We start from the raw sequence: 56,994 nt of genomic DNA on the forward strand, positions 1-56,994 counted from the left end.
CAGCGGCCTGTCGCCGTCCAGCACAACGTGCGTGAGCTGCGCCTTGCGGCCGGTCTCTCTCAGGAGATTGCAGCCGAGCGTTTCGATCTTAGCCAGCGTGTCTGGCAGACGAAAGAAGCATCGAAAAATCCTGCGCTGCTCAGTCAGGGAGAATATGAACTGCTGATGTTGCTCGCCGGAGAGCATCCGCACTATCAACTGGTACCAAAGCTGAAAAAGTAAGGCGTTCATCCTCTGTTTTCTCTTAAGTAAAGTCATGTCGGGCCGATATAGAGAGCTAAGCGAGGCGCATTACCGCCTGTCTGATCTGCTCTGGCCAGATAATCCTGGGCGGTCCGCCGCACTCTCTCTGGCAGGCATAACGTGTTAACTGATGCCTCGCTGTCTGCGGTGTCAGCTTTATCGGACTCAGCGCGGCAACCTGTTGCTGCCGGGTTTACTGACGGGCCTTTCTTCCGGCAACGGATCGGCAGCGAACTCTGCGCGTTCTGTCTGATTGAACGTGTCCTCTTTATGCTGTGTCAGGCCAGCCACAGCAGATAACACCAGAGGAGAGTTACGCTGAAACGTCCAGTTTATCATGATGCCGAGGCGGCTCGCCTCGACGCACTTAAGCAGTATCATCTGATGGATTCACCGCCGACCGATGCGCTGGATCGCCTCACTACGCTTGCCGCGCGGCTGTTTCGGGTGCCGGTCGCTTTTGTCTCGCTTATTGATGAAAAGCGGCAGTTCTTCGCCTCCCGGTACGGTTTAAATATTTCAGGTACGGCACGCAACGTCGCCTTCTGCCACCATACGCTGGCGCAGGGCGATATCCTCTGCGTGCCCGATACGCTGAAAGATCCGCGCTTCCGCGACAGTCCGCTGGTTCACGGCTACCCCTTTATCCGCTTTTACGCGGGGATCCCGCTTTCGACCCCGGATGGGCATCATATTGGCACGGTCTGCCTGACCGACAGCCATCCGCGTGAGCCGTTAACTGCAGAGGATCGAAAGCATCTGAACGATATTGCTGCACTGGTGATGGATCGCATGGAGATGCATCGTCTGGAGTTATTGCGCTACACCAGCCAGCAGCGACTCGAGGCGATCTCATCCACTTCGCCTGACGCCATTGTCTGCACCGACCTTCGGCGTGGCATAACCTTCTGGAACCCGGCCGCCACCGCGCTGTTCGGCTACAGCGCAGAGGAGATGCGCGGCCAGTATATCAGTGAGCTGATCCCTGCTCGCTGTCAGACTGACTACCGTAATGAACTGGTCCGGATTACCTCTGACGAAGCAGCTATCTCGCACCCACGCTCTTTGCAGATATGGGGTGTCACGCGTGAAGGTCGTGAATTTCCGGCAGAGGTCTCTTTTTCGGGCTGGCGTGAAGAGGGCGAACGGCTGGTGGGCATGATCATCCGCGATGTCACGGCCCGCTATGAGAGTGAGGCGCGGCTCTGTGAGCTGGCCTCACTGGATATGCTGACACGTCTCGCCAGCCGCAGCGCGTTTATGGATCAGGTCGGCCAGCTGACCAGGGCGGGCGTCCCCTATACGTTACTGATGACCGATCTCGATGGTTTTAAAGAGGTTAACGATACGCTGGGGCATGCTGCAGGCGATGCGTTGCTGTGCCACGTTGCCGAACAGATTCGTGCGGTGTGCGCCAGTGCCGTGACGGCTGCGCGCCTGGGTGGTGATGAATTTGTGATCCTGTTAGCAGGCGGCAGCGCAGAGGCGGCGATCACGGCGGAGAAACTGATTGCGGCCGTTCAGACGCCGTTCCGCTATCACGACTCACCGGTGGTGGTCGGTGCCAGCACCGGCATCGCCTCCTATCCGGAGCACGGCAGGGATCCCTCTTCGGTGATGTCCGCCGCTGATCTGGCGCTCTATCGCGCCAAAGCGTCGGGTAAAGGCTGCAGCATGCTGTTTATGCCCGCGTTTCGTGAAGCGGAGCAGCAGCGGCGCCGTTTTGAGCGCGAACTGGAAACGGCGGTGCGGCAGCAGCAGTTCACTCTTTACTATCAGCCCCGCTACGACGTTGAAAGCGGAAAGCTTATTGGCTGCGAGACACTGGTGCGCTGGCAGCATCCGACGCGCGGGCTGCTGTTGCCGGCTGAATTTATCGGCATGCTGGTTAAAAGTCCGCTTTCAGTCACGCTGGGTGAATGGATCATCCGCAGTGCTCTGGCGCAGGTCCGGCAGTGGCAGGTTCGCTCTCCTCAGCTTCGCGTCAGCATTAACCTGTTTCCGCGCCAGCTGGCAGGGAACAGCCTGGAGACGGTGATACGTGAAAGTGCCGGAGGCGATGCCGGTTTTGTTGAGCTGGAAGTGGATGAGCCACTGCTGGCCGTGCTGATGCAGGATATGCCGGTTCAGGTTGACGCCGTACGCCGAACGGGAGCTTCGTTCGTTATCGATCATTACGGGCGTACGCTGGGGGCGATTAACCTGCTGCGCTACAGTGTTGTGACGGGTTTTAAAATCGATAAGTCGATGACGCACGAGCTGGGTTCCAGCATGCGGGTGCGTATGATGTTCCGGGCCATTACCGCGCTCGGCAAAAGCCTGGGTATCCGGGTGGCCGCCGAAGGAGTGGAAGATAAAGAGCAGATCGCTTTTGTTACAGCCGCCGGATGCGACATTATGCAGGGCAATGGCCTGTGCCAGCCACTGACGCCGGCGGACTTTGAGGCGATGCTGTGCGGAGAGGAGTACTGTGCGCCCGCTATCGCTATCGCCAGCGGTTATGACGTTACGCCACGCTAATCGGTCTGATTGTGGCGAGCGTAGCGGAGGATGCCCAACGCTGATGGTCTGCGCCTCAGGGTGAGTGTGCGGGCTGGTATTCCTGTTTCAGCAAGCCGAAGATCCAGTCATCCTGCCACTGGCCGTTGAGGAAGAAGTTCTGCCGCAACGTCCCCTCCTGCACAAAGCCTGCTGAAATCAGGGTCCGGCGTGAGGCCGCATTGCCTGCCGTCACCGTCGCGATCAGTTTGCGGTAATTCTGCTGTTCAAAGCAGAAGGTGATAATGGCATGCAGAGACTCGCTGCCGTAGCCTTTGCCCTGCGCATCTGCGGCCAGAATAAAGCCAAACTCCGCAATACCCTCTCCGCGATCGATAAACCCGCAAAAGCCAGCCGGAGCACCGGATGTTTTTTCTCCGATAACCAGACAGAGCCAGTGCCTGCAGCCCTTGTACCAGGCGGGCAGGCGGACATCAAATGAGTGGGTTCTGATCTCTTCAGCGCTGCGCGGATCGCTGATGTACTGCATCACCGATCTATCCTGACTGACTGCCAGATAGAAGGGCCAGTCTTCCTGCCGAAGTGGCCGATAAGTCAGGCGCGGCGAGGTGACTTTCAGCGGTATTTCAGCCGGTACTTTAGCAGACTCTTCAGTTGTCATCGTGCAACTCCCTGCGGATCGGATCTCTGTGGCGATGGCGCAAAAATAACACAGAGTGGCTGACTGGCGGGACGCGCTTTTGCCGCTCTGCGAGGTATCCCGCAATCCCGACGCTATCTCAACAGCTCCTGCTCTCGTGCATTGTCCAGCTCCCGCTTGCCACATTTGCTCTTATCGCTGCGCTGTCAGGCCTTCTGCCCACTTCATTGCTACGCTTTTAGCCAGATGGCTGAAAATTGATCCTGATGAGAGTAATCCCCATGGAATTGAAAACGTTTGAAACTGGAGCCTGGGCTGCGCTGCAGGAATCTGCAACCGATCCACAGGGTGGATTTCGTTATCTGATGCTCTGTACGGTCGATGCTCTGCTACAACCTCAGGCGCGCACCGTGGTTCTGCGCAAGTGTGCCGACGACCGCAGGATGCTGACATTTCATACGGATGTTCGCAGCCCGAAGTGGCAGGAGATGGCGGCGAATCCGCAGGTCACCGTGCTGGGATATTGCCATCAGCGTCGCCTGCAGTTACGGCTGGCAGGGCGGGTTGCGTGTTATGCGGCGGGAAGTGATGTTGCCCGGGCAGCCTGGCGTGCGTTACCGCAGCACACGCGGCAGACTTACACCGGCGGACCTCCTGGGGAAGCACGGGCAACGGCTGATGAGACGCCTGACGCGGCAGCAACGGAAACCGGGGAATCCCGCTTTGGCGTGGTGATTTTGCAGGCTAGTGTGCTGGACGCCTATCAGCTTCAGCGAAACGAAAATCAGCGCGCCCTGTTTCGCTATTCGGCTAACGGCGAGTTGCAGGAAAGCGAATGGCTTAACCCCTGACCCGATATGCCTGATTCACTTCGGGTCGGGTTAACGCCTGATTGATCCTCTTTTCGCGCACGCGATAAAAGAGATTTCACTGTCTGCCGCTTCGTTAGCTGTTTTTTATCTGCCGCACCGCTTAATCGATTTTAGCACCACGTTATCTTCATATAATGGCGTTTTTCTGCTTTTTCCTATCTTTTGTCATTGTTTGTGCCAGGCTTTAACTAACCGAAAAGCAGTGACTTATGCTCAAGGTAAAGAAAAGTACAAATGATCGCTCTGTATCACAGGCAGGTTAAACATGAACAATCAACCTCCTGAAAAACCAGGGTCAGAGGGTAGCGACCAGGTGCTAAGCCTGGCGGAGGAAACCGTTGAGGTCTCAAAACAGCGGGTCATCGACGGTCATGTCAGGGTTACCCGACAGGTCACTGAGCATCAGCAGAAGATTGCGCTGATGCTCCGGCACCAGACGGCGGAAATAGAACGCATTCCTAAATCGGAACGGCTGGCTGAGATGCCGGAGATCCGTGAAGAAAATGGCGTTCTGATCATTCCTGTCGTTGAAGAGGAAATCGAGATCGTTCGTCATCTGGTGCTGAAAGAGGAGTGGCATATCCGCAAAGTTGTCAGTGAGGAAGCGACAGAACAGGTCGTCTCCCTGCGCAAACAGCACGCTCACCTGACCCGAACACCCTATTCAGAGCCGTCCGAATCCATCACCGAGGAACACAACATGGCGCGTGAAACAATCGTAACAATGTTCAGCAATATCTCACTGGCAGAGGGTGCAAAGCGTAACCTGATCAAGGCCGGGTTCCTGGATGATGACATTGATATCATCTCCGGTGATCGTTTGCGTACCGAAGGTCAGGAGGCCCGTCACCCTGGCTTCTGGCAACGCCTGTTCGGCAATACGCTGGAGGAGGATCAGGCCGAAGTGTATGAAGACGCGATGCGAACCGGCGGAGTAGTGCTGTCGCTGCGGGCCGATGAAGATGAGTTACCTCGCGCCCTGGGCATCCTTGATGCACATGAAGAACTTACCGAGCGCAGTGCGGCGCTGCCCGATGATTACGCGCCCGGTTACGCGACCAGTGATGGTCTGACTGCACCTGCCAGTGGAACGCTTCAGGATAATGCCGCCGTCGATCCGCTCTCTACCGATCCTGCCCATCGTGGCGCTGCCCGTACTGCCCTGACCGGTGACGAAAGTGACGAGGATGTACTGCGTCTGGCCGAGGAGCGACTGGAAGTGGGTAAACGTCTGGTCAGTGAAGGTTCAACCCGCGTTCGTCGCTACACTGTCACCGATCAGGTCTCAGAAAATGTCTCGCTGCATGAGCAGCACGCCGCAATCTTCCGTCGTCCGGTGAATGAATCAGGTTCACCCACTCATGTTGACTGGTCTGAAAAAACTGTCGAAGTGGAAGAGACGCATGAGCAGCCCGTGATTAATAAGACCGCGGAGATCATTGAAGAGGTGGTGTTACGCAAAGAGACAAGCGATCGGGTTGAAACTATCAACGATTCGGTACGCCGTCAGGAAGTGGATATTGACCATGCCAGTACAGATCCTCTCGGCGCAGACCGGCTGACCGGGAATCGTACTGTGGCCGATCCGTTGCTTGAAAGCACACGTCAGGCCCGCGCTGACCACGACACTCGTCCGGTAACGCCAGGCAGCGAGCCAGCGCATAAAGAGGGTTTTGCTGAGAAAGCCGGTGATAAAATCGCAGAAGCGAAAGAGAAAGTCGAAGACAAGTTTAAAAAGCCGTAATGCCGGATCGGTGATTGTCGCCTTCTATACCTGAAAACCCGTCGCAGACGGGTTTTTTTCATAAATCACACTGAAATTCTGTAGGCAATTTAATGGCATCACTTAGACCTGACACCCGTTGATGGAGAATGGCCACATTGAAAGTTGTATAGAGCTCTCGTCTTAAGTGTGTGTACGTTATTCGTGACCTGCCCCTAGTATTAGATACAACGATCAGTTAGTAATGTCGGTTTGTTCACCTTCTGATTTTCCATTTCTCCAGCCTGCTGCAAATTCAGACGGCGTCTGGTAATTCAGCGATGAATGAGGTCTGGACTCGTTATAGTCCTGCCGCCAGTCATTAATGATTTTCCGGGCATGAACAATATCGCTGAACCAGTGTTCATTCAGGCATTCATCGCGAAAGCGTCCGTTAAAACTCTCAATAAATCCGTTCTGTGTCGGTTTACCGGGCTGAATAAGCCGCAGCTCCACGCAATGCTCAAAGGCCCATTGGTCAAGTGCTCTACAGGTAAACTCCGGCCCCTGGTCAGTTCTTATCGTAGCCGGATATCCGCGAAACAGCGCAATACTGTCCAGAATATGCGTGACCTGCACGCCTGAAATCCCAAAGGCAACAGTGACAGTCAGGCATTCCTTTGTGAAGTCATCGACGCAGTTAAGGCACTTGATCCTGCGACCGGTGGCCAGTTCATCCATGACGAAATCCATTGACCAGGTCAGATTGGGCGCATCCGGGCGAAGCAGCGGAAGCCGCTCAGTCGCCAGACCCTTACGACGTCGTCTGCGCTTCACACTCAGGCCGTTAAGGTGATAAATGCGGTATACCCGCTTGTGGTTGACGTGAAGGCCCTCACGACGCAATAACTGCCAGATCCGCCGGTAACCAAAGCGACGGCGTTCAGGTGCCAGCTCTGTGATGCGTAGAGATAGCTGCGCGTCAGCAGCCGGACGCTGAGCTGAATAACGGCAGGTTGAAAGAGACAGACCTGCCAGCCTGCAGGCACGACGTTGCGACAGACCCGTTGCATCACACATGACTTCCACGACTTCCCGCTTCTGGTCTGTCGTCAGAACTTTCGACCCAAAGCCACCTGAAGCGCCTCCTTATCCAGCATGGCTTCGGCGAGCAGCTTCTTGAGGCGGACGTTCTCCTCTTCAAGTAACTTAAGCCGCTTTACCTCAGGGACTTCCATGCCGCCAAACTTCTTGCGCCAGGTGTAGAAAGTAGCGTCTGAAATAGCATACTTACGGCAGAGTTCCCGTGCAGAAACCCCGGCTTCGGCCTCGCGGAGGATACTGATGATCTGTTCGTAGGAAAACGCTTCTTCATGGGGATGCCCTCATGTGGCTTATGAAGACATTACTAACATCGGGGTGTACTAATCAACGGGGAGCAGGTCATATCAGTCATAGCACCATCGCCTGGCACGGGCTGACTCGATTACCATCCCGATAGTAAGAGGGATGGCCTCGCGCGGGTTTTTTGGATAGTAGAGGCTGAAAGTCACCAGATCAGAATCCATTCCAAACGCATCGAAGACGTTCTGAAGGCATTCCGCAGCGTCCTCCGGGTCAAGCTTCATGTCCTGATTAAGCGACATCTCTGGCGTGAGTGTTTTTTTCCGGAACGTAAGCAGCGATCGGCCGTTCCACGGCTCAATGAGTGCCATTACGCGTGCCTGTGTGTCATCTACCATAACTTATCCTCCCCGCGAGCGATGGCATTGTACAGTCTGACCGAATTGAAACTGATATCGGCAACGTCTCTTGCCAGAATCACCCAGCCCACGACGGGTATCGCCCGACCAACAAAGGTGCTGAGCTTATGCGTAAAAAGGATACGCGCGGTCCGGGGCGGGTATCCCCCTACGATGGTGGGGAGCTGTATGCCGAAAGGAAACTTGGCGTTAGGGAATACTCTGCGTGCTGCCCGTGAGGCATAGGAGGTACCTTTGAGAGCATCGCGCGGTTTGGTGCGGGTAGTCAGGACATTACGTCCAGACAGGATGGCCACGATCGCTCCGAAGTCATCAATGCCCAGCTGTTCAGCGACTTCTTCACAGAAAATCATGAAAAAGAGCTCACCAGCGGTGAGGTTCGGTCTACCTGCGTAGAAATAGGTGTTATTGAGTTCTTCAGTCGTATCCACTGCCAGCTCCCACAAGTTCACTTCATTCATCATCCTGATGCTTTTTAAACAATACCTCGCGCGTTCATGCTTGACAACCTGACGGTCTGGGACAGGATAATAAAAAACGGTAATTTCACCTCATCTCCCTACAGGCACTCGCGGCATCATTTCAGAAATGGGCATGGTTTCGCTATCCTTATGTCTTAAATGATTTTTTATGCCGTCAGCGCGCTGAATAACGGGAGCGGGGCGTCATCAGGCACTCTGGGGTGCATACCTGGCCATAGAGAGATAAAGGTTATAGAAAGGTTCCTGGGGTATTAAACATTTCCCATTGTCTATATCCATACCTTACATAGACCTGCATTTATCGATACCACAGGAATCTACATTAGAGTCACATAAGCGATTTGCTAGTGACGGCTTTGCCTTATTTAAGTTTGCTCCAGGGTTTTCTTAAGAGATAAGAAGGCTTCCTGTACACGCTGGTTACCAGTCTGTGCTGCCACGAAGCGATGAACCCCCTCGCGTTGTGCAGATTGCGATCCCTGACTACCCTTGCTGTTGTTTTTATTCCCAAAGCGGGCCGGATAGCCTGAACGCCGGATTAGCATCTGCAATTTTTAGTCATTAACGGCAGGCGATCGTGAATCTGCCGTGCATTATAAATCAGGGAAATCATGACAGAACAACGCAACGCCGATCATTACCTCGCTGATGAGCACATTGATCCTTATATCTCGGTACAGGGTGCAAGAACACATAATCTCAAAGATGTTTCGTTGCGATTTCCCCGCAACGCCATGGTGGTGTTCACCGGGGTTTCAGGCTCCGGTAAATCGTCCCTCGCCTTTGATACCCTCTATGCGGAAGCCCAGCGCCGGTTTATCGAGTCGGTGTCGCCACATGCGCGTCGTCTGATCGATCAGGCTGCTGCACCGGATGTGGATAATATTGACGGACTTCCACCCGCGGTGGCGCTTCAGCAGAGCCGGGCTGGCGCGCAGGAGCGTTCAACGGTGGGCAGCCTCACCCGGATTTCTGTCACGCTGCGTCTGCTGTTTTCCCGTGCGGGCGTAAGGCCTGAAGGCGTTCCCTTTATGACCGCTGATTTTTTCTCGCCTAACAATCCTGAAGGTGCCTGTCCGCATTGCCAGGGACTGGGAAGAGTGCACACCGTTAAAACCGAGTCGATGGTGCCGGATAGCTCACTGAGCATCCGCCAGGGAGCTATCGCTTCCTGGCCCAGAGGCTGGCATAACAAAAATCTGCGCAGCATCCTTGAGACGCTCGGCTACGATGTCGATGCGCCCTGGAATACACTTTCAGCCCGTGATCAGCAGTGGATACTGCTGACTGACGAACAGCCATCGGTGCCAATTTTTGTCGGTCTGAATGCTGAGCAGCGCGAAAACGCGCTGGCGGCGGGCGAAGAGCCGGCTTATACCGGCACGTACACCAGTGCAGCAAAAATCGTGCTGCAGAGTTATTCGGGTGGCAGCGAGACGACGAAGAAACGGCTGGCGCGCTTTGTGACGGTCACTCCCTGTTCTGAATGCCACGGTAAAAGGCTAAACCGGGATGCGCTGTCCGTGACCTTTGCCGGGCATGACATTGCCAGCCTGAGTGAGCTGTCGGTCTCAGAGCTCGCTGAACTGCTGAAGCCTTATGCGCGTGGCGCATCACCGGACCTGCCGGCAGAGGCGGCACTGCGTGAGGCGGTCATCCGGATGGCGTCGGATATCTGTATGCGGCTTGAGCAGCTGGAAACGCTGGGTCTGGGTCATCTGGCGCCGGGACGCCGTACCACCGTACTCTCATCCGGCGAGCTGCAGCGCGTGCGTCTGGCCACCCAGCTGATATCGCGGCTGTTTGGCGTGCTTTATGTACTGGATGAGCCGTCAGCCGGGCTGCATCCCGATGATGTCAAATCGCTGCTCGCATCCCTGAAGAACCTGGTGCGTGCCGGTAATTCTCTGGTGGTCGTCGAACATAATATTGACCTCATCGCCGAGGCAGACTGGCTCATTGAGGTCGGCCCCGGTCCGGGAACGCATGGCGGTGAGATCGTTTATAACGGCGAACCAGCAGGGCTTGAAGAAGTCAGTGCGTCACCCACCTCGGCCTATCTTTTCTCACGAAGCTATACCGGGCTGCGCCAGCGCCGGCCTGCAGAGAGCTGGCTCTGCTTTGAACAGGTCTATTGCAACAATATTGCCGGAGTGGATATCGCCATCCCTCTGGGGAGAATGACGGCCGTCACCGGCGTGTCCGGCTCCGGAAAATCGACGTTGCTGAATCGCGTGCTTCCGGAAATGCTCGGACGTTTTGACAAAACGCCTGACATCGAGGAGGGTGAGGAAGAGGATCTGGTGCCGGACGTTAAGGGTCAGGTTGTCAGCGGAAGTGACGCCATCGGCCGGTTGGTCAGAATCGATCAGCGTCCTATCGGCCGGACGCCACGCTCGAATCTGGCCACTTACACCGGATTTTTCGACATTGTCCGCAGGCTGTTTGCAGACACCGACGCGGCGAAAGCCAAAGGCTTCAGCGCCAGCCGGTTTTCCTTCAATCTGCCAGCCGGACGCTGTCCTGCCTGTGAAGGGCAGGGACAGATTTCGATTGAGCTGCTCTTCATGCCGAGCGCTACCGCAACCTGTTCCGTCTGCGCGGGAAGCCGTTATAACCCCGAAACGCTGGAGGTGAAATGGAACAACCTGACGATAGCGGATGTGCTTGATCTGACCGTGGACGACGCCACTAAGGTGTTTCATGGACATGACGGGATCCAGCGTTCGCTTAAGGCACTGACGTCGCTGGGGCTGGGATATCTGACCCTGGGTCAGCCCGCCACTGAACTCTCTGGCGGCGAGTGCCAGCGTATCAAGCTTGCCTGGGAGCTGCAGCGGGTCCAGCGTACGCCCACGCTTTATCTGCTTGATGAACCTTCAACAGGATTGCACCCGTCTGACATGGATAAGCTGCTGGTAGTGCTGGATGAACTGGTGAAGCGTGGTCACACCGTGATCATGGCGGAACACAACATGCGCATAGTGGCAGAGGCGGACTGGGTGATTGATCTGGGTCCCGGCTCGGGTCTTAAAGGAGGAAGGGTTGTCTCCTCCGGCTCACCGGAAGAGGTCAGCGCATCTGAAGAGAGTCTGACTGCGCCCTGGCTTTCCGCACAGCTGAAAAAGAGGGCTGGTGATCCGGAGTAAGCGGGCGGTATAGATATCTTCCGCTGAAGGTGATGTAGTCTGAGGGCTCAGGGGCTGGCTTCAAAGCCCGTCAAATCTCAACCTTGAGGATTATCACTGATGGCAATGTTTAATCCGCCACACCCTGGTGGCCTGATAGCGGAATATCTCGAAAATAACGACATCAGCCTGCGCAGTCTGGCTAAACAGCTGGGCGTTTCCGCAGCTTCGCTTAGCAAAGTGGCTAGCGGTAAAGCCTCCGTCAGCCCGGAAATGGCTGTACGGCTGGAGGCGGGCCTGGGTATTGCGGCACGGCTCTGGTTATCCATGCAGGCCGCATGTGATCTGCATAAGGCGCGAGAAACTACAGATGTTTCCGGCGTTCCTCTGCATCCAGGGATCGTAGCATCATTATTGCGGGACGAGACGGTATAGTTCTCGCCCCGAAGCGGCTTTCCTCATCGCCAAAACAAACCTTTTATCTCATCAGCGCAGCGGCGCATTAACCTGTAATGCATCCAGCTCACGGGCATCATGACTGCAAAAAAAGGTGATTTCGCCGCCGCGCTGGCAGGAGAGCTCACGCAGTCGCTGCTGATTGTGTCGTCTGGCCACGTTATCCATGCCCATCATCCACTGGTAAAAGCGCAGTCCCGGCGTGCAGTGTCGCGTCTGCTGCCGCATTTCGCCGCGGTAAAACCAGGCATCGCCGCCGTGTAGCAGCCAGCCATCGGGTTGCTGAATCGCGATACCCGCGTGACCCGGCGTATGGCCCGCCAGCGGCACCAGCAAGATCTCCGGCGGTAAGTCACGCAGGCGATTAACCGCCTCAAAACCAAACCACTTTTCTCCCTGCGGCTGATAGGTCTCCCAGTTGCTGATCCCACCCCATTGTCCGGGCCGGTAACGTTCCCGTGACAGCCAGCTATGACGCTGATGCGCGGTATCAACCTCCTGCTGCAACAGATGGATTCGCGCCTGCGGAAAATCGGTTAGTCCGCCAGCATGATCGAAGTCGAGATGGGTCAGAATAATATGCCGCACATCCTCAGCCCGGAAACCCAGTGACGTAACCTGTGACAGTGCGGTCAGTTCATCGCGGCGCTGAATATTGTTTAATGCGCGGAAAAAGCCGGACAGGCGGCTGCCGGGCGTATGGATATCCTGGCGACCAAAGCCGGTATCCACCAGCACCAGCCCGTCGCGATCCGTCTCAATCAACAGACAGTGACAGACCAGATGTGCTTTCAGGCCTTTACTGAATCCATCATAGAACGCGCCGCCCAGCGGACACATACAGCCACAGTTAAGGTGGTGAATTTTCATCGGGCCTCCATAGGGACAATGGGGATATTTCTGAGAGGCTACGCCCTGTCCGGCGCGCAGCACATCAGCCTGGCTATAGAGTGTAGAGAGGGATGACGCAGTAGGCGGAGCGGTGAAGCGGATAACCGGGCAAAATTGCCGGTTATCCGCCAGAAAGCAGAGGATTATCAGGTGTGGAACAGCGGGAAAGCACCGGTCAGCAGACCGCCTGCCATCAGCACCAGACTGACCAGAATCCCCCACTTAATTGCAAAGCGCTGGTGGTCGCCGATGTCGACTTTCGCCAGACCCACCAGCAGGTAGACTGACGGCACCAGCGGACTCAGCAGGTGGAATGGCTGGCCGACAATAGAAGCGCGGGCAATCTCTTCTGCGGTAATGCCGTAGCTGGCCGCTGTCTGGGCGATAACCGGCAGAATGCCGAAGTAAAAGGCATCATTCGACATAAAGAAGGTAAACGGCAGACTGACCAGCGCGGTGAACACCGCCAGGTAAGGTCCGAAGCTGGGCGGGATCACAGCCAGCAGGCTCTTCGCCATGGCGTCAACCATGCCGGTGCCGGAGAGGATGCCGGTGAAAATACCGGCGGCAAAAATTAATGCGGTCACCGCCAGCACGTTACCGGCATGAGAGCTGATGCGGGCTTTCTGCTCCTCCAGCGTGGGATAGTTGAGCATCACCGCAATCGCAAACGCCAGCATAAACAGGATCTGAATCGGCATTAAACCAATCACCAGCAGCACCAGCAGCACGGTGGTCAGGATGAAGTTAGGCCAGAACATTTTCGGACGGCGATTGGCTGCGCACTCTTCGGCATCGCCCAGCCCCAGCTCAATGTTGTCGAGATGATGATCTTTCATGGTCATCACGCCAAGGCGCTTACGCTCACGCAGGCCAAACAGCACCGCCATCGCCACCAGGCTGGCACAGGCCAGCAGCATGGCTGGCAGCATCGGAATAAAGATATCAAGGGCGTCAATGCGCAGTGCCGCCGCGGCACGGGCTGTCGGACCTCCCCAGGGTGAGAGGTTCATGATGCCGCTGGCGAGGTTCACCAGACAGGTCATCATCAACACGTTCATGCCCAGCCGGTGATAGAGCGGCAGGAATGCGGCAATGGCAATCATGTAAGTGGTTGAGCTGTCACCATCCAGAGAAACCAGTAGTGTTAGTACCGCCGTTCCGACCAGCACTTTCAGGGGGTCACCGCGCACCATCCGAAGAATAAAGCGCACCAGTGGGTCAAACAATCCGGCATCGATCATCAGACCGAAATAGAGAATGGAGAAGGTCAGCATCACGCCGGTAGGGGCCAGCTTTTTGACGCCGTCCAACATCATGGCACCCAGGCCTGCGTAAAAACCGCCAATCAGCGCAAATATGGTTGGTATCAGGATCAGCGCAATCAAGGCTGACATGCGTTTGGTCATGATCAGATACATGAAGCAAACAACCATGGAAAAACCCAGTATCGTCAGCAAATTAACAGCCCTCGCAATGGCGGAAAAGTAATGAAAAAGTTACATATCGACAGGAAAATTCAGGTAATTACTTAGCGTGCTAATGATTAACCTGTTGTTTTAATTAACCCTGCATTCAAAGATGATAATAAATAGTTGTCAGTATTTAGCATTTCTTTAACAAAGAAGGGTGATCATGATCATCTTTAAACGGTTCTTAAACGAGATTGTGTGACTGAGATCAAAGGGTGTCGAAGTGTAACCGGGGTTTCGGGCCAGCTGGGGGCTGAATCAGGCGGGTAGTAGAGTGGTGGAGAAACAGGGTAACCGGCTGAGCCTTGATGCTCAGCCGGTTAACGTTATTAGCTGCCTAACAGCTGAATAATCATCTCAGGGGTTTTATTCGCCATTTTGCTGACGGCAGTCTGACCCTGCTGAATAATCTGGCTGCGTGCCAGCTGGCTTGCTTCTTCAGCATAGTCCGCATCCTGTATGCGGCTGCGAGCCGCTGAGGTATCCACACCCTGCTGCGATAACACATTACGGTTGGACTCGTAACGGTTGATCTTTGCGCCATAGATCGACTGATAACCGCTGATCTTCTCGAGCGCGCTATCCAGTGCCTTCATGGTGGTTGAGATATCGCCCTCTGTAAGCAGCGTTGTGTTGTTCAGCCCCAGCGTTTTGGTATCCGATGGCGTTGCCGGAATAGTATCCGACTGGATCGGCTGACCGTAATCGGCGCTGGTGACCACCTCCATAGGTTCGCTCTTCTTCGGCGGCGTTGCAGGCAGGCTTTTGGGTTCCGGCAGATTTCCCCAGGTCAGATTACCGGTGAAGGAACCATTGCCCACCACCACCACAATCAAATCCTCGCTGACGGTATCCAGCGTGATGCGCTCAAGCCGGTTACTGGTGATGGTGCCGTTGTTGAAATCGCCGCTGGCGATATCCTCATAGCGATCGCCGTCACCGCTGTAAGTGATGTTCATGCCGTTGTAGGTGCTGCTGTTACTGCCCGCCAGCGTCCAGCTCGGGCCGCCCTCCAGTAACTGCGAGCTGTCATAAGCCGCACCGCTGGCAAATCCGTTACTGCTGGTCAGCAGGCGACTATCAGCGGTAGCCGCATTAGTGATGCTTTTGCTGGCCCAGGTGTAATCAGGCGCACTGCCGTCCAGTGGTGTACCGACCAGGTGCTTACCGTCGCGGGTAAAGAGCTGGAGATCGTCATCCATACCCAGCGAATCAATCGTGATGCTTATCGCCGTCGAGCCTGCCGGGATATAGGCCAGCGGGATCACGCCAGAGGTAAAGGAGTAATTCTTGCCCGGCACCGGAAACTTCGTGTTGATAGGGTCAACGTTACCCAGCTTCGCAGGCGGTAGATCGGGATTATTTGTCGCCAGCGGATAGCGGCCAAAAATCTCAGTGTGGTCTGCCACTTCATTGATGCCTGCCATAATCTGCTGATACTGGCCGTTGATGCTCTGTCGATCGGCGTCCGACAGCGTGCCGTTGGCTGCCTGGACCGACAGGGTGCGCGCCTGGATCAGCAGATCGACGATGCTGCCAAGGCCGCCACTGGCGGTCTGGGAATAGCTGATGGCGTCATTGAGGCCACGCGCTACCACCGCATCGGCATTAATATTGGCCGTCATGCGGTTGGCAATAGCCTGACCTGCCGCGTCATCTTTGGCACTGTTAATTCTCATCCCTGATGATAACCGTTCAACCGTTCGTCCCAGAACAGAGTCAGTGCTGTACCGCGTTTTGTTCGTAATCGCGGCGGTTTCGTTATGGTTGATCGTTAACATGGTCGCTTCGAACAGGGAGAGGAGTCTCTGTTTTATCGGCAGGGTGATAAGCAGCTTTAATCTCTGTGGCGACAAAAAGGCAGGAAATACGGGGGCAGACGGTCAAGAGGCTGATGGTTAACCGCTTTTCAGATAAAAAAAATTAACGGTTCAACCCGGTCAGGAAAAACGCCTGCCACGCGATGACGCAGCAGGCGAACGAAGATCAGTTAAACACCATGCCGCCATCAATCAACAGCGACTGACCGGTCATGTAATCGGAATCGGGACTGGCCAGGTAGGCGACGCAGGCAGCCACATCTTCCGGTTCAGAAAGACGTCCCAGCGTAATGCGTTTCGCAAATTCCTCGGTGCCGTAGCCGGCGGGCTTGCCGGCTGCTTCAGAGATCTGGCGGTCGATCTCTTCCCACATCGGTGTTCTGACAATGCCAGGGCAGAAGGCGTTAACCGTGATGCCGGCAGGTGCCAGATCGCGCGCAGCGGTCTGCGTCAGGCCGCGCACGGCAAACTTACTGGAGCTGTAAACTGCCAGCTCCGGATTACCGACATGACCCGCCTGAGAACAGGCGTTGATGATTTTGCCGCCGTGACCTTCTGCAGCAAACGCTTTAATCGCGGCCTGCATGCCCCAGATCACTCCTTTGACATTGACGTTGTAGACCTTGTCTACCACCGCTTCGGTGATCTCAGCAATCGGCGTGGAGGGCGCAATACCGGCATTATTGACGATGACGTCAAAGCCGCCCAGCGTGCGGCGCGCCTCTTCTACCGCTTCTATCACCTGATCACGTTGCGAGACATCGACTTTCAGCGCAATCGCTTTGCCACCCTGCTGGTTGATCTTCTCCGCGACCTGGCGTGCGGTCTCCTGATTAAAATCGGCTACTGCAACCGCCAGTCCATCTTTCGCCAGACGCAGGGCGATCGCTTCACCAATGCCCTGGCCTGCGCCGGTCACAAATGCCACTCTGTTTTTCATCATGATTTCCTTTTTGAGAAATTAAAGAAGCTGGCTCAGATGCAGCTGACCCATCAGCAGCGGGTTGTCGGTGTAATCGACCGGCACCGCGACCACGGCGGGCCCCTGAACATCCATCGCTTTACGCAGCGTCGGCTCCAGCTCTGCCGCACTGGTCACCGCAAAGCCCGCTGCCCCAAACGCTTCGGCATAGGCTTTGAAATCGACCGGCCCAAAATTGACGCCCGAGACGCGGTGATATTTTTTCTCTTCCTGCATCGCCACCATGTTGTAGGCGTTATCGACCCAGACGATGTGCAGAATGTTGGCTTTTAAGCGGACGGCAGTTTCCAGCTCCATGCTGGATTGCAGGAAACCACCATCGCCGGAAACTGAAACCACTTTGCGCTGCGGCTCGACCAGCCAGGCACCAATCGCCCACGGCAGGGCCACACCCATCGTCTGCTGACCGTTGGAGATCATGATCTGACGGGCGCGGAAGCTGTAGAGGTAGCGGGCGATCCAGATGTGGAAGCTGCCCATATCGACGGTAAGGCTGACGTCACTGTTAATAATGTCCTGCATGGCGCGGACAATGCGCAGCGGATGCAGAGCAAACTGATTGAGGCTGGCACCCTGCATCGCCAGCAATTTGCGCTGCTGCTGACGATCCTCAAGGATGGTGGCGGCTTCCGGGGTCAGCTGGAGTGGGGCAGTGATGCGCGCGGCGAGTTTACGCACTGTGGCGGCTATATCACCCACCAGTTCTGCGTCAGGCAGATAGCGGTTGTCGGTCTCAGCGGGTATTACGTCGATATGAATCAGTGTGGCGTTACCGCTGTTCCACATCGCCGGTTCATATTCCACCGGGCTGTAGCCGATGGTGACGATCAGGTCAGCCTGTTGCAGCAGCCTGTCGCCCGCCTGGTTGTTAAACAGCCCGACGCGCCCGGCGAAGCGTGAGAAGTGATCCTGTCTGACCGCTCCTGCTGCCTGATAGGTGCTGGTGACCGGAATGTGACTGCGTGTCAGCAGCTCATGAATCGCTTCGCTGTTCTCTGTCTGGCTCGCCATTAATCCCAGCAGGATGACCGGATTTTTAGCCCCGGCGATAGCTTCGCTGACGGCGTCGATCATTGAGTCAGGTGCGGCGCCCAGTACCGGGCGGCCTTTGCTGCTCAACGCTTTGCCGGTAACCGGTTGATCGACAATATCCTGTGGCAGGCTGATAAAGGCACCGCCGCCCCGGCCATGTTCGGCGTGGCGAAACGCATTCGACAGGCATTCAGAAAGCGCAGCGGGGTCGGTGACCTCAACTGCATATTTAGTGATTGGGCGAAACATTGAAACCGTGTCCATGCTCTGATGAACCTGCTTGGCGCTGTCGGAGCGCTTCACCTGACCGCCGATAGCCACCACCGGATCGCCTTCGCTGGTGGCGGTGGCCATGCCGGTGATCAGGTTGGAGCAGCCCGGCCCGGAGGTGACCAGCGCCACGCCCGCATTGCCGGTAAGGCGGCCCACTGCGGCGGCCATAAATGCGGCGTTAGCTTCGTGGCGAACCGGGATGGTCTGGATGGAGGAATCCAGCAGTGAGTCGAAGACTTTATCAATTTTTGCGCCAGGAATGCCAAAGACGTGGCGGACGCCCTGTGCCTCAAGTTGCGCCACCACCAGGTCAGCGCCACAGGTCCAGAGTGTGGTATCGGTTGGAGTTTTCATCGTCATTCCTCTGATTAGCTTTCTACCGCACGAATCGCGGCGTCAAGATTGGCGGGGTTCAGGTCGGCATTGAGAAAATCGCTGTCCTGCGGCAAATCTACGACCAGCTTGCTGATGGCACCAAAGGTCAGGGTGCCCTGTTCCAGCGCATAATCGAGAATGTGGCCGCCGCCTTCGCGGTCGTCGGTAATAAAATGTTCGTGATAGCCTGCAACGTTAATGCCCTGCATATATTGCGGCGTACGGAATCCGATCAGTTCGCCCGCGCGCTGGCTGAAGGCAAAGGTCGGCTGATCGCCCAGCACTTCCGGCATTGAGCGATAGGGACGACACTGGCATGGCACGGTGCGGGTCTCGACGCGACTGAAACGACCGCTGATGCGCAGCGCGCAGAACTGGTTATCGGAGGTGATTTCGTTGTCGATCACCTGATGGATCGCCTCACGCGACATCGGCCGGTCAAATTCATACATATGCTGCGGTTTAAAAAAGGTCATCACGGCGAACGGAGTTTTCTGCGCCGGATCGGCCGGGTGCGCGCTGCCGTCGGCGTGCAGCTGATAGACCTTGCTATCAAACGCGATCATTTCGCCATCCAGCCGGTTAAAGGTACCCAGGCCGAAATCCCCTTTACGCAGCAGGTCGGCAATACGGACATTGCCGTCGTAAACGCCGCTCAGCAGCGCACTCATTAAAGAGGTCTGATAGATAACGCTTTCTGGTGCATCCTGTGAAAGCGTCAGGACAGTATGTTTTAGTTGATCCTCACAGGAACAATCAGTTACACAATTGCTCATTTGATGCCTCATCGATTAACCGTTAAGCCGTGTTAACCTAATGGTGAACCGATTCAGTCGGTGGGTCCAATAGCGAAACCTGTTAACTTTGAGACGTTTTTGATATGGAACTTCGCCATCTGCGTTATTTTGTTGCCGTAGCCGAGACGCTTCACTTCACTCGTGCCGCCGAGATACTGGGCATATCGCAGCCGCCGCTGAGTCAGCAGATACTGCGGCTGGAGCAGGAAATTGGCACACCGTTGCTGAAGCGCCTGACGCGCGGAGTGGAACTCACCGAAGCGGGCGAAGCGTTTCTGGCGGATGCCCGGCAGATTGTGCAACTGGCCGATCAGGCGCTGGAGAACGCACGCGGTATTGCGCGCGGGATCAGTGGTCAGCTGTCGCTGGGCTTTGCCAGCTCGGTGGCGTTTAATCCACGCATCTTCACCCTGATCCGCCAGTTTAAAGAACGTTATCCGGCGATGGAGCTTCTGACCCGCGAAGAGAATATGTCTCTGCTGATGCAGGATTTACAGGAGGGATTACTGGATGCCGCTTTTATCCGGCTGCCGTGTGAAAGCAGCAAGTCATTTAATCTGCGCGTCATCTCCACCGAGAAAATGCTGATTGCGCTGCCGCGCTGCCATCCCCTCAGCGGCACACCCACCGTGGCACTATCCGCGCTGGCGGAAGAAACCTTGGTGATCTTCCCGCGCGACGTCTCGCCCAGCCTGTATGAGTTGATTGTCACTGCCTGTCTGCGGGCGGGCTTTTCGCGCCACACTTTTCAGCAGGCTCCACAGATCACTACGTCGCTGGGCATGGTGGCGGCGGGCTGCGGGATTGCGCTGGTGCCGGAGTCGATGCGCTGCGTCGATAACCCCGGGGTCAGCTTCTGCGATATCGAAAACAACACGCTATTTACGGATGTTGCCTTTGCCTGGCGTCGGCTTCACCCGTCAAAAGCAGTACTGCACCTGCTGGCGCTGCTGGCAGAACAGCCTGCCGCACCAGGCGAAGCGGGTTGATAAGCGCCAGCTATTGAACTGAAAACAATAACCAACTGGCGGCCAGGGACCGGGATGCCAATAATCGGTGCATGACTACATACCGCGTAAGAGTCGGGTTTCACAACCCGTCAGCCCTGACATTCAGGCAACTGGATGAAATTCTGGAGCCGCAGCGATTCTGGAGAACAGATTCTGCGGGCGGCCAGTTCCGCTATTTCATGGAGTATGAGTACCAGTCTGACGTGCGCGATCTCTGCTCGGTCTGCTCGCTAGCCTACAGTCAGGCCTGCAAAGTCAGAAAGTGCCCGCTGATTCTGGTCGAGGTGATGAACTGATCCTTTCCGGCGATCCCGCCGTTCTCAGCACGGGATCGCCGGGTGTTGTTTTAACGTGAACCGCGCTGCATCAACAGACTTAACGCGGCGGGCAGCACCGTGAGCGTCACCAGCGTACCGCTGACCAGGCCGCCAATAATCGCCAGAGCCATTGGCCCCCAGAAAACCTGATGGGCGATGGGGATCATGCCGAGTATTGCTGCACAGGCGGTCAGCAGAATGGGACGTGCACGGTGATGGGCAGCCTGCCGGATTGCCTCACCCGCGGACAGGCCGGCCCGGCTATTCGCATCGACTTCACTGATCATGATCACCGCGTTGCGGATGATGATCCCCGCCAGGGCAATAATCCCCAGCAGTGCCACGAACCCCAGCGGTGTGCCAGCCGGCAGCATCGCGGATACGATGCCGGGCAGGCCAAACGGTGCCATGCTCAGCGCCAGCAGCATGCCGGAGAAGCGTTGCAGCTGAATCATCAGCAAGACCAGCATGACGCAGATTGTTACCGGCAGCAGAGCAAACACTGAACCGTTGCCTTTGTCCGATTCGGCCGCCACGCCACCTTCTTCAATACCGTATCCGGCCGGCAGCGAGGCGCGCAGGGCGGCGACGGCTGGTGCGAGCTGCTGCGAGACCTGTTCAGCCCGCTGACCGGGCGCAATATCGGTCTGTACGGTGATGTAAGCCAGCCGCTGACGTCGCCATATCACCGGGTCATCCACTCCCCAGTTCAGGGTTGCCACCTGTCGCAATGGGATTTTCTGTCCGCTGGCATTGGTGATCATCAATCCTGCCAGTGTGTCAGTGTCCTGCCGCTCCGGGTCATTGCTGCGCAGCACGACGTCGATCAGGCGGTTACGATCGCGCAGGGTGGTCACCATGCTGCCGGACATCAGAGTATTCAGCGCGGTGGCTATCGTCTCGGAAGAGAGTCCGGCTGCGCGGGCTGCGGTCTGGTTCACCGCCAGCGTCATGACCCGTTCTGGCTCTCCGGCGGTAAGATTGACCTCGCGTGTCAGCGATGAGCGGGCGATCAGCGCCGCCAGCCGATCGGCCGCCTGACGCACCCTGGCATTATCCGGGCCGGTGATGCGATATTTCAGCGGCCAGCCGACCGGTGGCCCCAGCTCCAGCGGCGATACCCGGGTAGTGATATCACTGAAATCCACCGCCAGCTTCTGCTCCAGCCTGCTGCGCAGCCGATCGCGTGCTGCCAGATCTTTCGCCACCACCACCAGCTGCGCGATGTTTTCATTATCCAGCAGCACATCCATCGGCAGATAAAAGCGTATCGCGCCCGAGCCAACGTAGCTGGTGTAGTTCGCCACATCCCGATCGTTGCGCAGCATCTGTTCCAGCTGTGCGGTACGGCGGGTGGTTTCAGCCTGGGCTGCACTGGCGGGAAGCGTCAGGCTGACCAGCAGCTCGGGCCGATCCGACGCAGGGAAAAATTCACCCTGCATAAAAGTGGTGGCGTAAAGGCTGACCAGCAGCACCGCCATCGCTGTGCCAATCGTCACCAGCCGGTGACGCAGAATCACCTCCAGTAGCCGGTGATAGCTGCGCGTCAGCACGCCCGGCGGCTTATCGGCCTTGATGTGCCTGGCCGACAGCAGCCAGCAGCCGGTGAGCGGAGAGTAGATGACCGCGACGACCCACGAGCAGAGCAGCGCCAGGGTAATCACCACAAACAATGAGTAGCAATACTCTCCGGCACTGGAGGCGGCGAACCCGACCGGAATGAACCCGGCGATCATTACCAGCGTACCGGTCAGCATCGGAAATGCGGTGGTTTTAAACGCATAGGTGGCGGCCTGCCACTTGCTGTCGCCCGCTTCCAGTCGCGCCACCATTGCCTCGACAGTGATCATGGCATCATCCACCAGCAGCCCCAGCGCGATGATTAGCGCGCCAAGCGAGATGCGCTGGAGTCCGATGCCTGCCATTAACATGCCGGTAAAGGTCATTGCCAGTACCAGCGGGATCGCCGCCGCAACGACCAGACCGGCACGCAGTCCCAGCGAGACAAAGGAGACGGCTAACACGATGACGATCGCTTCGCCCAGTATCCGGACAAAGCCGCTGACCGCGTTTTTCACCACGGAAGACTGATCGGCCACGCGGGTCATGGTAATACCGTGCGGTAACTGACTGGCCAGCATCTGCATGCGCTGACTGAGCTGCTGACCGAAATCGAGCATGTTGCCGCTGCCGGCCATGGAGATCGCCAGCCCGATAGCCGGAACGCCGTTAACCCGAAACGTCGGGACTGGTGGTTCGGCAGGTTGCAGGCTGATGGTGGCCAGATCGGTCAGCGGAATAAAACGCTCACCGATATGCAGGGTAATCGCCCGCAGATTTTCAACCGAAGTCAGGGTGCCGCTGACCCGCAGCGCAATATTCTCGCGGTCGGTACGCAGGCTGCCCGCCGGGACGACATCGTTCTGAGCTTTAATGGCGTCGCTGACCTGCTGTAAATCGAGCCCCATGCCGTTCAGCTTGCGCGGCGAAAAGGCGATAACCACCTGCTGCTCCTGTACACCTAACAGGCTGGTTTTACCGATGTCGGGCAGACTGGCCAGATTGCGACGCAGGTTATCGACCCGGTCGCGTAGCTCTCTGGCGGTAAAACCCTCCGCCGTGAAGCCATAAATGGTGCCGAAGGTGTCATCAAATTCGTCGTTAACGGCCGGACCCTGCACGCCCTGCGGCAGTGAAGGGGCAACATCCTGCATCTTTTTACGCAGCTGGTACCAGATGCCGGCCACCTGAGAGGGCGGCGTGTCATCGCGCAGGTTGACATAGATGACGGTTTGTCCGGCGCGGGTTTCGCTCTCAACCGCATCCAGCGACGGGATCTCCTGCACTTTCTGTTCCAGTACGTCAGTGAGCAGTTGCACCGTGGTGTTCACATCAGCGCCTGGCCATTGGGCTGATATTACGGCGGTTTTGATAGTAAACGCCGGGTCTTCATTGCGTGACAGATGTTCATAGCTCAGCACACCCGCCGCCATGACCAGCAGCATGAAAAAGATCACCAGTTGCTGATGCGCCAGCGCCCAGCCGGAGAGGTTAAAGCCAGACGTTTTTTTCATGGAGCCTCCTGCGAAAGCGCCACTTTTTCGCCAGGTTGCAGGGTGCTGACTCCGGCGGTGACGACGCGCTCTCCCGGCTTGATCCCGGCAGTGACGAAGATTTGCTGCGCGTTAAAGCGGGCCAGCACTACCGGACGAAGCTGCAGGCGTGACGCCGCATCAACGACCAGCAGCGCGGGTTTGTCTGCGGAGCGGGTCAGGGCGCTGGCGGGCAGGGCGATGACCGGCGGCTGCGCATCGGGAAGGGTGACAATGACTGTGGCACCGGGTGCCATCACCTCAGGCGGCTGATTCAGTGAGATGCGCAGCCGCCATGTGCGGGTCTGTGGATCGGCCTGCGGGCTGATGTCACGCACTGTGCCACTGGCCTGCACGCCGGGATCGGCGAGCAGCGTCACTTTCAGCGGTGTCCGATCATCAGGATGCAGCAGCGCAGGCGTTGTCAGGTCAAACACCGCATCGCGTGCATCCCCTGCTGCCAGCGTCATCACATTTTGTCCGGCGCTGACCACCTGACCTGGCTGAACCGTGATGGCGGTGATCCGGCCTGCTGCAGGCGCAGTCAGCTGAGTCCAGCTGAGGTTATCCTGGGCATTTTTCAGAGCCGCTTCGCTGCTGTGACGGCGGGACTGTGCGCTCTGCCAGTCCGCCTGGGCGCTGTCCAGCTGGCTGCGGGCGATGGCCCCTCCGGGCATCAGCAGCCGCATCCGATGCAGGTTAAGCGCGGCGACCCGTTCGGCGGCGCGTGCGCTGTCGAGATCGGCCCGTGCGCTGCTTAGCTGATTGCGTGACTGATCATTTTCCAGCGCTGCCAGCGATTGCCCGGCGCTGACGCGATCGCCCAGCTCAACCGCACGGCTCACCACCCGGCCATCCAGTCTGAAGGCTAGCGCGACCTCTTCATGAGCGCGGATTTCGCCAGTCAGCACCAGCGATGCATCACTGCTGAGCGGTGGAGCAATCACCGATTTAACCGGGCGGAGCGGGGCGGCAGGCGGAGCAGAACTATTGTCCCGGCAACCGGTCATGATGAATACCCCGAGCAGCACGAAGATGATCGGCGCAAAGATGTGAATACCGAAGAGATGACGCCACACCTGGCGGGCAGCATCCGATAAGAAGTCTGTCATAACCGGGTTCCTTTAATGAGTTGTGCTCATTGAACCCGGCATGTGTCCAGAAACGTTCCATGAACCATCAAGAAATGGTCAAGCCAGAACAATTTATCTCGTCGGCAGCGTTATCCCGATCAGCAGACCGCCGTCGGCGGGCAGTGTGGCGTGAAGCGACCCGCCGTGCGCCTCGACAATCGCTTTGGCAATCGACAGTCCCAGACCGCTGCCGCCGGAGTGGCGGGCGCGTGAGGAGTCAGCGCGGGTAAAGCGGTCAAACAATTGCGGCAGGAAGTCCGGCTCCACACCCTGACCATAATCGCGGAAGGTCATTATGATCGCCTGATCGTTCTGGCTGGCCGTGATCAGCAACGCGCCACCGTCGGCAGCGTAGCGCATTGCATTCTCACAGATGATGGTCACTACCTGGCCCAGCCGGAAGGTATCGGCATACAGCCGCAGATCGTTGGGTGATGTCACGCTGATGGCAATCCCCGCCTGTTCTGCCTGCGGCAGAAGCCAGCCGGAGCGCTCGCGCAGTAACTCGCTGAGATTAAACCACTCGCGGTTCAGGGTAAGCTGCCCGGCATCCGCCAGCGACAAGAGATGCAGTTCGTCTGTCAGGCGACTGAGCTGCGTCAGTTGCTTCATGATCATTGCCAGCTGTTGCGGTTCGGCAGGAAAGACGCCATCCAGAATCCCCTGCAGGCGGCCCATCGCCGCCGTAAGTGGCGAGCGAAGCTCATGCGCCATCGCCACATGCGAGGTGCGCAGCTCACGCTCGTAACGCGCCAGCTGCTGCGTCATCTGATTAAAATCTTCAGTAAAACGTACCAGCTCCTGTGGGGCTTCTTTTACGATTACCGCCGATCGGCCAAATTCGCCTTTTGAAACCGCTCGCGCCGCGGTAGCCAGCTGGCTGAACTGCGCCGACAGCGGACGGGCGAAACGCAGCGCCATCAGCACCATAAACGGAATCGTTACCACGACCAGCACGATCACGGTAAGCCAGTCCGACGAGGCCAGCGACGGATCGGAGAAGTTGATGCCCCACCACTGGTCCATAATCTGATGAAAGCGCACAGGATCGCTGGCAGGGTGGTGGCGCAACCGGGTGAACTCATCCAGCAGCGCGGGCGGCATCCGGTAATAGACCCAGTACGCTTGCACTGCGAAGCGCAGCCACATACAGATGGCAATGAGCACCACGCTGCCAATCGCCAGAAACAGCACCCGGATGCAGATCCAGCGCCACAATGAAGTATGCGTATCGTTCTTCATGGCTGTCTGAACCGGTAACCGACGCTGCGCACTGCCGGTAAGACATCAGAGATGCCCGCGGCTTCCAGTTTGCGACGCAGGTTATAGACGTGGGTATCGACCACCCGCTCAAGCGCATCGCTTTCCGGCAGACAGTGCTCCAGCAGAAACAGGCGGGTAAACGGACGCGTCGGAGCGCGCATCAGGGTGACCAACAGGGAAAATTCGGTCGGTGTCAGATCGAGGCGGCGCGGTGAAGCACTGTCGCTATCGACCACTGCGGTGAGCGCCACCGGGTCCACCACTAAACCCGCCCAGCGCAGGGTTTCTGCAGCGGGTACCTGACTCTGCTGGCTACGGCGCAGTACTGCCTGAACGCGCGCCACCACTTCGCCCGGATGATAGGGTTTGACCACGTAGTCATCCGCGCCATAGCGCAGTGCGCCGATGCGGTCCGGCGCATCACCCATCGCGGTTACCATGATCACCGGGGTATCGTCACGACGTCGCAGCGCTGCCAGCACTTCAGTGCCGTTCATGCCGGGCAGCATGATATCCAGCAGGATCAGATCGGGCTGCCAGCGTCTGGCGGCATCCAGCCCGCCTGGCCCATCACCGGCAATCATGACCTCATAATTTTCACGTTTCAGGTAGGCCTCAAGTACGCCCGCCGCATCAGCATCATCTTCAATAATCAGTACACGTTTTGACTGCATTTTCGGATCACCTTGACTGTTTCTTCATAAATCCCTGGTCGTTAATTGACACTCGCCTCGCATACTCCGGCCATTGACGCGGCTCTGAACCCCTCAGCTCCGCACCTGATGTGATAATGAGGAAACGTGATGATAACCGGAAAAATAACGCTGCACATGGTCTGTTTTTCGCTGGGATTCAGTGCCGCGACTGCCATGGCTGATGAGACTACGCCGCCGCCAAGCGTCACGCTGGGCATTGCAGGTATCAATGCACCACGCTATAGCGGCGCCGATAAGCAGCACTGGCAGCTGATGCCGGTGATCCAGGCACGCGACGGGGCCTTCTTTTTAGACTCACAGAAAGGCATTGGCTATGACCTGCAGGCAGATAATGGACTGTATCTGGAACATACGCTGGGCTACGGGCTGGGCCGTTCTGACCAGAATTCATCCTGGCGAGATGGGGATGACCGGCTCAGAGGCATGGGGAACATCGACGCAACGATGAACACCGCGCTGGCGCTGGGATGGTCGGTAACGCCGTGGCTGGTGCTGGAGGGCAAAGCGACGCTGCCATTAAGTGATAGTCAGGGTGTGCAGTACCGGACTTCCGTAACCCTGATCCCCTGGCAGACCAGTGACGATACCGTGGCACTGCAGGTGGCGGGACTGTTTGGCGACGGGCGTTATATGAATACCTGGTATGGCGTTAACAGCAAGCAAAGTGCGCGCAGCGGATTTGAACGGTACGACGCCGCGGGTGGATTTTATGGCACCGATACCAGCCTGACCTGGAGCCATCAGTTCACGCCTGCCTGGGCTGCCAGTGTGATCGGTGACTACAGCTGGCTGGATAAGCATGCTTCAGATAGCCCCATCGTTGCACGGCACAACGGCGCATCGGCCACCCTGGCATTGAGCTACACCTTCTGAATGGCACCATGAAGAAAAGTGAGATGCGCAGCCACCGCCTTTTGCTTGCGGCACTGATTCTGTTGTATGTCGTGGTCTATACCCTGACAGGCGTGGCGCTTAGCCTGTTGGATGCGCCGGGACGGGGATAGGGAGCGAGCGGTATAAACAGCGTGATCGGGCTGGTTATGCCGTGACTTAAATAGAAAATTAACTTTTCGTAAAGCGGTTCAGACATTAATGGTCAGCGTTAGAAGTTTCGGGTACATCCGGATGTTTTAATTATCGCTATATAAATTGATTAAGGTGGTTAATTTAGATTGCGTCATAATGCATCTTGCTAATAAATTTTTTAAAAGAGCATTGGTGTAGTTAATCTATATGGATTGGGCAAGATTTAAATATTATAAATTAAAATGTGAACTATTAAGATAGCCTCTTCGCTGTGATAGCAGCGCATGGAATTTACAGGGGCTGAACTGATGAAAAATAAAAAAAGTGCTACACCTCATGATGCTACTTTTCGACAGTTTCTTACGCATCCGGATGTTGCCAGAGATTTTATGCAGATCCACCTTCCGGAGAAATTGCTTAAAATCTGCGATCTCACCACACTGAAGCTTGAGTCCGGATCATTTGTTGAAGACGATTTGCGTCAATACTTCAGTGACGTTTTGTATAGTCTCAGAACCTCAACCGGTGACGGATATATTCATGTTCTGATTGAACACCAATCCACCCCTGACAGGCATATGGCATTCCGCCTGATACGTTATGCGGTAGCCGCTATGCAGCGCCACCTTGAAGCTGGCCATAAAAAGCTGCCTTTAGTCATACCTGTACTGTTCTATACCGGTAAGCGCACTCCCTATCCGTGGTCGACCCGCTGGTTCGACGAATTTGATGATCCGGTAGTGGCGGAAAGCCTTTATAGAGGCGCCTTCCCGCTGGTGGACATTACGGTCATCCCGGAGATGAGATCATGACTCATCGCAGTATGGCCGCCCTGACGCTTTTGCAGAAACATATTCATCAACGCGACATTGCAAGCCTGACTGACCATCTGGTCACGCTACTCATGGCCGATTATCTTTCTTCACCCCAGGTGATGACGCTGATACACTATTTACTGCAGGCTGGTGAGTCAGCTGACTACGAAGCTTTCGTTCGCGAACTGGCACAGCGGGTGCCACAACACGGAGACGCACTGATGACCATCGCACAGCAGCTTGAACAAAAAGGGATCGAAAAAGGTCGCGCAGAAGGTATCGAGCTTGGTGAACGGCGTGGTATTGAGAAAGGTCGTACTGAAGGACAGCGTGAAGCTACCCTGAAAATTGCGCGCACTATGCTACAAAACGGCCTTGATCGTAAAACTGTCATAGAAATGACCGGCCTGACGTCAGACGATCTGGCGCAAATACGACACTAATATAAACAAGAGTAAACCCGGTCATGACCGGGTTATCGTTTTGAATACCGCACCAGATAAATCATCATAATTATCAGAAAGGTGTAACCTGCATACGTCCTGAACTACAAGCCATTATTTGTCTGGCTGACGCTGCAGGAAATTCCAGGTTGCGCCCAACATGCCGGAGTCGTTGCCGTAGGTCGCGGTATCAATGCGGATATCAAGATCATATTTTGCCAGTTGCTCTGCCAGTTCCTCGAGGAACGGTTCCCGCTCGGTAATTCCACCACCGATAAATATCATCTGCGGATCGAACACGCTGAAGAGGTTATATAAGCAGGCTGCAAGATCCTGGTAGAATTTATTCACCACCTGCTGCGCGGCTTCTTCTTTGCGATCGTATGCGTCAAAGACATCTTTACCCGTGACGTCGTCGGAAGATTTTTCGATGAGCTGGCTGTAATTCTCCCGAAGCGCCGTCATGGTACAACTCTGGCTCATGGTATGGCGTTCAATATTGCTGCTGGTGGGGCGCGAAGTCAGCAGACAGCCAAACTCGCCCGCGCGGTTACGACCGCCCCGGATCAGCGCGCCGTTGCAGAAGGCCGCTCCGCCTAATCCTGTGCCGATAGTTAACATCAGAAAATCACTGAGTTTTTTTGCTTTGCCCAGCCACTGTTCAGCCAGTAAGGCGCAGTGGGCGTCATTTTCGACCGTGGCAGGCAGTGAGGTTTTTTCCGTCAGCCACTGGCTCAGATGAAACTGGTCGAAGTCCCGAATGGTGCCACCCATGGCGATATATCCAGCTTCTGCATCAATATAACCGGGCGTGCTGACGGCGATGCCAGCACAGCCGGGATTTTTCTCCAGCCAGGCCAGGATCTCATCAAGTATTTTGTCGCGTGAATTATGGGAAATATCAGCACTCTCACTGGTCAGAATATTTCCCTGCTCATCAATCACGCCCATTTTTAAAGAGGTACCACCAATATCGAAAGCTGCAATCTTCATTAACGTTCTCTGAGGTTGTTTTCATCCGATTAATTGTAGTGCTGAAAGAAAAAGGGCAGGAGGGCTGGCGGAGGCAATTTTGTCAGGAAAGGTACAGATTTATAAAGCGAGTGTTGTACAGAGGGTGTTTTGATAAACCCCGGCACACAGGGAACAGCTGTGCATGATTTTTCAGGACGTCCGATGTATTACCCGCGCTAAGAGGGTGTCTGGCAGCGCGGGCTTAATCGTCACACTGCAGTCATTGCCACTTACGCAACAGGAGACTGGCGTTGACGCCGCCAAAACCAAAACCGTTCGACATGGCATAAGTCAGCGCCGTGGGACGTGCATTGAGCGCCACCAGGTTCAGATTGCCTGCGGCTTCATCGGGATGATGGAGGTTCAGCGTCGGCGGAATAAGCTGCTGCTGCAGCGCCATCAGGGTGAATATCGCCTCAACGCCGCCTGCCGCACCCAGCAGATGGCCGGTGGCGGATTTCGTTGAGGCGATCGCGACCTGCGAATCATCGCCAAACACTGCGCGAATAGCCGCCAGCTCACCGTGATCGCCAACCTGAGTTGAGGTTGCGTGTGCGTTGATATGCTGCACGTCTTCCGGGCTAATGCCCGCCTGACGCAGGGCGGTTCTCATCGCCCGTGCAGCCCCGCTGCCATCCTCCGGACCCGCGGTTAAATGGTATGCATCGGCGCTGGTGCCATAGCCGACAATCTCCGCCAGCGGTGTCGCGCCGCGTGCTTCGGCATGGGCCAGTGACTCAATCACCAGCAGGCCTGCACCTTCGGCCATCACAAAGCCGTTTCTGTCACGATCAAACGGACGTGAGGCATGGTGCGGCTGATCTTCATAGCCCACACATAGCGCACGTGCAGCCGCGAAACAGCCCAGCGTGACGCGATCAAGCGCCGCTTCTGTGCCGCCACAAATAGCAATGTCCGCTTCACCGCTTTTGATCAACCTGGCTGCATCACCAATTGCCTGAACTCCCGCCGCACAGGCGGTAACGGGCGCACCCAGCGGGCCGGTGAAGCCGTGTTTGATCGAGACATGACCCGCGGCCATGTTGGCCAGAAACGAAGGTGCTGTAAAGGGTGAGAGCCTGCGCGGGCCGCGTGCATCGGTGGTGCGCACCGCGTCGGCAATGGCACCAAAGCCGCCGACGCCTGAAGCAATAATCGTCGCGGTACGTTCACGCGTCGCCTCATCTTCAGGATGCCAGGCTGCCTGATTCAGCGCTTCTTCTGCTGCCAGCAGCGCGAATTCTATAAAGCGCGACATCTTTTTACGCTCTTTCGGCGCAATGAACGCTTCGGGGTCGTAACCTGCCAGCGGATCTTCATCGATGCCCGGCACGCTGCCACCTACTGAAATACCGGTGCCAGCAGTAAGCGTATCGGGAAGGCTACGTATACCTGATTCTCCTGCCGTTAATCGCCGCCAGACGGTTTCAACGCCACAACCCAGTGGCGAAACGATGCCCGCGCCGGTAATGACAATGCGTTGTGATGAGGCTAAGTGACTCATTGGATTACTCCCGTAGAGAGTCCGGACAGTGATTGAAATGCTGCCGCAGACAATGGATACACGCCTTGAGCGCGGAAGGTGAGACCCTGCGTAGAATGGTGCGATGGACGAACGCAGGGATGGAATAGAGCAGAGAGAGATAAGCTTAGCAGCATCAGAATCCTGAGCGATAACCAGACAGAGTGCTATCGTTGCTCTTGTGACTAAATAAGTCAATAGTCACATAGTGCGCAATGTTCAGGGCGCAAGGCTACGTAACACCAGCGCTGCCAGTTGTGCAGAGGCTTCTTCAGCGTCATCAAGGCTGTACTGCAGCAGTACCGGACTGGCGTAGGGTTTGATCACCCGATAGATTGCCTCCGCCGCTTCGTCAGCCGGGGTTTTACGCTCAAACTCACCTGCTTCACGCCCCCTGCGCAGGATCTGCTGAATCAGGCTGAGCAGTCGTTCTTCATGCGCCATCGCCGATGGCCAGCGGTCACGCGACGCGACGGCGGCAATATCATAGAGTTTACGTTCGTGAAAAAAGAGTTCAGTGCCGGTGACGGAAAGCGTACGGAACAGTCGCCGCAGTTGTTCCGATGCTCCAGGCGCATCGGCGATGGCGACTTCGACGTGCTGCATAATCATCGCCAGCCGGGTGGAGCAGATCACTTCGCCAATCGCCTGTTTTGATTCAAAAAATTTGTAGATATACGCTTTGGAAAAGCCGATAGCACGGGCGAGATCGGAGACGGTGGTTTTTTCGTAACCATAATGCGCGAAGTGCTGCATGGCAGCATCGACAATCTGGTCACGCACATTGTGCCCGGCCGGGCCGCGTGTGCCATTTTCCGTTACGGATTGAGTCATTGTCAGAACCTGGCAGATCAAAGGTGGGTGAAAAAATTCAGTGACCACTGTTAGGGGTGGTCACATTTTAGGCCCTGTTGCGATCAAAAGCCATGTTTTGAACGGGCTGAATGTATGCTGGTGTTGCTGAGTGCCACCAGCCGGTTATTGGCGCAGCGTATCTATAGAAATATTCCAGTGATTGAGCTTGTTATAGAGCGCCGTGCGAGAAATGCCCAGCAGCTTAGCGGACTGCCGCAGATTACCCCCCTGCGCGCGAAGGGTCTGCAGGATGCAGGCTCGTTCATTATCCTGCAACAGGCTGCTGGCCGCTGGTCTGTTTTCGGCTGCGCGCGTCACCATCGCTGGCGGCAAATCGGCAAGGTCGATGATGCTGCTCTGGCAAAGATTAACGATCCGCTCGACCAGATTTTCCAGCTCGCGCACGTTGCCGGGCCAGTGCCATGCCTGCAGGGCGTTCATTGCTTCAATGCTCACCTGCGGAGGCGTTTTATTCAGCCGCTGACACAGGGCGTGAATGAAGGTATTCACCAGATCAGAAATGTCGCTCTGGCGTTCACGCAGGGCAGGGATGGTCAGGGAGATAACATTGAGGCGATAGAACAGGTCACGGCGGAAAGCACCCTGTTCCACTGCACTGAGCAGATCGCAATGGGTTGCCGCCACGATGCGGACATCCACTTTCAGCGGATGCGCCGCTCCGATGCGCAGCACCTCACTCTCCTGCAGCACGCGCAGCAGGCTGGTCTGTGCCTCCAGTGGCATCTCACCAATTTCATCCAGAAACAGCGTGCCACCGTCGGCCAGCTCAAATTTACCTGCCGAACCGCCGCGCCGTGAGCCGGTGAACGCGCCATCGACGTAGCCGAATAGCTCACTCTGCACCAGGTCACGCGGCAGTGCGCCGCAGTTAACCGCGACAAAGGACTCATGCGCCCGGCTGCTGGCATTGTGGATCGCCTGAGCAAACAGCTCTTTACCGGTTCCGCTTTCACCGGTCAGCAGGACGGTACTGTCACTGCGACTGCTGGCGCGTGCATCCTGAAGAGCCTTCTGCAGCGTGGGTGCCTGACCACGAATCATCTCAAAGGTATAGCTGGCGCTGACGCCAAGCACACGACGGGTAATGGCACGGATGCGCTGATTTTCCCGCAGCGACAGGATGCGACCGCCGTCCGGTGCCGGCATCAGCGAGACCAGGCATGAAACACTGGGTCTGCCATCGGGGCGGAACACCATCTCGCGGTCATTACAGCAGGGTAGTGTGAGCAATGAACCGGACTGGGGCTGCAGCACCTGATCGATCAGGGCGTTGTCGGTATCAATACCGGCAAAGATCTGACGAGCGTAGCGGTTCAGGGTTTTGATGCGTCCGTCACGGTCGCAGACCACAACGCCCTCATTCAGGGTCTCCAGTATCGACTGCTGCTCGGCCAGCAGACGGCGTAAGGTGAGTTGCTGGCCAATTGCCTCTGCGGCAGCCTGCACGGTGCCCAGCGTATGGGCACTGAAATTGTCAGGCGTGGCGGTCAGCGTCAGTACGCCGGTCATACGACCGCTGGCATCACGGATAGGAGCTGCGGCGCACTGCCGGTTACGTTCACGCAGCGCGATTTTCCAGTTTTCTCCGCTGAGTACATAGACCAGCCGCTGCTCTCGCAGGCAGCGCGCGGTGCAGTTGGTGCCGAGCACCTCCTCACGCAGGATGCTGCCGACCGGAGTCAGGTCGCTGCCGCAAAAACTCAGTACGATGCCTTGCGCATCTGTGAGATTGATATGACCATCGGGATTGTAAGCCAGCAGGTTCTCCATCACGCTATGCGCCACAGTAATCAGCTCACTGTTATGACGCAGAACGGCGGCCAGCTCCGTTGGATCGGAGGCACTGTACTCAAAAGATACCGGATCGATGCCATGTTCGCGCGAGCGGTTCCATGACTGCAAAATACTGCGGCGGATCCAGCGCGGCTGTTCACCCTGGCTAAATGCCTGCCAGCCCCGGGCAAACCGAGCTTCCCACTGTGCCGCATCACCGCCTTCCGGCAGGCTGAATATGGCATCGCTCTCTTCTTTATTAGGCAGCAAATCATGCAGAGATTGCATTTCACTCTCTCGTGGTCGATGGAATGTCCATTTTAATGACATGTTAAGTTGACATGTAAATTTTATTTTCAATTCTGATGTGCCATCTGCGAGCGCGTTCACATAAAAGCCCGCTTTAAAACTGGCATCCACTTTGCAACGCTGACACTAACTCTCACCTGTCAAAAACAATGGGAAAGTTAAGGTGTTATGCGTAAACATAATCTGAAGTTGTTGCTGTTCATCTGTTCCATCGCCTCATTGAGCGGGGTGATCCTCGGTTATGACGCCTCAGTGATTTCCGGCGTTATTGAGCCATTGACGGAACACCTTGCACTAACGCCGTGGCAAAGTGGATGGGCTGTTTCAAATGTCATCCTCGGCTGTATCGTCGGCGCTGGCTGTGTCGGCGCGATCTCAGATCGGATCGGGCGTAAACCTACACTGGTGATCACCGCGCTGTTATTTGCCGTGTCTGCGGTGGGTTCTGCGCTGGCAGATTCCCTAACCGGTTTTGTGATTTACCGACTGGTGGGTGGCCTGGCGGTCGGGATGGCGTCGGCAATTACGCCGCTCTATATCGCAGAGGTCTCACCTAAGGACTGGCGAGGGCGCATGCTTGGGCTGCAGCAGATGCTGATGGTTGGCGGTCAGGTCACGGTCTATGTGGTGAACTACCTGATTGCACGCGGTATGCCCCATGCCTGGATAGTCAGTGAAGGCTGGCGCTGGATGCTGGCGTCGGGTGTGGTGCCTTGCCTGCTGTTTCTGGCACTGGTGCCCTTTATGCCGGAATCACCACGCTGGCTGGCGTTAAACGGCAAGCGTGAACGCGCGCTGGCAGTGCTGACCCGGCTTTCGACGCCTGAACATGCGCGGCGTCTGCTGGCAGAAATCAGTGCGCCGGACGCGGATTCTGTTACCCGTCAGCAGGGAACCCGTCTGCTCCGCGACGCCAGAATGCGTTACATCCTGCTGATCGGCTGCGCGATTGCGATTCTGCAGCAGGTTTCGGGCATCAACATCCTGCTGTATTACGCACCGTCGCTGCTGCAGAACATCTCACCGGATACACAGACCTCCCTCTATCACAGCATTTTCCTCGGACTGGCGCTACTGGTCGGAGTAGCGTTTTGTCTGAACGCAGTGGATCGCTGGGGACGGACGCGTCTGCTGCGCTGGGGAGCGCTGGGTTGCGCTGTCAGCCTGGTGATTACTGCCTGGGCCTTTATAGCGCAGATCGGTGGCCTGCTGCCGGTCGTGGGTTTGGTGGCGTTCGTACTGATTTTTGGTATGTCATGGAGTCTGGGTGCCTGGCTACTGATCTCTGAAATATTTCCCAACCGGATTCGTGCCGTCGCGATGGGCTACGCCTTTTCTTCGATGTATCTCGCCAATTTCATCGTTACTCAGACTTTCCCGATGATGAACCGTAGCCGTTTGCTGATGGATCACTTCCATGGTGCTTTTCCACTGATGCTCTGCGCCGCTGGCTGCCTGGTGGCCTTCTGGTTTGTAAAACGTTTTCTGCCTGAAACCCGAGGCATCTCACTGGAGCACATCGAGCCGCTGATGCTTTCAAAATCCCGTCGTTTTGCCGCCAAAGCGCAGGCGACATCCGGACACCCTATTCAGCCTGACTGGGCTGACAACAAAAAACAGGAGCAGTTATGAACCTTAAAACAGTACGAGTGGGATTGATCGGTGCTGGCCGCATGGGCAGTTTTCATGCAGAGAATCTGACGCTGCGGGTGCCTGGGGCACGGCTGACAGCGGTCGCCGACCTGCAACCCGGCGCAGCGCAGAAACTGGCAGACCGGCTGGGGGTGGAGAAAGCCTATACCGATATCCAGGCGTTACTCAATGACAGCGAAATCGATGCCGTTGCTATTGCTACGCCGGCTCGCACTCACGCCGAACTGGTGATCGCTGCAGCCCGGGCTGGCAAGCACGTGTTCTGCGAAAAACCGATGGCGGTAACGCTGGATGAGGCAGATCGGGCTATTGCCGCCGCACAGGATGCGGGCGTTGTGTTGCAGGTCGGCTTCAATCGTCGATTCAGTGCAGGCTTCGCCGCAGCTATTGAAGCTGTCAGAGCAGGCACCAATGGCACCACCCAGCTAAGCCGTTCGGTGACACGCGACCCTGGCCTGCGCGATCCGGCCCCGATCCCGCAGTGGACCATCTTCCTTGAAACCTTAATCCATGACTTCGACACCCTGCTGCACTTCAATCCGGGTTCCCGGCCGGTTGAGGTCTATGCGCTGGCTGATGCGCTGGTGCGTCCCGATTTTAAAGATAAGGGATTACTTGATACCGCGGTGGTGACCATCCGCTTTGATAACGGTGCCATTGCCACTGCGGAAGCCAACTTCCAGGCAGTTTACGGTTATGACGTTCGCGGTGAGGTGTTTGGCAGTAAAGGTATGCTGCAGGCGGGCAACATCAATCAGGACAACTGTGTGCGCTATCACGCCGAGGGTATTGCCATCGCAACGTCTCGAATGGATACCGATCTGCTGCGTGAGGCCTATGTTGCTGAAATGGCAGAATTCGCCCGCGCGATTCTGCACGGTGACACGCCGCGCGCTACTGGCACTGATGCGCGTAACGCGCTGGAAATTGCGCTGGCCTGTATTGAATCGGTGCAGCAACGCAAACCCATTCTGTTGGGAGAACGCTAATGGCCGGTTATCAGCTTTCAGTCTGTGCGGAGATGGTGTTTCTCGAACTGCCTTTTATCGCGCGTGTTGAGCGGATTCATGCGCTGGGATTTGGCGTGGAGATCTGGAACTGGGCCAACAAAGATATCGACGCGCTGGTGGCGACAGGTGCGCGTTTTACCTCCATGACCGGCTACCTCAACGGTAACCTGACTGATGATGATGAGATTGCAGAGTTGCTGCATAGCGCAGAAACCTCACTGGCGATTGCAGATCGTCTGAACTGCCCGAGCCTGAATCTGCATGGCACCGGGCTGGATGCTCACGGCCAGGCGGTTCGTCCGGTTGAGGTGGTTACCGGTGAGATGTGGCTTAAAGCGGCCGACACCCTGCGGCGTGTCGCTGCGCTCGGCGAGCAGGCCGGGCGGGTATTTACTCTCGAAAACCTGAATCTGGCAGTTGATCATCCGGGTACACCGTTCGCACGGGCTGCCGATACGCTGGCGCTGGTCAAAGCGGTCAACAGCCCGGCACTGAAGATGAATCTGGACCTCTATCACGCCCAGATTGGAGAGGGCAACCTGATAGAGCTGATACGACGCTGCGGCCCCGCTATCGGTGAAATCCAGGTGGCTGATGTGCCGGGGCGCATGCAGCCTGGGACCGGGGAAATTAACTATCGCGCCATTGCCCGTGCGCTGGAGCAGGTCGGCTATTGCGGCGTCGTTGCGCTGGAGGGCTGGGCCGAAGGCGACAGCGAAACAGCCCTGGCACAGTTCCGCGATCACTTTACGTTGTGAGCTCTGCCGCCGGGTATTTGCCTGTTGCCCGGCGGTTCTATCAATAATAAACCCTACAGGATTACGCGATGAAAACCAAAATGTTAGCACTGCTGCTCAGCCTGATGATCAGCGTTACCGCCTGGGCTAAAACACCTAAAATCGGTGTCGCACTGGCTAATTTCGATCTTAACTTCGTATCGATTCTGCGGACGCAGATGGTGGGTGAGATAAAAGCGCTGAAAATGGATGGGCAGTTCGTCGATGCCAAAGGGGATGTAGCTCTTCAGGTACAGCAGGTTGAAGATTTTATCAATCAGGGCGTGGATGCCATTATTCTCAACCCGGTCGATACACAGGGCGTACTGCCGATGGTGAAAGCGGCAGAAGCGGCGGGCATTCCGCTGGTGTTTGTTAACCGTAAACCGGAAGTGAAATTACCGTCCAGTATGGCCTATGTCGGTTCTGACTCTGCCCTGGGGGGTGAGATGCAGATGGAAGCGCTGGCAAAACAGATGAACTATCGGGGCAATGTCGCCATTTTAATGGGCGCATTATCAAATGAAGAAGCGCGGGAACGGACGCGTGCCGTTGAAGCGGTGATCGCTAAATATAAGCAAATGGCGGTAATCGAAAAACAGACTGCACGCTGGCAGCGTAATGAAGCGGTAGACGTAGTTTCGGGCTGGCTGCTTAATCAGCGACCAATCGATGCAATCGCCGCCAATAATGATGAAATGGCTATCGGGGCGATTATGGCGCTGAATCAGGCGAAAAACAGCCACATTCTGGTTGCCGGGATCGATGGCACGCCAGATGGCCAGCAGTTCGTCAAAAATGGAAAGATGACGCTGACTATTTTCCAGGATGCGAAAGGGCAGGCGACAGGCGCTGTGAAAGTCGTGAAAGCGTTACTGGATAAACAGAAAGTCGAATCACTGAACTGGATCCCCTATAAAACCATTACACAAAGTAATTATGCGGAGTTTGCTGCCGCTAATCAGCCATAAAAATCGCCGCTAACTTTATGATTCTTCGTCGTTTCTTAAATTATTAGCCAGCTGCCGGGCAGTGACGCACTCTGCCCGGCCCGTTCTGCTGGCTAATCTGTAAAAATTTCCTTAATCGCCTGATTAACGCGTCTGTAGTGCTTCTTCATATAAGCTGAATTATACTGTCGATAAATGAGCGGAAATTCAGTGATTTCTTAATGATTTACATAATCGATGATCAGGTTTCTTACAATTCTGATGACTGCACGCTTAGCCACATTCCTACTCAGGAGTCGCTGAGCCTCAGTATTTCTTCAGGTCGGCTTTTTGAGCAGTTACTGAATTCCGGGGGAGAAATACTGGCGCGTGATACGTTACTGACCGAGGTCTGGGATAAATATGGCCTGCGTGGATCGAATAGTAATCTGAATCAATATCTGAGTATTGTGCGCAGGGCACTCGCGGCTTATGGCTGTGAAAATCTGATTATCACCATCCCGAAAATTGGTATACGCCTGAATACCGATATTAAAATTGAACGTCAATCAGCCCCGGTCATGGGGGTGACGGAAGTTTTAACTGATGACATATCGGAAGGAAGTATAACTGAAGGGTCTGCTGAAAACGTTGTCCTGCCTGCCACTCCGCCCGGTAATCAGCTGCCAGCTACGTCCGTTAACGTCACCCGGCGATACTGGTTTGCTTCTGTTGCTCTGATAATGCTGGGCATGGTGCTCTGGTATTTCACGGTATCGCGTCCTGACGAGCAAATTATTCCAATGAGTTCAATAAAACTTGAAGGTGGCTGCGAAGCAGTATTATTGCAGGGTCTGGATGAGGTTGAACGACAGGCATTGGGTAAGCAAATAGTGCAAATTCTAAGGGAAAATAATCAAACCTGCGATGCGGGTCACCGGATTATTTTTGATAAAAACACCTCTTTTACTACTAAGAATTTCGGAAGAACGATTCTTTCATCGTGTAAAATTAATAGCGATGGTCATATCATCTCATGCGACAATTTTTATTATCTTGACTGGAGAATGGGATGAAGCGGAGCATTGGTATTAATATTATCTTCATGCTGGCTGCGCTATTAATGGTGACTTTTGCAGGGGTTTATTACTTAACACATCAGGCCAAAGATTTTCCTTTTCGCTGCTCAGCATTTAGCCGTTACGATCTCAGTCGTAATGACGATAAACGAATTGAGTTCGCTGTTGCCCAGGATTTACGTTTTGATCAAAAGGATTCAGGCTATCTGTTGCTGAATGGGCAGGCAACGAGCAATGACGGTGTTACTATTCTTAACAGAAGGGTTGCATTAATCAATGGCGCTAAAATTTCCGATGATACTTACCAGTATCAGATCAGCAAAGTTGTCACTTCGAATACTGATACTACCCCTGATGTCATCTTTAATAAGTTGTTAGCAGAGATCACGCTGGATCCAACGCATCTGCAGTTGGATGTCGATAAGATTGATAAAAATACCTATATTATCGGTGGGCCGATCTCCTATCTCTTTACCTGCCAGCGTTACTAAGCTCTGTAAACGGCTAATTTAGCGGTGTTCAGAATGCATGAAACCGGGAAGGGTTTATCCTGCCCGGTTTTTCTTTTAACGTTATGTCGTCAGGCTTTGCTGAGGAAAAGTATCAGGGCCAGCTCTGGAAACTCTTCAGGATATTATTAAACAGCTGAATTTCTTCATCGGTCAGGGGGGCAGCCTTTGACAAAGAGAAAATTAATACATCCTCCAGGTTTAAGGTGAAAATCGCCTGCTTTTGATAAAGCCGGATATTATCCGGGCGCAGAAAATCATAAGTAATCATGATGCCTGTGCTCAGATTATTGCCCAACACCACGGGTTGATTTGCCTGCTGTTGCCAGTCTTTCATTTGTCTCTGCAGAATAGCGAGCTGGCTGCTGATATATTCTTCTGGATTGTTGTGATTGGCCAGTTTATCACGAGAAATAGTGACGGGTGGCATCGCTGAACGGGGATCCGCCAGCGTGTTCAGGGTTCGCTCGCAGTAGCCTTCCGGTAAAGTAATCATACCTTCGCTAAACCGACAAATATTTTTATCCATGTGTAATCTCCATTTCTTTAGTTTTTTCTGTCTGGCCAAATAACTGCTCTGCGGTAACTTCACTGAGCGTACCGTTATTTAACAGGACGATTTTATCTGCACTTCTTATGGTTTCCGGGCGATGTGCAATCATGATTCGGGTGATTTTCATTTGCTTTATTGCATTGTTTATCTGCGCTTCGTTATAGATATCCAGATGACTGGTTGCTTCGTCCAGTACCAGTATTTTTGGTTCGCGGTAGAGGGCGCGAGCTAGCAGAATACGCTGCAGCTGCCCGCCAGAGAGAAACGATCCCATATCACCGACAAGGCTTTGATAGTTCATCGGCATTTTCATGATATCGCCGTGAATTTGCGCCAGGCGTGCTACACGGGTAATTTTTGCGTGGTCAGGATTATTATCAAAGAAGCTAATATTTTCACTGATCGAGCCTGAGAACAGGATGTCATCCTGCATAACACAGCCGATGCGGTTACGATGGTGTTCAAGTCCTGTCTGGGTAATGTCCATTCCGCCCACGGTGATTGTTCCACCTTCCGGGTGCAGCAGACCCAGAATGATTTTGGCCATGGTGGTCTTTCCCTGACCTGAAGGGCCGACAATCGCAACGCTTTCGCCAGCCTTAATTTCCAGACTGGCACCATTTACTACCCAGGGTTCGGTAGGTGCATAGCGGAAGCGGATATCCGTTAGTTTGATATCCTGCGGCGTTTCTGTCTCATCATGCGTATCTTTACTCACCAGTACCGGACTGGCTTCTGAGCTGACTTCAGTTTCTGACAACACGATATCGGCCAGTCGTTCACCATGCATACGCAGCATTCTGAAGTCGATTACGGCGTTGATCAGACCTGCACCGCGGCTCATAAACTGATCTGAGAAGCTAATAAAGGCGGTAAGCATACCTGCAGAGAAGTTGCCATCCAGTACCTGCAGCGCAGCCAGCCAGACCAGTACGACCCTGCCTACAGAAGTGAGCAATCCCTGGGCGGAACCAAACAAAATGTTAAGCTTCTGAATCACAATGCCTTTGTTGGTCGTATCCACCAGGAAATTCATGTAGGCGGAGAGACGAGGCACCTGCTTGTTATTGGTTTTTACCGCCTGGATACCGCGAAGCGTTTCCAGTAATGAAGATTGCGTGCGGGCTGAACTGATGATTTGCTCTTCGTTGGCGCGGCGAACAGGATCATAAGCCATGAAGCGTAACAGTGCATAGGCGACAAAAAGGCCAATTACCAGCCAGGCAAGCTTAGCGTTATAGATAAACAGCATCACTACTGTCACGATCGACATTACCCCATCCAGCACAGTACTAATGAAGCGGCTGGTCAGCGTACTTTGGATGGTGTTCAGCGAGCCATAGCGGGACAGAATGTCACCAACGTGACGGGATTCGAACCATTCAAGTGGCAGCTTTAACATATGGTGACAGACATTGACCGTCCACTGCACGCTGAGCTGGCTTGAGAACCAGCTCATCACCCATGAGCGCAGCGCTGTAATCATGGTCTGAAACAACGCAATCATGATAAAGCCGATCCCGAGCAAGGAGAGTAGTGAGTAATCTGCGGAGACCAGCACCATATCCATCACCCACTGCATAAAGAAGGGGGAGAGTACGCCGAAAAGCTCCAGAGCGATGGACAGGATAAGCACCTGGGCAAAGGCAGATTTCACCCCTGTCACACTGCCCACCAGCTTCATCATCGAGATGCTTTCTTTTTCTTTTTTGACCTCAAAAGTGGAGGAGGGAACCAGCTCCAGTGCAACGCCGGTGAACGCCGGTGATGCTTCTTTAAATGTCAGTTCCCGAATGCCGCGTGCAGGATCGTGAAGCGTGATCTTATTGCCACGCACTTTTTTTAGCACAACGAAATGGTTCAATTCCCAGTGCAGAATGCAGGGCATGCGTAATTTAGACAGCTCTTCCATATCAACGCGTAACGCACGGGAACTCATATTGAGTTGTTGTGCCATGGCAATGACATCACTAAGTGTTGCGCCCTTAAGCGACGTTGCGAACCTGCGACGCAGGGTGATCATGTCGATTTCATGACCGTGATAATTGGCAATCATCCCCAGACAAGCAAGACCACATTCCGTCGCCTGTGACTGACGAATCATCGGCAGGCGGTTAAACCATTTAAAATTGAGTTTCTCTAATAACAACACAGAACAGACCTTTTAATCAGAGAGAGATTTTGTGTCCAAGCGCAAAAATTGGCTCCAGCACCCATTCATAAAGACGACGTTTGTCGACGATAAAATCGGCATCCAGCGCCATACCCGGCTTGAGTTTTTCATTCTGCGCATAAGCAGTAATTGATTGTTTGTCCAGGGAGACCAGCACGCGGTACTGCTGTTCCTGAATATTGTTTTTGCCGGTTAACGTAGTGACTTCCTGAGGAGACAGAGCGGTGCGTGAAACCTCGATAACTTTTCCATACTGTTGACCAAACTTTTGATAAGGAAACGCTTTATAGCGCAGCACCACCCGCTGTCCCGGTTGGATAAAACCAATGGACTGCGTGTTTACCATGATGCGGGCGACCAGTTCAGTATTGCTTGGCAAAACTGCTATGGCTGACTGACCGGCGGTGAGCATCTGTCCATTTTTGACCATAATCATGCCGACATACCCGCTTTTAGGCGCACGTAATTCAAACGAGCGGCGCGCTTCATTTTCAGCCATCGACTGACGGTTATCAGCCAGTTGGCGCTCGATATCGTTACGCTTTTTCTCGTCATCCAGCGGTTTTTCATGCAGCTGTTGCTCGGTCTGAACAATTTTTTGCGAGATGTCCAACAGCTGACGTTGATATTCCTGGTAGCGCGCCTGGCTATCGAGCAGATTAGACTCCTGCTCTTCCATCTGACGGCTTGAGGCATACCCTTCGTTGTGCATGGCTTCCAGCTTGTCCAACTGCATTTTCGCCAGGGAAACCTGTTTCCGACGGTGTGTCAGTTGCAGCTTCAGCTGCTCCTGCTGCAGTTTCAGACTGGCGATAGTGTCGGTCAGGCCCTTCATTTCAACCTGATGAAGCTTTTCAAGCGTCACCAGATCCTGCTGAAGCCTTTCACGCTGGCCTTTCAGATTCTCGGCAATAACCTGACGAGTCTGACCTAACTGTGTTGAAACCTCTGATGACAACACCATAAGCACATCGTCTTTTTCAACATGCTGGCCCTCTTTTACCGGAATATCGACCACCGTAGCGCTTACGGGGGGCGGAATGATCAGCATGCCATTTTTAGGCAGCAGTTCTCCGGTAGAGGATTCATATTTTGTATAGCTGCCAAATATAAAAAACAGCGCTGTCGCGGCAGTGATCAGCACTACAACGGAAATAACTAACCAGCGATAAGGTGGGCAATAGAGTGCCACAATGCCCAGGTTTCCACGGTTGGCTGCATCAAGTGCCTCCTGACGGAATAGTGACTGTTCCATTTATATAATCATCATGAGTAAGGGATTAACGGCACTGAAAAAAATTCAGCATGTCGATTGATAGTGATCCGGTACTTTGTGCCAGATTAATGAGGGCGTTCAGGTAATTGAAGCGAGCTTCAGCCTGATCTTTAAGCGCACTAAAATATTTTTGCTGGGCATCAAGCTCATCATTTACCGTACGGAAACCCATTTCCCGGCCATATTGAACAGACACCACTTTTTCGCGTGAAGACTCGACGGCATTTTTCTGCGCGTTGATTAACGCTTTTCCATTCGTAAGACTAAGCCATGCTGAACGTGTATCTGTAGCCGCTTTGCGTTGTGCTTCCATGGTGGAATATTTCGCTGCCTGACGGCGATAGGCTGCTTCATAAGATTGTGAAATCTGGCTGCCACCCGCGAATAATGGAATAGAAACGTTAACGCCATACTGCAGATTATTACTTTTAGAGTTAGTGCCAAAAATAGCATCATAAAGTAAATTATCGTCGTTATCGTTACGGCTCCAGTTTTTGCCATATCTGGCGTAAAGTGACACGACAGGCATATGTGCGCCATCTGCAGCCAATACATCAGCATCGGCCTGATCATTCTGAAACAGGGCAATTTTGATTTCAGTGTTACGTTGCTGGCTGGCATTAATCGCATCAGTTAAAGAAGCGTAGGGCGAAGCGTTAAGGCACTGAAAGTTTACCGGCTCGACAGTGTCCGGGCTGACACCTGATAAGCGACGAAATGCTTCTCCAGCCAGCAATAACTGACTACTCGCCTCTATTTCTTTGGCCTGAGCAAGAGCGTAATTGGCCTTAGCTTCATCCAGCTCTGTACGAGTGTTTTGTCCATTCAGAATACCGGCCTGCAGTTTTTGCTGCTGTTGTTTGAAGTTATGACTGGCAGCTTTCGCAGCCTGTAAAACTTCCTGCTGATAGAGCACCGAAAAGTAGGCATTACTGATCGCATTTAATAACTTTTCTTCAGCTTTTTTTGACTGGGCTTCAGCGGTATTGGCAATAGCAACGCCTTTACGCCAGCCAGCATATTTACTCATATCAAACAGGGGTTGTCTGACACTGAGATCGTAACTGTGATTTGTTACACCACTTTGATATTTTTTATCCGGCTGTTCCTGACGATCCCAGTTTCCTTCGAGCGTCAATGTGGGCAACATTCCGGCCATACCCTGCCAGTATTTTTGCTGATCGGCTTCACTGGTCATCTGGCTGGATTGCAATGCAGAGTCATAGGTTAATGCGGCTCGGGCAGCCTGCTGTAAGCTGGTCGCATAAGATCCAAATGGCACGCAGGACAGTACAATAAATGCAATTTTAAAATTATAAAATTTCATGATGCTCGCTGTTTCTTAAAAATTAAGCCCGAAATTAAATGAGTTGCTGGGCAAAGACATATTTAATCAAATCAGTATTAGACTGCAGCTGAAGTTTACGCATGGCGTTATATTTCTGCGTTGCAACCGTACTGATACTACGTTTACGTGCTTTAGCTATCTCCATTAAACTGTACCCGATAGCAAAAAGTCTGATTACTTCAACTTCTGCGGGTGATAAAAGAGTCTGTGCGGGCTCCTCTGAAGCAGAATGCGCCAGATCTTTCATCTTTTCTGAATAAAATATTTCAGAATTCGATGAGCAAACCCAGTGCAAAGCTTCTACCAGATCCCGTATATCATCACGTTTGCTCACTATTGCATTTACCGGAATTTGCAATATTCTTTTCAAAATGGCCGGGCTATTCTGTGCCGTAAAGATAATGATTTTAAGGTTAGCATTATGGTTGTAAATTTCTTCTAGCTTTCTAACGCCGTTCAAATCATTACGTTCAAAGTTAAAGCAAAAATCAGTAATTAATATATCAGGAGTATCGCTATTCAGTTTTACAAAAAGGTTTTCTGCTTCTACCGGGTATGCTGCAATGTCCAGGTTGTGAAATCCGGTTGAGAGTATTTTTTGTATTGAATAAAAAATAAAAGGACTCTCATCAGAGACACCAACTTTAAACCTCCTTCCTTTTAATGGCCTATCCACTGATAAAATCCTTTCTCAGTTTATAAAGTCTGGTAAAGGGCTCCGAAGAGCCCATATGGTTACTGATAACTAATGGTATAGGTAGCAACTGCGTTAGCACTACCAGGAGTTATTGTGGCAGCAGTCTGGTAATAACGTGCATATAAGGGCACTGTTATCAATGCAGACGACAGTGGATAAGCTGCAACTCTGTATGGTGCTGCCAGTGCAACAGGTTGCTGGCTTTCATTCAGAATCTGAACACCCACTCCGCTGGCAGTTGAGGTCGAATTCAGAGAAACTACGCCGACATCCGATAGCCCATCAGCCGCATCCCCATCCAACTGCATCATAACGTCAAAGGTACCTGAAAGAAGTGCCTCACAGTTAAGCTGAAGATTAAAAGCGGTAGATGGGCTGGTTTGTCCAATACCGGAACCCAACCCACTGCTGGTATTCGCTGTGTAACTCCCTAATGACACCTTCGGGTTAACATCACCTGCTGCTGAGCAGGTTTGATCCCTCACAGTGATGCCGCTTTTAATATATCTGACATAAAGTTTCAGGTCATTTCCTGGTACCAATGAGCCTACATCAAATACGTTGACATAGTCCGGAAGCAAATTGGGGCCAGCCATCGAGTTTGACGTCCGCACAATCTGAAAAGGCACATTTAACGTGACCTCAGTATAAGAACCGACTGTACCACCACTGGTTAACGCGTAAGTAGCGATCTTGTTGCCGGTAGGAATAATGGCAGCGTCGGTGGACATTTCACCACCGTAACCGGTATAAATGGTTAAGCCATAACCAAGTGCATCTTCAGCTATTGTTTTACGCTTTAAGTAAACCTCTGCTGTTAATCCATCTAAAAACTGTTGCAGATTATCCAGGGCACATTTGAACGTGACTGTTAAATTGCCACTATAAACGACCGTGCCAACCGGAACAGCTGCCGAAATGTTTATCCCTAGTGAGCGGAAATCTAATACCGCATCAGAAAGAGATTTTTTGCACGTCAGTGTGACATCATCTGCCGCGTTCGCATTAATTGGTGCTAGCATGACGAAACCAGATACTATAGTCATGATGCTGACTATTCTGGTCAGTGTCCTTCTAAAGTTAATAAACATCATAATGTCACCCGATTAACCCTGATTATCTTTGTTCATTTCGCCGTTAGACACGTAGCGAACAGGTTTTGATTGATCGCTGCTGCATGTTGTTGTGAGCCTTGCAAGTGTGTTGTTTTCACTGGAATTAACAACACCAGACTCCAGGTTAACCAGACACTTATCACTGGCTGCTTTACCCCAGGAAATATGCAGGCGGCTGACATCTTTATTTAACCTCACATAAATCTGACCACCCTGTGAAACAGTGGTGATAAGGTTACCGTCTTCATCATTAACCGTTGCACCAAATGGCAAGGCGTTTCCGTTCGGCTGATTAGCCCGAATTAACAGTGGCTTTCCTTTGCTGGTTTTATAATCAAGTCTGACGACTGCACCCTCAACAGGAATAACGCGCTGCTGAGTTGATTCAAGCTCAACATCCAGTGGAATTCCTTTTGGGTCGATGGCCAGTTCGTTTATCCGGTACGGGTTAAGGTTTGGCACAATAGCTTTGCCGCTGCCGTTTAACACAATATTGGGATAGCCAAGTACACGCGCGCCCTCTGCATCTTCTGCGGTAACAACAGCATAAGTCGTAGACTGATAAGCGCTGAAATTAATGCTATCAGGTAAAGCGACTACCGCACCGCTGATACCACCCGAGGCAGAATAATAGTTTTCCCCTTTAGTATAAGACGCCGTCAGCATACTGTAGGGCGAACGGTATTGCCCACTAACTGAACCGGACTTCTCATTATCAGTATCGCGCGCTATTCCAACGTTATAGTTATATTGGTCATGTTCACCCAGAACTCCATTAACAGCTGTTTGTGCATTCACACCTTGTTTATTATGTGTCGCACTTCCGGTTACATAACTTTGACTATCGCTACCAATTGGCACCGAGAAGTCGAGTGACAGTTGAGTGTCATGCCCGCCGGTTGAATATAATAATCGGTTTGCTGATAAAGTATAGGAGACCCGACCAATTGTATTATTGTAACCCAGCTGAAATTGCGTATTTGTTCCGGCAGAATCCCAGTAATTCTGAACGAAACCAGTAAGATAGATATTCCCATATGACTCCCCAAAATTTTGGCTTGCCGTCATAGAAAACCGTTGTTTGGGGCGCGAAAGATAATTTGACGAACTGTTTTTATGATTTTTTTTATAATAGTTATTGATTTGTAATGCATTATCAAAACTGTAATAACCGGATGATGAGAAGCGGTAAGCCGCCAGAGTAAAATTCGTGTTAGTCTGAGAAACCTTCTTACTATAAGTTGCCCGATAACTTACACCTTGCTTTTTCTCATCACCATATTTTGTCTGAGCCCCAGTAATATCCAGTGAGATCGCACCAACAGGTAAACCAAATGCACCTCCCAACAGCACAGAGGTGTAGTTATCTGATCCCAGAATACCTGAGTAACCGGTCAGACTATTGCTAAAACCATGCTGAATAGTGCCCTGATAGACCGAAGGTGTATAAACCATATTGTCTTTTCGGGATACACCACCGGTCAGACTATAAAAAGTCATGCCCGGACGTTTCAGACGCGTCATCGCTGCGTAAGGAACTGAGAAACGGGTCGCACCGCCGTCAGCTTCTTTCACGGTCACGTCTAAATCACCACCGTAGCCTGTAGGATAGAGATCGGTGATATTAAAAGGGCCTGGTGAGACCGTCGTTTCATAAATTTTGTTGCCATTTTGCGATACAGTTACCTGAGCGTTGGTTCGGGCTACGCCGCGGATTTCTGGTGCATAGCCTCGCTGAGAGTCTGGCCACATCTGGTCAACTGTAGATATTTGCGCACCACGAAAAGAAAGCGTATCGAAAATTTCGCCACTGGTATTGCCTTCACCTAATAACAGCCGTGATTTTATTTGCGGAATATCACGCTGGACATAGGTATTAATTGCATCGTAATGATGATACTCGTTGTTTTTTTGACGTTGCCAGCTGAGAGAACCATCGTGACGGAACATCCATCCGCCAAGGTTAAAGCCCGCCAGCGCACGGCCATAAAATGAGTCATATGCCTGACCGTGATTTACAGAGCGATAATAGTTGGTGTTATAGGTTAGCGTGAGTGCTGTTTCACCCTTATCCCAGAATTCTGGCGCAACGTAGCCGCGCGCAGATCGCAACAGATAAATTTGCGGAATTGAGATATCCATCTGCATATCGGCAGAATTGATAGCTGCATGACTCTCTTTAACTACCTCCTCCAGCGCCATACACTGTTTACCAGAGCGCAAATCTTCAGCTTGTCCCGGGCTAAAAACTGTGTCCTTAAGTGACAAGCTTTTGACCAGATCATAGGAAAGGCACGCTTTGGTTCCCGCCCCTTCACGAATGACCTGAACATTTTCCCGACCAATCTGACGACCATTCAGGAAAATATCCAGCGTATAAGTACCAGGATCAATAGGGTTACCGGTTGCATAGCGGGCCACATCAACTTTAACGCCCGGTAGATTCTTCACAAATGATTCGTCAAAATCATACGAATTTTCTGCAAATGCGGCGCCTGTTGATGCAGTTAAAAAAAGCGCCAGAAAAGATCGGTAAAATATTTTTCCCGTTGGTTTATTATTTTTAATCATCCTTGCCATCATTATTACCCCTGATGAGTTACCAAAGTTACTGACTAATTTTGGCGTCTACATTGCGTGCAGCGCCATAATCATCCAGATATTGATAATGAAAGTTTGTTTTTATTTGATTTGCGTTCAATCCTTTTAGGGAGAAGCTTTTTGTTTCGCCTGGTGCAAGCATTTCTCCCTTTTCACTGACTACTTTTCGCCCCGCGTTATCCTCGGCATTGATCTGTGAAACGTTGACGTAAAACGAAGAGTTATTGGTTGCTGTCAGCTGATTCGCTTTCTCCCCTTGATGCCAGATAAGACCCGACGCTGCTTCTGTGGCTTGCATCGCATCGAACCGGGCTGGGCGAAAGAAAATTTTGATGCGACTACGAATAGCCATTTGCAACTGATTTTGATTCGCAAGGCTTTTATCGCGAGGAGGGATGTCGAGTACGTTAAGCCAGAATACCGACTCTTTATCTTTGGGCAGGTTTGAACCGGTATAAACGATACGTAATGTCTGTCCTTTGTTAGCCTCCATACGGAAAACAGGCGGTAGCAAGACAAACGGTACGTTTATTTTATCCAGTGCTTCATCAGGATTTCCATTGTCAATCCAGGCCTGTACCAGCGCAGGTTGATTGCCATGGTTATCTAAGCGGACTGTGACTTCTTTTTCTGTTGCGGGGTAGATTACCCGGGTGCCGATAATCGTCACGCTGGCAAAAGCCGATGAGGTCACCGTAAAAGCCAGCAGACAGGAGATCAAAAATTTAAAACTTTTTTTTTTCATGATTTTGACAGAAATGATGATAGAGGAAGAGAGGTGGGAACAGATGCTCCCACCATAATCAATTACAGGTAATTGATTGAATAGTTCACAGCTGATAAGACGGTACCAGCAGTAGCTGCACCAGTTGCATAGTACTGAGCAGAATAGGTCAGAGTACCTGCACCAGCAGTCAGAGCGACAGTTTTTGGAGAGGTGGTCTGCTCAGTGCTACCCGCGTTCAACACGCCATTTCCGCTATCCAGCAGCTGCAGGTCAACATTCGTTGCAGTACCAGTATTGGTCAAACGACCATCAGCATTGACGTTGGCACCTTGTTCAAAGTAAGCGTACACGTCACCAGTCGTAGCTGAGCAATTGCTCAGCGCCATAGTGAAGCGAGTGTTACCTGCAGTCTGACCAGATGTGCTTAAAATACTACTTGCTACTTTAGGCAGTGTAACGGTTGCAGTGCTGCCGCCGCCGTTTACGCTTACAGTACAAGTCTGAGACGCAATATTTCCTGTGAAGTTAATGGTGCCATCTGAAGCTTCAGCAGCATTAACGTGAGCAGCAGCCAGCATCAGACCAAGAGCAACCATAGATAACTTTTTCATATACTTTCCTTTGTATAAAATAATTAATAACATCAATTAATGAACGATTTAATAATCGTTCACTTCCCTGGAGGATTCATTCCTCACAAGAGAATTAGAAAATCAGCAATCCAAATACGACTGCTGCTGCGACACCAACAATACCCATGCCAAAGGCAGACCCACTAACCGGGTTCGCTGCTGGAATTGAGTCTGGGCGCGTCCATTCAGTTTTCTCTTCTGAGCTTGCGCCTAGCTGCTTAAAGAAATCCAGGATCACCGAAGTTAATGAACCACCGCTAACGCCTTCGATTTCTTTATTGTTCAATTCACGCATGTTGTTTCCTTAAGCTGTAATTACAGATGCATTAGGATCAAACTGGTTTTCAACGACCGCGTTAAACCAGCCTGCCGTGCTATCCCAGCCATTCATAGCACCATATAAAGCACCATCAACAAGACCAAGGACTGCGCCGACAATCAGACCTACACCGGCAGAGACAATACCAACGCCTAACACGCCACCGGTGCTTCCGCCACTCATTCCCCATTTAAGACCAAAAGAACTAATACCCGTAACGGCACCGACAACTACAGCGCCAATAAAGTCAAAAAAACCTGCTCCTGAAACGTTTTGCATTTCAAAAGATGTTAACTCTCTCATCGATATCTCCATGTATCATTTTTTCAATATTATTATTTATGCCGCTTCTAGCGAACGGCGCTATTAGAATGGGTGGTCATAAAAAATGAAATAGTAAAACATCCATAATTCTTCTTTTGTTATCGTAAGCAAGGATATGGCTATTATATTTTTACATAATATTAACTGCTGTTGGTATTCTGGAATTTTTTGAGCGTACATTATTCTTATGCGTGATTTAACCATTAACAGCACTGCTTATGCCTGATGCTTAAAATTATCTGGCATCCGGGAAACGCATGCCATGAACGCGGTTCAGTAAAACTGATTCATCTATGAATAAGCTTGTGCATAAAGCCATGAGTTAATGATTTCACTTGCCTGAATGTGAAGTCATTTGAGAAGTGGAATTAAAAAGGGAAAAATCCCATTTGCCAGCGCTTGGTGCTTTAAGCTAAATAAATCATATTTATCAGGATAAAAAACTAAATATATAAAGATAATCAATTTAAGTATCTGTTTAATGGGTGTCGTGGTTTAATTCCTTCCATGCAATGCTGCCTGACAGCGTAACTTTAGTAAGGAGTATTAACATTGATGCCAATTTGATTTGTTTCTTTTCAGCCATGCTGGAAAATTGAGAGAGGTGTTTAAATGCGTGCTTTTAAAATAGCATGCTCATAACATCATCTTTCAAATGGTAATGGGAAATTCTTTTTTTAGGAAAAAAGTTATAACACTGCCCGTAAGGTGCTACAAAGTAGATTTATGTGCTAACTAAACAGCGTTTGAATGGTGTAAGATCTGGTTATTGTTTCTCTTATTAGCCTGAATGTCTTTATTTATTTGTATTTGCGGTTTTGAATTTTGTTGGGACGGTTTTATTATAGTGGAACCGATAAAGACTATTTTTAACTGCCCGAGTTATGGAGGCGAGCTCAGGTAAGCGAGTACACCAGGCGAAAGAGAAAGAGACTATAAAAAACTGATTTTACGAATTGTTGCTAATCACTGACCAATGCGTCAGTTAGATTGAGTTAATTAATATGTATAGAGTGACTGAAAATCATGAACGGATCATCGATGCATTAGCAGGATTTACGCAGATTGCTAATCCAGATGAAATTTCAAGAGGCAAGCGCCGTTATCATTTGACTAAAGATCATGTACGTCGCGTTATGTTCATTCTTGACGGCGATTTTTTACTTAAACTTAAAGGCGAGAATAAGGTTTTGAATATCTTATCCGCTCCGTTTGTTGTCGGCGTCACTCCAGCTTTAGACGAGCCGCCAGTCTATCTGGAACGAGTCGATTATGGAAAAGTCAGTTTCATTGACTATGACGTGTTCTGGCGATTGGTTTTTGAGAAAGATCTTTTTAATGACGCAATGTCTATTTTATCAGGACAGTATTCTGATCTGATGAATTACATTCAGTTACCAAAAAGTAACTCATATGATGAAGTTCTTTCTTTGATTGAAAGATGGAAAAAACTGCCGACTCATTTAAAGAAACGATTTTCAGCACTATATCTTATTGAAAATAGTTCTCATTTATCAAAAAGTTCCATTTGCAGAGTGCTCAAGGAACTAAAAGAGAAAGGCGAATTGGTATTGATTAACGGTAAGTTCACCTGAATATAATATTTGTCATCGTGAATTTTGTGATGCTGAAGGGAAAAAATGGATGTTAATGTGGTTTGTACGGATGACAATTACTTCTTCAGACTGGGCATATCAAAGGTAATTGAGGAGGCACTGCTATCTGATGCAGAAGTAAAATTTTTATCAGGTTTTGATAGTCATAACCTGCGGCAGGCTGACTTCATCCTGATCAATGTTTCGCAATGGCGTCTTTATATGTGTCAACCCGCTTATCGCGAGCGAAAGCCTGGCAGTATCATATTGGTATTTACCGATGATTTCGGAGAGAAAATTAAAAACCCGTTACCATTTTGTTATCAATCTTTGCTTGAAGTGTCAAAAAGGGATTCGGTACGTTTAATCACTGAGAAAATAACCAAGGCCTGGTTAAACACTCAGGGAAGAGTTATGGGATATCTGCCTTCAGACTGTTTACGGTGCGAATTTGCACGTATCACCGTGGTGCAACTTCAGGTGCTTAGTTTTTTGAAGAAAGGATACAGTGTAATCCAGACAGCAAAAAGGTTAGATTTGTCAGTTAAAACAATCTATGCACATAAATATAATGTGATGAGAAAGTTCGCTCTGAAAGGAGACAAAGAATTTAATGCATTTATCAATGATGTCTCGTTGCTTGAACTTTACAAAGGAGTTATCAATGTAAATGAGATTTAACGTTATCCAGAGGCGTAGGCTCACCCTTCTGCGCTGTTTAAATTTCCCATTTTTTATTTTTTAAGGAGTTGTCAACTCCTGTTCAACATCGGATATAAGGTGTTTTAAATATAGTGATTAAGCACCTTAAGGAGAGTTATATGGAAAATAATTCACGTTTAACATGCAAAGCATCGAATAGTCCCTTTAAATTTATGCAGGGAGCAATGCTGAGTATGGTTTTATTACTTACAGGCTACCTGTACTGCAATTATGTTGAGGCGGCGCCATTGCAGAACGCTCCTGCGCCATCGTTATTTAAAGAAGTCAAAAATGACAAGGCGCCGGAGCAGATACACGACCCGCGTGCGCACATTATTGTCTACCGTATTGATGAAAAAAATCCTGCCGCATCAAAACGCGTCGTTAACGTATTTGTTAATAATCAATACTATACTAGCGTAATGTCAGGTGATAGAGGGACTGAAATTAGTGTGTGTCCTGGCCAGAAAAAACTGGACGTTATGTTCAGCCAGCATGATTTTGTCCAGCCAGCAAAAATTGAAGTACCCACACCAGAGCTGAAATCAGGTGAGCGCTATTACTATCAGTTAGCGGTAAATGATCAGCAGAAAATCACGGCGCGTCTGGTGCCTGCAAAGGAAGCTGAATCTGTTTTAACCAGTCTCAAAGCACAATCACGTACGTTATCGCGTGTAGTGAATGAACGTTCTTGTTCTGAAGCGGGCGAGTCAAAACTATTGAATCACCCGGTGGCTTCTTCACTATTAAATTCTGACAGTAGTCATGCTCAGAGCAATGCTATGAAGATAGCTGATAAAAGCAGTAAAGCTCAGGGCGCTGCATACTCACTGCATTGATGCAATCTGGCACCATATTTTTTATTAATCAGTTCTGATAATGCCGTTCACTGACTCCAGAATCAAGAGTTGTGCTGGAAGCAATGTCAGGATTGCAGATTATCTCGTCATAAAATCACGGTTATTCGAAGTATATGAATATAGAGATTAAGGGTTTGTGAAAGCCTTATTTCTGTTGAATTTAATCAATCCTCGTTAATTAAGAAGGTTGTTATGTTGAAAGTGAACTTGCGTGGTGTGAAGGGTATTATCTCTTCATACACTGTTGATACAAAATCTGAAAATCCTACAACGATCAAAGTTCCGCATCAGGGTGCATTAAATATAGAACTGATCGATAGCGCTACAGGACATGCTCCGCAAATGGTTGTAACCAGGCGCGTTGGCAATAATCTGCAGCTTTTCTTTAGCCAGGATGATTCTCAGCATCCTGATATTGTACTGGAAGATTATTATGATAATGAAAACGTTCATCTGATTGGGCTGGGCGAAAACGGTCAATTTTATGAATATGTGCCGACTTCCGGCGATGTGGCTGAATACCCGCCAGCTTTAACTGAAGGTCAGAGCGGTGAACAGGTATTAGGTGGTGAAGGATATGCCAGTGCCGATCCGCTGACTGCCAGTCACAACAATTTTGGTTGGTTGCCTTTTATGCTGCTGGGCGGCGCGGCAGGCGGCGTTGCTATTGGTGCGTCCGGGCGTGGTAGCAGTGGCCATGACTCTTCCGCTAAGAGTGTATCGGTGACACTTGATCCTGTTGCGGACAGTGATAATGATGGTCGTCCAGAGTTTTCCGGAACATCGAATAGCCCTGACTCACAGGTTGTCATTCAACTGCCTGATGGCACCCAGATCACGACCCAGACGGACAGTGAAGGTAACTGGTATGTGGAAGCACCGACTTCACAACCAAATGGCACCGTCACTGTTACGGTAACTGATAGTGCGGGCAATAGCGGTAGCCTGACTGAAGAGTTTACTGACACCTCTTCGCCAGAAGCGGCGGTTATAAATAGCAATGATGATGAACAAATCTCAGGTAAAGCAGAACCTGGTTCAACTGTGGTTATTTCCGATGGCAGTACCGGTGAAACCACCACGGTTGTAGTTGATGAAAATGGTGACTGGAGTATCCAGCCTAACCCTGTCCATGAAGGGGATACCGACGTAACTATCGTGGTTGTCGATCCTGCGGGTAATGTCTCTCCGCCGTCCAACGGTTCCCGACCGGACATAACTCCTCCAGATAACATCAACTCCGGCATTGTCAGTGACTCAGTCACCCTGACGGACGACGTCGGTGCGATCACCGGCGAGATTGCCAGCGGCTCGGTCACCGACGACGCGCGGCCGACCCTTTCCGGCGACGCAACCGCCGACATCGATCGCGTCAATATC

General features: G+C 52.6%; 49 protein-coding genes and 1 pseudogene (1 of these 50 cut by a window edge). 21 read left to right on the forward strand and 29 right to left on the reverse strand.

Annotation, left to right across the window (positions count from 1 at the left end; all coding sequences use genetic code 11):
• Positions 1-222 carry the 3' portion of a hypothetical protein gene (locus tag OK409_RS22120; protein ID WP_010256895.1) on the forward strand. It extends 18 nt beyond the left edge of the window, so only the last 222 of its 240 coding nucleotides appear in the window; the start codon falls outside the window, past its left edge; its stop codon occupies positions 220-222.
• A gap of 405 nt (positions 223-627) precedes the next feature.
• The gene (locus OK409_RS22125) at positions 628-2,763 is read left to right on the forward strand and encodes a putative bifunctional diguanylate cyclase/phosphodiesterase (RefSeq protein ID WP_122460003.1); all 2,136 of its coding nucleotides are present in this window, start codon (positions 628-630) and stop codon (positions 2,761-2,763) included.
• A 55-nt stretch (positions 2,764-2,818) separates the two neighbouring features.
• Here the strand turns inward: OK409_RS22125 and OK409_RS22130 are convergent, their stop codons facing one another.
• Positions 2,819-3,403 (reverse strand): GNAT family N-acetyltransferase, encoded by a 585-nt coding sequence (locus tag OK409_RS22130; protein WP_187505986.1) that lies wholly within the window; start codon positions 3,401-3,403, stop codon positions 2,819-2,821.
• 260 nt (positions 3,404-3,663) lie between these two features.
• Between OK409_RS22130 and OK409_RS22135 the strand changes: the two genes are divergently transcribed.
• Positions 3,664-4,233: a pyridoxamine 5'-phosphate oxidase family protein gene (locus tag OK409_RS22135; protein ID WP_010671973.1), complete on the forward strand. Its 570-nt coding sequence runs from the start codon at positions 3,664-3,666 to the stop codon at positions 4,231-4,233.
• Between the two features lie 286 nt (positions 4,234-4,519).
• Positions 4,520-5,998, forward strand: a complete 1,479-nt coding sequence (locus tag OK409_RS22140; RefSeq protein WP_033759886.1) for a YsnF/AvaK domain-containing protein — start codon at positions 4,520-4,522, stop codon at positions 5,996-5,998.
• A gap of 213 nt (positions 5,999-6,211) precedes the next feature.
• On the opposite strand, the gene OK409_RS22145 is transcribed toward OK409_RS22140, so the two are convergent.
• From OK409_RS22145 to OK409_RS22155, 3 genes are all read right to left on the reverse strand, one after another.
• Positions 6,212-7,305, reverse strand: a protein-coding gene (locus tag OK409_RS22145) for an IS3 family transposase (protein WP_250489639.1) whose coding sequence is annotated in 2 segments (ribosomal slippage) — positions 6,212-7,074 and positions 7,074-7,305 — 1,095 coding nt in all. Because the reading frame shifts where the segments join, the coding sequence is not laid out codon by codon here.
• A gap of 99 nt (positions 7,306-7,404) precedes the next feature.
• Positions 7,405-7,698, reverse strand: coding sequence for a DUF1493 family protein (locus tag OK409_RS22150; RefSeq protein ID WP_022624214.1), 294 nt, complete (start codon positions 7,696-7,698; stop codon positions 7,405-7,407).
• Positions 7,692-8,150: an STM2901 family protein gene (locus OK409_RS22155; protein ID WP_031292265.1), complete on the reverse strand. Its 459-nt coding sequence runs from the start codon at positions 8,148-8,150 to the stop codon at positions 7,692-7,694. Before OK409_RS22155 ends, OK409_RS22150 begins: the two co-directional genes overlap by 7 nt.
• Positions 8,151-8,812: 662 nt before the next feature.
• Here OK409_RS22155 and OK409_RS22160 point away from each other — a divergent pair.
• Complete coding sequence (locus tag OK409_RS22160) at positions 8,813-11,350, forward strand: excinuclease ABC subunit UvrA (protein WP_264367544.1); 2,538 nt, start codon at positions 8,813-8,815, stop codon at positions 11,348-11,350.
• Positions 11,351-11,449: 99 nt separating this feature from the next.
• Positions 11,450-11,764, forward strand: coding sequence for a HigA family addiction module antitoxin (locus OK409_RS22165; RefSeq protein WP_264367545.1), 315 nt, complete (start codon positions 11,450-11,452; stop codon positions 11,762-11,764).
• A gap of 51 nt (positions 11,765-11,815) precedes the next feature.
• On the opposite strand, the gene OK409_RS22170 is transcribed toward OK409_RS22165, so the two are convergent.
• The 6 genes from OK409_RS22170 to budA all read right to left on the reverse strand — a co-directional run bounded on the left by OK409_RS22170 (position 11,816) and on the right by budA (position 19,406).
• On the reverse strand, positions 11,816-12,655 hold the full coding sequence (locus tag OK409_RS22170) for an MBL fold metallo-hydrolase (protein ID WP_010256859.1): 840 nt from the start codon (positions 12,653-12,655) through the stop codon (positions 11,816-11,818).
• A 167-nt stretch (positions 12,656-12,822) separates the two neighbouring features.
• A complete protein-coding gene (locus OK409_RS22175; RefSeq protein WP_010256858.1) occupies positions 12,823-14,136 on the reverse strand; it encodes a CitMHS family transporter in 1,314 nt (437 codons plus the stop codon).
• 341 nt (positions 14,137-14,477) lie between these two features.
• The gene (locus OK409_RS22180) at positions 14,478-15,929 is read right to left on the reverse strand and encodes a flagellin (RefSeq protein WP_182505142.1); all 1,452 of its coding nucleotides are present in this window, start codon (positions 15,927-15,929) and stop codon (positions 14,478-14,480) included.
• A gap of 205 nt (positions 15,930-16,134) precedes the next feature.
• On the reverse strand, positions 16,135-16,908 hold the full coding sequence (locus OK409_RS22185; RefSeq protein WP_050680277.1) for a (S)-acetoin forming diacetyl reductase: 774 nt from the start codon (positions 16,906-16,908) through the stop codon (positions 16,135-16,137).
• A 21-nt stretch (positions 16,909-16,929) separates the two neighbouring features.
• A complete protein-coding gene (alsS, locus tag OK409_RS22190) occupies positions 16,930-18,609 on the reverse strand; it encodes an acetolactate synthase AlsS (RefSeq protein WP_010256852.1) in 1,680 nt (559 codons plus the stop codon).
• 14 nt (positions 18,610-18,623) lie between these two features.
• Positions 18,624-19,406 carry an acetolactate decarboxylase gene (budA, locus tag OK409_RS22195; protein ID WP_033774026.1) on the reverse strand — a complete coding sequence of 261 codons (783 nt, stop codon included), beginning with the start codon at positions 19,404-19,406 and terminating at the stop codon, positions 18,624-18,626.
• Between the two features lie 104 nt (positions 19,407-19,510).
• Here budA and OK409_RS22200 point away from each other — a divergent pair, with 104 nt between their 5' ends.
• Complete coding sequence (locus OK409_RS22200) at positions 19,511-20,416, forward strand: LysR family transcriptional regulator (protein ID WP_010671982.1); 906 nt, start codon at positions 19,511-19,513, stop codon at positions 20,414-20,416.
• 71 nt (positions 20,417-20,487) lie between these two features.
• Positions 20,488-20,733, forward strand: coding sequence for a hypothetical protein (locus OK409_RS22205; RefSeq protein WP_010256845.1), 246 nt, complete (start codon positions 20,488-20,490; stop codon positions 20,731-20,733).
• A 50-nt stretch (positions 20,734-20,783) separates the two neighbouring features.
• Here OK409_RS22205 and OK409_RS22210 read toward each other — a convergent pair whose 3' ends face one another.
• The 4 genes from OK409_RS22210 to OK409_RS22225 all read right to left on the reverse strand — a co-directional run bounded on the left by OK409_RS22210 (position 20,784) and on the right by OK409_RS22225 (position 26,916).
• Positions 20,784-23,828: an efflux RND transporter permease subunit gene (locus OK409_RS22210; RefSeq protein WP_264367546.1), complete on the reverse strand. Its 3,045-nt coding sequence runs from the start codon at positions 23,826-23,828 to the stop codon at positions 20,784-20,786.
• Positions 23,825-24,958, reverse strand: a complete 1,134-nt coding sequence (locus OK409_RS22215) for an efflux RND transporter periplasmic adaptor subunit (protein WP_264367547.1) — start codon at positions 24,956-24,958, stop codon at positions 23,825-23,827. Before OK409_RS22215 ends, OK409_RS22210 begins: the two co-directional genes overlap by 4 nt.
• 93 nt (positions 24,959-25,051) lie before the next feature.
• A complete protein-coding gene (locus OK409_RS22220; protein WP_033770228.1) occupies positions 25,052-26,221 on the reverse strand; it encodes a sensor histidine kinase in 1,170 nt (389 codons plus the stop codon).
• On the reverse strand, positions 26,218-26,916 hold the full coding sequence (locus OK409_RS22225; protein WP_010256840.1) for a response regulator: 699 nt from the start codon (positions 26,914-26,916) through the stop codon (positions 26,218-26,220). The genes OK409_RS22220 and OK409_RS22225 overlap by 4 nt, the downstream gene beginning before the upstream one ends.
• A 129-nt stretch (positions 26,917-27,045) precedes the next feature.
• On the opposite strand from OK409_RS22225, the gene OK409_RS22230 reads away from it, so the two are divergent.
• From OK409_RS22230 to OK409_RS22240, 3 genes and pseudogenes are all read left to right on the forward strand, one after another.
• Positions 27,046-27,831 carry a MipA/OmpV family protein gene (locus tag OK409_RS22230; protein ID WP_022624202.1) on the forward strand — a complete coding sequence of 262 codons (786 nt, stop codon included), beginning with the start codon at positions 27,046-27,048 and terminating at the stop codon, positions 27,829-27,831.
• Between the two features lie 8 nt (positions 27,832-27,839).
• Positions 27,840-27,962 carry a hypothetical protein gene (locus OK409_RS22235; RefSeq protein ID WP_254920079.1) on the forward strand — a complete coding sequence of 41 codons (123 nt, stop codon included), beginning with the start codon at positions 27,840-27,842 and terminating at the stop codon, positions 27,960-27,962.
• Positions 27,963-28,292: 330 nt separating this feature from the next.
• Positions 28,293-29,242: pseudogene (locus OK409_RS22240) on the forward strand (Rpn family recombination-promoting nuclease/putative transposase).
• A gap of 114 nt (positions 29,243-29,356) precedes the next feature.
• On the opposite strand, the gene OK409_RS22245 reads toward OK409_RS22240, so the two are convergent.
• From OK409_RS22245 to OK409_RS22260, 4 genes are all read right to left on the reverse strand, one after another.
• Positions 29,357-30,235 (reverse strand): ROK family protein, encoded by an 879-nt coding sequence (locus OK409_RS22245; RefSeq protein WP_010256830.1) that lies wholly within the window; start codon positions 30,233-30,235, stop codon positions 29,357-29,359.
• A 241-nt stretch (positions 30,236-30,476) separates the two neighbouring features.
• Positions 30,477-31,760 (reverse strand): beta-ketoacyl-ACP synthase II, encoded by a 1,284-nt coding sequence (fabF, locus tag OK409_RS22250; protein WP_264367548.1) that lies wholly within the window; start codon positions 31,758-31,760, stop codon positions 30,477-30,479.
• A 237-nt stretch (positions 31,761-31,997) separates the two neighbouring features.
• A complete protein-coding gene (locus tag OK409_RS22255; RefSeq protein WP_010671991.1) occupies positions 31,998-32,612 on the reverse strand; it encodes a TetR/AcrR family transcriptional regulator in 615 nt (204 codons plus the stop codon).
• A gap of 144 nt (positions 32,613-32,756) precedes the next feature.
• Positions 32,757-34,715, reverse strand: a complete 1,959-nt coding sequence (locus tag OK409_RS22260) for a sigma-54-dependent Fis family transcriptional regulator (RefSeq protein ID WP_264367549.1) — start codon at positions 34,713-34,715, stop codon at positions 32,757-32,759.
• Between the two features lie 189 nt (positions 34,716-34,904).
• Between OK409_RS22260 and OK409_RS22265 the strand changes: the two genes are divergently transcribed.
• From OK409_RS22265 to OK409_RS22290, 6 genes are all read left to right on the forward strand, one after another.
• A complete protein-coding gene (locus tag OK409_RS22265) occupies positions 34,905-36,368 on the forward strand; it encodes a sugar porter family MFS transporter (RefSeq protein ID WP_010256816.1) in 1,464 nt (487 codons plus the stop codon).
• Entirely contained in the window at positions 36,365-37,378 is a 1,014-nt protein-coding gene (locus OK409_RS22270; protein ID WP_264367550.1) for a Gfo/Idh/MocA family oxidoreductase, read from the forward strand. Before OK409_RS22265 ends, OK409_RS22270 begins: the two co-directional genes overlap by 4 nt.
• Positions 37,378-38,157: a TIM barrel protein gene (locus tag OK409_RS22275; protein WP_264367551.1), complete on the forward strand. Its 780-nt coding sequence runs from the start codon at positions 37,378-37,380 to the stop codon at positions 38,155-38,157. The genes OK409_RS22270 and OK409_RS22275 overlap by 1 nt, the downstream gene beginning before the upstream one ends.
• 68 nt (positions 38,158-38,225) lie before the next feature.
• Complete coding sequence (locus OK409_RS22280) at positions 38,226-39,146, forward strand: substrate-binding domain-containing protein (RefSeq protein WP_033759854.1); 921 nt, start codon at positions 38,226-38,228, stop codon at positions 39,144-39,146.
• 200 nt (positions 39,147-39,346) lie between these two features.
• Positions 39,347-40,180, forward strand: a complete 834-nt coding sequence (locus OK409_RS22285) for a winged helix-turn-helix domain-containing protein (RefSeq protein WP_154210818.1) — start codon at positions 39,347-39,349, stop codon at positions 40,178-40,180.
• Positions 40,177-40,674: a FidL-like protein gene (locus OK409_RS22290; protein WP_089415074.1), complete on the forward strand. Its 498-nt coding sequence runs from the start codon at positions 40,177-40,179 to the stop codon at positions 40,672-40,674. The genes OK409_RS22285 and OK409_RS22290 overlap by 4 nt, the downstream gene beginning before the upstream one ends.
• A 112-nt stretch (positions 40,675-40,786) precedes the next feature.
• Here the strand turns inward: OK409_RS22290 and OK409_RS22295 are convergent, their stop codons facing one another.
• The 11 genes from OK409_RS22295 to OK409_RS22345 all read right to left on the reverse strand — a co-directional run bounded on the left by OK409_RS22295 (position 40,787) and on the right by OK409_RS22345 (position 52,436).
• The gene (locus OK409_RS22295; protein ID WP_264367552.1) at positions 40,787-41,221 is read right to left on the reverse strand and encodes a DUF1795 domain-containing protein; all 435 of its coding nucleotides are present in this window, start codon (positions 41,219-41,221) and stop codon (positions 40,787-40,789) included.
• Positions 41,214-43,397 (reverse strand): peptidase domain-containing ABC transporter, encoded by a 2,184-nt coding sequence (locus OK409_RS22300; RefSeq protein WP_033786428.1) that lies wholly within the window; start codon positions 43,395-43,397, stop codon positions 41,214-41,216. The genes OK409_RS22295 and OK409_RS22300 overlap by 8 nt, the downstream gene beginning before the upstream one ends.
• A gap of 16 nt (positions 43,398-43,413) precedes the next feature.
• Entirely contained in the window at positions 43,414-44,673 is a 1,260-nt protein-coding gene (locus OK409_RS22305) for an HlyD family secretion protein (protein ID WP_022624194.1), read from the reverse strand.
• A 25-nt stretch (positions 44,674-44,698) separates the two neighbouring features.
• Positions 44,699-46,021 (reverse strand): TolC family outer membrane protein, encoded by a 1,323-nt coding sequence (locus tag OK409_RS22310; protein ID WP_010256785.1) that lies wholly within the window; start codon positions 46,019-46,021, stop codon positions 44,699-44,701.
• Positions 46,022-46,055: 34 nt separating this feature from the next.
• Positions 46,056-46,718, reverse strand: coding sequence for a response regulator transcription factor (locus OK409_RS22315; RefSeq protein ID WP_264367553.1), 663 nt, complete (start codon positions 46,716-46,718; stop codon positions 46,056-46,058).
• 59 nt (positions 46,719-46,777) lie between these two features.
• Positions 46,778-47,833, reverse strand: a complete 1,056-nt coding sequence (locus tag OK409_RS22320; RefSeq protein ID WP_264367554.1) for a fimbrial protein — start codon at positions 47,831-47,833, stop codon at positions 46,778-46,780.
• 12 nt (positions 47,834-47,845) lie between these two features.
• Positions 47,846-50,437 (reverse strand): fimbria/pilus outer membrane usher protein, encoded by a 2,592-nt coding sequence (locus OK409_RS22325; protein ID WP_264367555.1) that lies wholly within the window; start codon positions 50,435-50,437, stop codon positions 47,846-47,848.
• Positions 50,438-50,462: 25 nt separating this feature from the next.
• On the reverse strand, positions 50,463-51,200 hold the full coding sequence (locus OK409_RS22330; RefSeq protein ID WP_052271916.1) for a molecular chaperone: 738 nt from the start codon (positions 51,198-51,200) through the stop codon (positions 50,463-50,465).
• Positions 51,201-51,262: 62 nt separating this feature from the next.
• On the reverse strand, positions 51,263-51,793 hold the full coding sequence (locus OK409_RS22335; protein WP_010256772.1) for a fimbrial protein: 531 nt from the start codon (positions 51,791-51,793) through the stop codon (positions 51,263-51,265).
• A 94-nt stretch (positions 51,794-51,887) separates the two neighbouring features.
• The gene (locus OK409_RS22340; RefSeq protein WP_010256766.1) at positions 51,888-52,109 is read right to left on the reverse strand and encodes a hypothetical protein; all 222 of its coding nucleotides are present in this window, start codon (positions 52,107-52,109) and stop codon (positions 51,888-51,890) included.
• A 9-nt stretch (positions 52,110-52,118) separates the two neighbouring features.
• Positions 52,119-52,436, reverse strand: coding sequence for a hypothetical protein (locus tag OK409_RS22345; RefSeq protein WP_010256762.1), 318 nt, complete (start codon positions 52,434-52,436; stop codon positions 52,119-52,121).
• 1,025 nt (positions 52,437-53,461) lie between these two features.
• On the opposite strand from OK409_RS22345, the gene OK409_RS22350 reads away from it, so the two are divergent.
• The 4 genes from OK409_RS22350 to OK409_RS22365 form a co-directional block, all read left to right on the forward strand.
• Complete coding sequence (locus OK409_RS22350) at positions 53,462-54,052, forward strand: helix-turn-helix domain-containing protein (RefSeq protein WP_033770258.1); 591 nt, start codon at positions 53,462-53,464, stop codon at positions 54,050-54,052.
• Between the two features lie 45 nt (positions 54,053-54,097).
• The gene (locus OK409_RS22355) at positions 54,098-54,733 is read left to right on the forward strand and encodes a helix-turn-helix transcriptional regulator (RefSeq protein ID WP_010256756.1); all 636 of its coding nucleotides are present in this window, start codon (positions 54,098-54,100) and stop codon (positions 54,731-54,733) included.
• Positions 54,734-54,873: 140 nt separating this feature from the next.
• On the forward strand, positions 54,874-55,593 hold the full coding sequence (locus OK409_RS22360) for a hypothetical protein (protein WP_132499665.1): 720 nt from the start codon (positions 54,874-54,876) through the stop codon (positions 55,591-55,593).
• Between the two features lie 213 nt (positions 55,594-55,806).
• A partial coding sequence (locus tag OK409_RS22365; protein WP_264367556.1) for an Ig-like domain-containing protein occupies positions 55,807-56,994 on the forward strand: 1,188 nt, incomplete at its 3' end.

Origin of the sequence: Pantoea sp. RG18, from assembly GCF_025910075.1 — a bacterium.
GTDB classification, from domain to species: Bacteria; Pseudomonadota; Gammaproteobacteria; order Enterobacterales; family Enterobacteriaceae; genus Pantoea; species Pantoea agglomerans.

Excerpts from the sequence above, each read along its gene's own strand:
- OK409_RS22125 (WP_122460003.1), top strand. The coding sequence starts at position 628 with ATGGATTCACCGCCGACCGATGCGCTGGATCGCCTCACTACGCTTGCC.
- OK409_RS22130 (WP_187505986.1), bottom strand. The coding sequence starts at position 3,403 with ATGACAACTGAAGAGTCTGCTAAAGTACCGGCTGAAATACCGCTGAAA.
- OK409_RS22135 (WP_010671973.1), top strand. The coding sequence starts at position 3,664 with ATGGAATTGAAAACGTTTGAAACTGGAGCCTGGGCTGCGCTGCAGGAA.
- OK409_RS22140 (WP_033759886.1), top strand. The coding sequence starts at position 4,520 with ATGAACAATCAACCTCCTGAAAAACCAGGGTCAGAGGGTAGCGACCAG.
- OK409_RS22150 (WP_022624214.1), bottom strand. The coding sequence starts at position 7,698 with ATGGTAGATGACACACAGGCACGCGTAATGGCACTCATTGAGCCGTGG.
- OK409_RS22160 (WP_264367544.1), top strand. The coding sequence starts at position 8,813 with ATGACAGAACAACGCAACGCCGATCATTACCTCGCTGATGAGCACATT.
- OK409_RS22165 (WP_264367545.1), top strand. The coding sequence starts at position 11,450 with ATGGCAATGTTTAATCCGCCACACCCTGGTGGCCTGATAGCGGAATAT.
- OK409_RS22170 (WP_010256859.1), bottom strand. The coding sequence starts at position 12,655 with ATGAAAATTCACCACCTTAACTGTGGCTGTATGTGTCCGCTGGGCGGC.
- OK409_RS22180 (WP_182505142.1), bottom strand. The coding sequence starts at position 15,929 with ATGTTAACGATCAACCATAACGAAACCGCCGCGATTACGAACAAAACG.
- OK409_RS22185 (WP_050680277.1), bottom strand. The coding sequence starts at position 16,908 with ATGAAAAACAGAGTGGCATTTGTGACCGGCGCAGGCCAGGGCATTGGT.
- alsS (WP_010256852.1), bottom strand. The coding sequence starts at position 18,609 with ATGAAAACTCCAACCGATACCACACTCTGGACCTGTGGCGCTGACCTG.
- budA (WP_033774026.1), bottom strand. The coding sequence starts at position 19,406 with ATGAGCAATTGTGTAACTGATTGTTCCTGTGAGGATCAACTAAAACAT.
- OK409_RS22200 (WP_010671982.1), top strand. The coding sequence starts at position 19,511 with ATGGAACTTCGCCATCTGCGTTATTTTGTTGCCGTAGCCGAGACGCTT.
- OK409_RS22205 (WP_010256845.1), top strand. The coding sequence starts at position 20,488 with ATGACTACATACCGCGTAAGAGTCGGGTTTCACAACCCGTCAGCCCTG.
- OK409_RS22210 (WP_264367546.1), bottom strand. The coding sequence starts at position 23,828 with ATGAAAAAAACGTCTGGCTTTAACCTCTCCGGCTGGGCGCTGGCGCAT.
- OK409_RS22215 (WP_264367547.1), bottom strand. The coding sequence starts at position 24,958 with ATGACAGACTTCTTATCGGATGCTGCCCGCCAGGTGTGGCGTCATCTC.
- OK409_RS22220 (WP_033770228.1), bottom strand. The coding sequence starts at position 26,221 with ATGAAGAACGATACGCATACTTCATTGTGGCGCTGGATCTGCATCCGG.
- OK409_RS22225 (WP_010256840.1), bottom strand. The coding sequence starts at position 26,916 with ATGCAGTCAAAACGTGTACTGATTATTGAAGATGATGCTGATGCGGCG.
- OK409_RS22230 (WP_022624202.1), top strand. The coding sequence starts at position 27,046 with ATGATAACCGGAAAAATAACGCTGCACATGGTCTGTTTTTCGCTGGGA.
- OK409_RS22235 (WP_254920079.1), top strand. The coding sequence starts at position 27,840 with ATGAAGAAAAGTGAGATGCGCAGCCACCGCCTTTTGCTTGCGGCACTG.
- OK409_RS22245 (WP_010256830.1), bottom strand. The coding sequence starts at position 30,235 with ATGAAGATTGCAGCTTTCGATATTGGTGGTACCTCTTTAAAAATGGGC.
- fabF (WP_264367548.1), bottom strand. The coding sequence starts at position 31,760 with ATGAGTCACTTAGCCTCATCACAACGCATTGTCATTACCGGCGCGGGC.
- OK409_RS22255 (WP_010671991.1), bottom strand. The coding sequence starts at position 32,612 with ATGACTCAATCCGTAACGGAAAATGGCACACGCGGCCCGGCCGGGCAC.
- OK409_RS22260 (WP_264367549.1), bottom strand. The coding sequence starts at position 34,715 with ATGCAATCTCTGCATGATTTGCTGCCTAATAAAGAAGAGAGCGATGCC.
- OK409_RS22265 (WP_010256816.1), top strand. The coding sequence starts at position 34,905 with ATGCGTAAACATAATCTGAAGTTGTTGCTGTTCATCTGTTCCATCGCC.
- OK409_RS22270 (WP_264367550.1), top strand. The coding sequence starts at position 36,365 with ATGAACCTTAAAACAGTACGAGTGGGATTGATCGGTGCTGGCCGCATG.
- OK409_RS22275 (WP_264367551.1), top strand. The coding sequence starts at position 37,378 with ATGGCCGGTTATCAGCTTTCAGTCTGTGCGGAGATGGTGTTTCTCGAA.
- OK409_RS22280 (WP_033759854.1), top strand. The coding sequence starts at position 38,226 with ATGAAAACCAAAATGTTAGCACTGCTGCTCAGCCTGATGATCAGCGTT.
- OK409_RS22285 (WP_154210818.1), top strand. The coding sequence starts at position 39,347 with ATGATTTACATAATCGATGATCAGGTTTCTTACAATTCTGATGACTGC.
- OK409_RS22290 (WP_089415074.1), top strand. The coding sequence starts at position 40,177 with ATGAAGCGGAGCATTGGTATTAATATTATCTTCATGCTGGCTGCGCTA.
- OK409_RS22295 (WP_264367552.1), bottom strand. The coding sequence starts at position 41,221 with ATGGATAAAAATATTTGTCGGTTTAGCGAAGGTATGATTACTTTACCG.
- OK409_RS22305 (WP_022624194.1), bottom strand. The coding sequence starts at position 44,673 with ATGGAACAGTCACTATTCCGTCAGGAGGCACTTGATGCAGCCAACCGT.
- OK409_RS22310 (WP_010256785.1), bottom strand. The coding sequence starts at position 46,021 with ATGAAATTTTATAATTTTAAAATTGCATTTATTGTACTGTCCTGCGTG.
- OK409_RS22320 (WP_264367554.1), bottom strand. The coding sequence starts at position 47,833 with ATGATGTTTATTAACTTTAGAAGGACACTGACCAGAATAGTCAGCATC.
- OK409_RS22325 (WP_264367555.1), bottom strand. The coding sequence starts at position 50,437 with ATGATGGCAAGGATGATTAAAAATAATAAACCAACGGGAAAAATATTT.
- OK409_RS22330 (WP_052271916.1), bottom strand. The coding sequence starts at position 51,200 with ATGAAAAAAAAAAGTTTTAAATTTTTGATCTCCTGTCTGCTGGCTTTT.
- OK409_RS22335 (WP_010256772.1), bottom strand. The coding sequence starts at position 51,793 with ATGAAAAAGTTATCTATGGTTGCTCTTGGTCTGATGCTGGCTGCTGCT.
- OK409_RS22340 (WP_010256766.1), bottom strand. The coding sequence starts at position 52,109 with ATGCGTGAATTGAACAATAAAGAAATCGAAGGCGTTAGCGGTGGTTCA.
- OK409_RS22345 (WP_010256762.1), bottom strand. The coding sequence starts at position 52,436 with ATGAGAGAGTTAACATCTTTTGAAATGCAAAACGTTTCAGGAGCAGGT.
- OK409_RS22350 (WP_033770258.1), top strand. The coding sequence starts at position 53,462 with ATGTATAGAGTGACTGAAAATCATGAACGGATCATCGATGCATTAGCA.
- OK409_RS22355 (WP_010256756.1), top strand. The coding sequence starts at position 54,098 with ATGGATGTTAATGTGGTTTGTACGGATGACAATTACTTCTTCAGACTG.
- OK409_RS22360 (WP_132499665.1), top strand. The coding sequence starts at position 54,874 with ATGGAAAATAATTCACGTTTAACATGCAAAGCATCGAATAGTCCCTTT.